The 55,199-nt window shown below is 56.6% G+C and carries 61 protein-coding genes; 29 read left to right on the top strand and 32 right to left on the bottom strand.

Annotated features, from left to right (window positions below; translation table 11 throughout):
• Positions 1-24 precede the first annotated feature (24 nt).
• Positions 25-609 carry a glycerol-3-phosphate 1-O-acyltransferase PlsY gene (gene plsY, locus BM152_RS12980; RefSeq protein ID WP_066600533.1) on the top strand — a complete coding sequence of 195 codons (585 nt, stop codon included), beginning with the start codon at positions 25-27 and terminating at the stop codon, positions 607-609.
• Positions 610-641: 32 nt separating this feature from the next.
• Here plsY and BM152_RS12975 read toward each other — a convergent pair whose 3' ends face one another.
• The 3 genes from BM152_RS12975 to BM152_RS12965 form a co-directional block, all read right to left on the bottom strand.
• Entirely contained in the window at positions 642-2,012 is a 1,371-nt protein-coding gene (locus BM152_RS12975) for a glutamate--cysteine ligase (protein ID WP_066600531.1), read from the bottom strand.
• Between the two features lie 83 nt (positions 2,013-2,095).
• Positions 2,096-2,602 (bottom strand): hypothetical protein, encoded by a 507-nt coding sequence (locus BM152_RS12970; protein ID WP_066600528.1) that lies wholly within the window; start codon positions 2,600-2,602, stop codon positions 2,096-2,098.
• Positions 2,599-3,324 carry a 16S rRNA (uracil(1498)-N(3))-methyltransferase gene (locus tag BM152_RS12965; RefSeq protein WP_066600700.1) on the bottom strand — a complete coding sequence of 242 codons (726 nt, stop codon included), beginning with the start codon at positions 3,322-3,324 and terminating at the stop codon, positions 2,599-2,601. The genes BM152_RS12970 and BM152_RS12965 overlap by 4 nt, the downstream gene beginning before the upstream one ends.
• Before the next feature lie 11 nt (positions 3,325-3,335).
• Between BM152_RS12965 and ubiA the strand changes: the two genes are divergently transcribed.
• From ubiA to BM152_RS12950, 3 genes are all read left to right on the top strand, one after another.
• Positions 3,336-4,316 (top strand): 4-hydroxybenzoate octaprenyltransferase, encoded by a 981-nt coding sequence (ubiA, locus tag BM152_RS12960; protein WP_066600526.1) that lies wholly within the window; start codon positions 3,336-3,338, stop codon positions 4,314-4,316.
• 65 nt (positions 4,317-4,381) lie between these two features.
• Entirely contained in the window at positions 4,382-6,316 is a 1,935-nt protein-coding gene (locus tag BM152_RS12955; protein ID WP_066600523.1) for an OmpA family protein, read from the top strand.
• A complete protein-coding gene (locus tag BM152_RS12950; RefSeq protein ID WP_066600520.1) occupies positions 6,313-6,639 on the top strand; it encodes a hypothetical protein in 327 nt (108 codons plus the stop codon). The genes BM152_RS12955 and BM152_RS12950 overlap by 4 nt, the downstream gene beginning before the upstream one ends.
• 88 nt (positions 6,640-6,727) lie before the next feature.
• On the opposite strand, the gene rpiB is transcribed toward BM152_RS12950, so the two are convergent.
• From rpiB to BM152_RS12905, 9 genes are all read right to left on the bottom strand, one after another.
• On the bottom strand, positions 6,728-7,177 hold the full coding sequence (rpiB, locus tag BM152_RS12945) for a ribose 5-phosphate isomerase B (RefSeq protein WP_066600518.1): 450 nt from the start codon (positions 7,175-7,177) through the stop codon (positions 6,728-6,730).
• Between the two features lie 27 nt (positions 7,178-7,204).
• Positions 7,205-7,642: a molybdenum cofactor biosynthesis protein MoaE gene (locus tag BM152_RS12940; RefSeq protein WP_066600516.1), complete on the bottom strand. Its 438-nt coding sequence runs from the start codon at positions 7,640-7,642 to the stop codon at positions 7,205-7,207.
• Position 7,643: 1 nt separating this feature from the next.
• Positions 7,644-7,895 carry a molybdopterin converting factor subunit 1 gene (gene moaD / locus BM152_RS12935; RefSeq protein WP_111481386.1) on the bottom strand — a complete coding sequence of 84 codons (252 nt, stop codon included), beginning with the start codon at positions 7,893-7,895 and terminating at the stop codon, positions 7,644-7,646.
• Positions 7,885-8,451 (bottom strand): CDP-diacylglycerol--glycerol-3-phosphate 3-phosphatidyltransferase, encoded by a 567-nt coding sequence (gene pgsA / locus BM152_RS12930; protein ID WP_066600514.1) that lies wholly within the window; start codon positions 8,449-8,451, stop codon positions 7,885-7,887. Before pgsA ends, moaD begins: the two co-directional genes overlap by 11 nt.
• A 17-nt stretch (positions 8,452-8,468) precedes the next feature.
• Complete coding sequence (uvrC, locus tag BM152_RS12925; RefSeq protein WP_066600512.1) at positions 8,469-10,358, bottom strand: excinuclease ABC subunit UvrC; 1,890 nt, start codon at positions 10,356-10,358, stop codon at positions 8,469-8,471.
• A 296-nt stretch (positions 10,359-10,654) separates the two neighbouring features.
• Positions 10,655-11,440, bottom strand: coding sequence for an SDR family oxidoreductase (locus BM152_RS12920; RefSeq protein ID WP_066600505.1), 786 nt, complete (start codon positions 11,438-11,440; stop codon positions 10,655-10,657).
• A gap of 13 nt (positions 11,441-11,453) precedes the next feature.
• Positions 11,454-12,398, bottom strand: a complete 945-nt coding sequence (locus BM152_RS12915) for a calcium/sodium antiporter (RefSeq protein ID WP_066600503.1) — start codon at positions 12,396-12,398, stop codon at positions 11,454-11,456.
• Between the two features lie 171 nt (positions 12,399-12,569).
• A complete protein-coding gene (locus tag BM152_RS12910) occupies positions 12,570-13,364 on the bottom strand; it encodes a S49 family peptidase (protein WP_066600692.1) in 795 nt (264 codons plus the stop codon).
• Between the two features lie 90 nt (positions 13,365-13,454).
• Positions 13,455-14,564, bottom strand: coding sequence for a zinc ABC transporter substrate-binding protein (locus BM152_RS12905; protein WP_082715291.1), 1,110 nt, complete (start codon positions 14,562-14,564; stop codon positions 13,455-13,457).
• 124 nt (positions 14,565-14,688) lie between these two features.
• Between BM152_RS12905 and BM152_RS12900 the strand changes: the two genes are divergently transcribed.
• From BM152_RS12900 to BM152_RS12890, 3 genes are read left to right on the top strand one after another with little or no spacing between them, the layout of a single operon-like run.
• On the top strand, positions 14,689-15,177 hold the full coding sequence (locus BM152_RS12900; protein ID WP_066600501.1) for a Fur family transcriptional regulator: 489 nt from the start codon (positions 14,689-14,691) through the stop codon (positions 15,175-15,177).
• A complete protein-coding gene (locus tag BM152_RS12895) occupies positions 15,174-15,920 on the top strand; it encodes an ATP-binding cassette domain-containing protein (protein WP_066600495.1) in 747 nt (248 codons plus the stop codon). Before BM152_RS12900 ends, BM152_RS12895 begins: the two co-directional genes overlap by 4 nt.
• The gene (locus BM152_RS12890; protein ID WP_066600489.1) at positions 15,917-16,720 is read left to right on the top strand and encodes a metal ABC transporter permease; all 804 of its coding nucleotides are present in this window, start codon (positions 15,917-15,919) and stop codon (positions 16,718-16,720) included. Before BM152_RS12895 ends, BM152_RS12890 begins: the two co-directional genes overlap by 4 nt.
• On the opposite strand, the gene BM152_RS12885 is transcribed toward BM152_RS12890, so the two are convergent.
• From BM152_RS12885 to BM152_RS12845, 9 genes are all read right to left on the bottom strand, one after another.
• Positions 16,708-18,171, bottom strand: coding sequence for a mannitol dehydrogenase family protein (locus BM152_RS12885; protein ID WP_066600481.1), 1,464 nt, complete (start codon positions 18,169-18,171; stop codon positions 16,708-16,710). The two genes, BM152_RS12890 and BM152_RS12885, sit on opposite strands and share 13 nt — an antisense overlap.
• Positions 18,172-18,200: 29 nt before the next feature.
• A complete protein-coding gene (locus tag BM152_RS12880) occupies positions 18,201-19,208 on the bottom strand; it encodes an ABC transporter ATP-binding protein (protein WP_066600479.1) in 1,008 nt (335 codons plus the stop codon).
• A gap of 10 nt (positions 19,209-19,218) precedes the next feature.
• Positions 19,219-20,049: a carbohydrate ABC transporter permease gene (locus BM152_RS12875; RefSeq protein WP_066600477.1), complete on the bottom strand. Its 831-nt coding sequence runs from the start codon at positions 20,047-20,049 to the stop codon at positions 19,219-19,221.
• 10 nt (positions 20,050-20,059) lie between these two features.
• Positions 20,060-20,932, bottom strand: coding sequence for a carbohydrate ABC transporter permease (locus tag BM152_RS12870; protein ID WP_066600468.1), 873 nt, complete (start codon positions 20,930-20,932; stop codon positions 20,060-20,062).
• 70 nt (positions 20,933-21,002) lie between these two features.
• Positions 21,003-22,313, bottom strand: a complete 1,311-nt coding sequence (locus tag BM152_RS12865; RefSeq protein ID WP_066600458.1) for an ABC transporter substrate-binding protein — start codon at positions 22,311-22,313, stop codon at positions 21,003-21,005.
• A gap of 109 nt (positions 22,314-22,422) precedes the next feature.
• Complete coding sequence (locus tag BM152_RS12860) at positions 22,423-23,394, bottom strand: sugar-binding transcriptional regulator (RefSeq protein ID WP_066600455.1); 972 nt, start codon at positions 23,392-23,394, stop codon at positions 22,423-22,425.
• The gene (locus BM152_RS12855; RefSeq protein WP_066600452.1) at positions 23,381-24,067 is read right to left on the bottom strand and encodes an HAD family hydrolase; all 687 of its coding nucleotides are present in this window, start codon (positions 24,065-24,067) and stop codon (positions 23,381-23,383) included. The genes BM152_RS12860 and BM152_RS12855 overlap by 14 nt, the downstream gene beginning before the upstream one ends.
• Before the next feature lie 42 nt (positions 24,068-24,109).
• Positions 24,110-24,943 (bottom strand): GNAT family N-acetyltransferase, encoded by an 834-nt coding sequence (locus BM152_RS12850; protein ID WP_331711559.1) that lies wholly within the window; start codon positions 24,941-24,943, stop codon positions 24,110-24,112.
• On the bottom strand, positions 24,940-25,629 hold the full coding sequence (locus tag BM152_RS12845) for a GntR family transcriptional regulator (RefSeq protein WP_111481387.1): 690 nt from the start codon (positions 25,627-25,629) through the stop codon (positions 24,940-24,942). Before BM152_RS12845 ends, BM152_RS12850 begins: the two co-directional genes overlap by 4 nt.
• A 245-nt stretch (positions 25,630-25,874) precedes the next feature.
• Here BM152_RS12845 and BM152_RS12840 point away from each other — a divergent pair, with 245 nt between their 5' ends.
• The 5 genes from BM152_RS12840 to BM152_RS12820 all read left to right on the top strand — a co-directional run bounded on the left by BM152_RS12840 (position 25,875) and on the right by BM152_RS12820 (position 30,594).
• Positions 25,875-26,849 (top strand): ABC transporter ATP-binding protein, encoded by a 975-nt coding sequence (locus tag BM152_RS12840; RefSeq protein WP_066600445.1) that lies wholly within the window; start codon positions 25,875-25,877, stop codon positions 26,847-26,849.
• Between the two features lie 32 nt (positions 26,850-26,881).
• Positions 26,882-28,147, top strand: coding sequence for an ABC transporter substrate-binding protein (locus tag BM152_RS12835; protein ID WP_066600443.1), 1,266 nt, complete (start codon positions 26,882-26,884; stop codon positions 28,145-28,147).
• 91 nt (positions 28,148-28,238) lie between these two features.
• On the top strand, positions 28,239-29,093 hold the full coding sequence (locus BM152_RS12830) for an ABC transporter permease (protein WP_066600441.1): 855 nt from the start codon (positions 28,239-28,241) through the stop codon (positions 29,091-29,093).
• A 3-nt stretch (positions 29,094-29,096) separates the two neighbouring features.
• A complete protein-coding gene (locus BM152_RS12825) occupies positions 29,097-29,933 on the top strand; it encodes an ABC transporter permease (protein ID WP_066600433.1) in 837 nt (278 codons plus the stop codon).
• Position 29,934: 1 nt separating this feature from the next.
• Positions 29,935-30,594, top strand: a complete 660-nt coding sequence (locus BM152_RS12820) for an aspartate/glutamate racemase family protein (protein WP_066600429.1) — start codon at positions 29,935-29,937, stop codon at positions 30,592-30,594.
• 21 nt (positions 30,595-30,615) lie between these two features.
• Here the strand turns inward: BM152_RS12820 and BM152_RS12815 are convergent, their stop codons facing one another.
• From BM152_RS12815 to BM152_RS12800, 4 genes are read right to left on the bottom strand one after another with little or no spacing between them, the layout of a single operon-like run.
• Positions 30,616-31,317, bottom strand: coding sequence for a TetR/AcrR family transcriptional regulator (locus tag BM152_RS12815; protein WP_066600427.1), 702 nt, complete (start codon positions 31,315-31,317; stop codon positions 30,616-30,618).
• A 5-nt stretch (positions 31,318-31,322) separates the two neighbouring features.
• A complete protein-coding gene (locus tag BM152_RS12810; RefSeq protein WP_066600425.1) occupies positions 31,323-34,370 on the bottom strand; it encodes an efflux RND transporter permease subunit in 3,048 nt (1,015 codons plus the stop codon).
• Positions 34,367-35,449 (bottom strand): efflux RND transporter periplasmic adaptor subunit, encoded by a 1,083-nt coding sequence (locus BM152_RS12805; protein ID WP_066600422.1) that lies wholly within the window; start codon positions 35,447-35,449, stop codon positions 34,367-34,369. Before BM152_RS12805 ends, BM152_RS12810 begins: the two co-directional genes overlap by 4 nt.
• Positions 35,446-36,501, bottom strand: coding sequence for an efflux RND transporter periplasmic adaptor subunit (locus BM152_RS12800; protein ID WP_082715290.1), 1,056 nt, complete (start codon positions 36,499-36,501; stop codon positions 35,446-35,448). Before BM152_RS12800 ends, BM152_RS12805 begins: the two co-directional genes overlap by 4 nt.
• 365 nt (positions 36,502-36,866) lie before the next feature.
• Here BM152_RS12800 and hemP point away from each other — a divergent pair, with 365 nt between their 5' ends.
• Positions 36,867-37,028 carry a hemin uptake protein HemP gene (gene hemP, locus BM152_RS12790; protein ID WP_074914285.1) on the top strand — a complete coding sequence of 54 codons (162 nt, stop codon included), beginning with the start codon at positions 36,867-36,869 and terminating at the stop codon, positions 37,026-37,028.
• 196 nt (positions 37,029-37,224) lie between these two features.
• On the opposite strand, the gene BM152_RS12785 is transcribed toward hemP, so the two are convergent.
• The gene (locus BM152_RS12785) at positions 37,225-38,538 is read right to left on the bottom strand and encodes a FliI/YscN family ATPase (protein ID WP_066600409.1); all 1,314 of its coding nucleotides are present in this window, start codon (positions 38,536-38,538) and stop codon (positions 37,225-37,227) included.
• Between the two features lie 80 nt (positions 38,539-38,618).
• On the opposite strand from BM152_RS12785, the gene BM152_RS12780 reads away from it, so the two are divergent.
• From BM152_RS12780 to BM152_RS12740, 9 genes are read left to right on the top strand one after another with little or no spacing between them, the layout of a single operon-like run.
• Positions 38,619-39,005 (top strand): FlgB family protein, encoded by a 387-nt coding sequence (locus BM152_RS12780; protein ID WP_066600404.1) that lies wholly within the window; start codon positions 38,619-38,621, stop codon positions 39,003-39,005.
• Positions 39,006-39,017: 12 nt separating this feature from the next.
• Positions 39,018-39,410 carry a flagellar basal body rod protein FlgC gene (flgC, locus tag BM152_RS12775; protein ID WP_066600403.1) on the top strand — a complete coding sequence of 131 codons (393 nt, stop codon included), beginning with the start codon at positions 39,018-39,020 and terminating at the stop codon, positions 39,408-39,410.
• A gap of 26 nt (positions 39,411-39,436) precedes the next feature.
• Positions 39,437-39,733: a flagellar hook-basal body complex protein FliE gene (gene fliE / locus BM152_RS12770; protein ID WP_066600401.1), complete on the top strand. Its 297-nt coding sequence runs from the start codon at positions 39,437-39,439 to the stop codon at positions 39,731-39,733.
• A gap of 3 nt (positions 39,734-39,736) precedes the next feature.
• Positions 39,737-40,003, top strand: coding sequence for a flagellar biosynthetic protein FliQ (locus tag BM152_RS12765; protein WP_066600400.1), 267 nt, complete (start codon positions 39,737-39,739; stop codon positions 40,001-40,003).
• Positions 40,003-40,719 (top strand): flagellar hook-basal body complex protein, encoded by a 717-nt coding sequence (locus BM152_RS12760; RefSeq protein WP_066600390.1) that lies wholly within the window; start codon positions 40,003-40,005, stop codon positions 40,717-40,719. Before BM152_RS12765 ends, BM152_RS12760 begins: the two co-directional genes overlap by 1 nt.
• Positions 40,720-40,733: 14 nt before the next feature.
• The gene (flgG, locus tag BM152_RS12755) at positions 40,734-41,519 is read left to right on the top strand and encodes a flagellar basal-body rod protein FlgG (protein WP_066600387.1); all 786 of its coding nucleotides are present in this window, start codon (positions 40,734-40,736) and stop codon (positions 41,517-41,519) included.
• Positions 41,516-41,950 carry a flagellar basal body P-ring formation chaperone FlgA gene (flgA, locus tag BM152_RS12750; protein WP_066600380.1) on the top strand — a complete coding sequence of 145 codons (435 nt, stop codon included), beginning with the start codon at positions 41,516-41,518 and terminating at the stop codon, positions 41,948-41,950. Before flgG ends, flgA begins: the two co-directional genes overlap by 4 nt.
• Positions 41,951-41,964: 14 nt before the next feature.
• Complete coding sequence (flgH, locus tag BM152_RS12745; RefSeq protein WP_066600377.1) at positions 41,965-42,690, top strand: flagellar basal body L-ring protein FlgH; 726 nt, start codon at positions 41,965-41,967, stop codon at positions 42,688-42,690.
• 11 nt (positions 42,691-42,701) lie between these two features.
• On the top strand, positions 42,702-43,211 hold the full coding sequence (locus BM152_RS12740) for a flagellar basal body-associated FliL family protein (RefSeq protein WP_066600375.1): 510 nt from the start codon (positions 42,702-42,704) through the stop codon (positions 43,209-43,211).
• Between the two features lie 5 nt (positions 43,212-43,216).
• On the opposite strand, the gene BM152_RS12735 is transcribed toward BM152_RS12740, so the two are convergent.
• Genes BM152_RS12735 through flhA form a run of 4 tightly spaced genes read right to left on the bottom strand, consistent with a single transcriptional unit; the run spans position 43,217 to position 47,539 of the window.
• On the bottom strand, positions 43,217-43,582 hold the full coding sequence (locus BM152_RS12735) for a hypothetical protein (protein WP_066600373.1): 366 nt from the start codon (positions 43,580-43,582) through the stop codon (positions 43,217-43,219).
• A 2-nt stretch (positions 43,583-43,584) separates the two neighbouring features.
• Entirely contained in the window at positions 43,585-44,676 is a 1,092-nt protein-coding gene (locus BM152_RS12730; RefSeq protein WP_066600371.1) for an EscU/YscU/HrcU family type III secretion system export apparatus switch protein, read from the bottom strand.
• Positions 44,676-45,452 carry a flagellar biosynthetic protein FliR gene (locus tag BM152_RS12725; protein WP_066600366.1) on the bottom strand — a complete coding sequence of 259 codons (777 nt, stop codon included), beginning with the start codon at positions 45,450-45,452 and terminating at the stop codon, positions 44,676-44,678. The genes BM152_RS12730 and BM152_RS12725 overlap by 1 nt, the downstream gene beginning before the upstream one ends.
• Complete coding sequence (flhA, locus tag BM152_RS12720; protein WP_066600363.1) at positions 45,449-47,539, bottom strand: flagellar biosynthesis protein FlhA; 2,091 nt, start codon at positions 47,537-47,539, stop codon at positions 45,449-45,451. The genes BM152_RS12725 and flhA overlap by 4 nt, the downstream gene beginning before the upstream one ends.
• Before the next feature lie 504 nt (positions 47,540-48,043).
• On the opposite strand from flhA, the gene BM152_RS12715 reads away from it, so the two are divergent.
• Positions 48,044-49,231, top strand: a complete 1,188-nt coding sequence (locus tag BM152_RS12715) for a site-specific integrase (RefSeq protein WP_066600361.1) — start codon at positions 48,044-48,046, stop codon at positions 49,229-49,231.
• Between the two features lie 4 nt (positions 49,232-49,235).
• Here the strand turns inward: BM152_RS12715 and BM152_RS12710 are convergent, their stop codons facing one another.
• A complete protein-coding gene (locus tag BM152_RS12710) occupies positions 49,236-49,490 on the bottom strand; it encodes a hypothetical protein (protein ID WP_066600359.1) in 255 nt (84 codons plus the stop codon).
• A gap of 265 nt (positions 49,491-49,755) precedes the next feature.
• Between BM152_RS12710 and BM152_RS12705 the strand changes: the two genes are divergently transcribed.
• From BM152_RS12705 to BM152_RS12685, 6 genes are all read left to right on the top strand, one after another.
• Positions 49,756-50,475, top strand: coding sequence for a hypothetical protein (locus BM152_RS12705; RefSeq protein WP_066600357.1), 720 nt, complete (start codon positions 49,756-49,758; stop codon positions 50,473-50,475).
• Between the two features lie 83 nt (positions 50,476-50,558).
• Positions 50,559-50,807, top strand: coding sequence for a helix-turn-helix transcriptional regulator (locus BM152_RS12700; protein WP_111481388.1), 249 nt, complete (start codon positions 50,559-50,561; stop codon positions 50,805-50,807).
• Between the two features lie 137 nt (positions 50,808-50,944).
• Positions 50,945-51,178, top strand: coding sequence for a hypothetical protein (locus tag BM152_RS12695; RefSeq protein ID WP_066600355.1), 234 nt, complete (start codon positions 50,945-50,947; stop codon positions 51,176-51,178).
• A 186-nt stretch (positions 51,179-51,364) separates the two neighbouring features.
• The gene (locus tag BM152_RS12690) at positions 51,365-52,513 is read left to right on the top strand and encodes a hypothetical protein (RefSeq protein WP_066600352.1); all 1,149 of its coding nucleotides are present in this window, start codon (positions 51,365-51,367) and stop codon (positions 52,511-52,513) included.
• 389 nt (positions 52,514-52,902) lie between these two features.
• On the top strand, positions 52,903-53,313 hold the full coding sequence (locus tag BM152_RS18995) for a hypothetical protein (protein WP_139222503.1): 411 nt from the start codon (positions 52,903-52,905) through the stop codon (positions 53,311-53,313).
• Positions 53,303-54,328 (top strand): hypothetical protein, encoded by a 1,026-nt coding sequence (locus tag BM152_RS12685; RefSeq protein WP_066600349.1) that lies wholly within the window; start codon positions 53,303-53,305, stop codon positions 54,326-54,328. The genes BM152_RS18995 and BM152_RS12685 overlap by 11 nt, the downstream gene beginning before the upstream one ends.
• Before the next feature lie 204 nt (positions 54,329-54,532).
• Here the strand turns inward: BM152_RS12685 and BM152_RS12680 are convergent, their stop codons facing one another.
• Complete coding sequence (locus tag BM152_RS12680; protein WP_231730477.1) at positions 54,533-54,913, bottom strand: hypothetical protein; 381 nt, start codon at positions 54,911-54,913, stop codon at positions 54,533-54,535.
• Between the last annotated feature and the right edge of the window lie 286 nt (positions 54,914-55,199).

Below are 55,199 nucleotides of genomic sequence, written 5' to 3'. Positions count from 1 at the left end.
TCAGAAAGCCTGAGGACCCGACCTATGACGTTCATCGCCACAGCCCTCCTTGCCTATCTCCTCGGCTCGATCCCCTTCGGGATTGTCATGTCGCGCCTCTTTGGTCTCGGTGATCTGCGCCAGATCGGGTCGGGCAATATCGGCGCGACGAATGTTTTGCGCACGGGCAACAAGCTGGCGGCGTTTCTGACGCTTCTCGGGGACAGTGGCAAAGGGGCGCTTGCCGTGCTTCTGGCGCGGTATCTCGTTGGCGAGCAGGCTGCAGGGATCGCAGGGCTGTGCGCCATGCTCGGGCATCTCTATCCGGTGTTCTTGCGTTTCAAAGGCGGCAAGGGAGTCGCAACATTTTTGGGGACGCTGCTGGCCCTGTCTTTCCCTGTCGGGCTATTGGCCTGCGGCACATGGCTTTTGGTCGCAGTAGTCACACGCTACTCCAGCCTGTCAGCGCTCGTGGCCGCGCTTTTGGCGCCGATCTACACGGCCGCGTTCTATCACCTGCATGGCGCTCTGCTGGTGCTCATACTGACCGCTCTGATCTTTTTCAAACACCGCGAAAACATCGCGCGTCTGAAGGCTGGCACAGAGACCAAGATCGGGCAAAAGGGCTAAAAAGCCGCCGCGATCAAAGCCGGTTGCGAAAGTCAGTAGCTGTATTCGCCGAACACGCGGGTCACATCGCCGTTCCAGTCACCTTCGAACCGTTCGATCAACTCGTCGGCCGGAGACTGTCCCGTTTCGAGGCTATCCTTGAGTGCGCTGAGGAAGTGGGTCTCATCGGGGATCATGCCGCCTGCACCGGCACAACTGCGGGCTTTCAAGCCGGCTTCGGCAATCGACACACATTCGCGGGCAAGATCGAGCATTTTGACGCCGTTCACCTCGGCCTGTAGCGCATCGACCGAAGCGGCCACGCGCAACTCTTCGCGGAATTCCGGCGTCCAGCCTTTGATCAGATCGGAGGTCGCATCCAGCGCAGTCTGGTCATACATCATGCCAACCCAGAACGCAGGCAGTGCACAAAGGCGACGCCAAGGTCCACCATCGGCACCGCGCATCTCCATGTATTTCTTGATACGCGCTTCCGGAAACAGCGTCGTGAGGTGATCGGCCCAATCGGACATCGTCGGCTTTTCACCCGGTAGTGCGGGCAGTTCGCCTTTGAGGAAATCGCGGAAGGACATGCCAAGCGCGTCGATATATTTGCCGTCGCGGTAGACGAAATACATCGGCACATCGAGCGCATATTCCGTGTAGCGTTCAAACCCCATCCCGTCTTCGAACACGAAGGGCAACATGCCTGTGCGCGACGGGTCGAGATGACGCCAGATATAGGAGCGCCAGCTTTTATGGCCGTTGAGCTTGCCCTCCTTGAAGGGCGAATTGGCGAACAAAGCCGTGGCGACCGGTTGCAAAGCCAGAGCGGTGCGGAACTTCTGCACCATGTCTGCCTCGGAGGCGAAATCGAGGTTCACCTGAACCGTGCATGTCCGGCGCATCATCTGCGTGCCGGTCGTGCCCACCCTATCCATATAAGCATCCATCAGCTTATAGCGGCCCTTGGGCATCAGAGGCATGTCCTCATGCGTCCAGTTGGGAGCCATGCCGAGGCCAATAAACCGCGCACCGACCTCGTCGGCAACCGTGCGCACTTCCTTGAGATGTTCGTTCACCTCGTCGCAGGTCTGATGGATCGTGTCCAAAGGCGCGCCGGACAGTTCCAACTGCCCGCCCGGTTCCAGCGAAATATTCGCGCCGTTCAACTCAAGCCCGATGAGATACTCGCCCTCGAAAACCGGATTCCAGCCGTATCGGTCCTGCAGTCCTTCTAGAATGGCCTTGATAGAACAGTCGCCCTGATAGGGAAGCGGCTTTTGTTGTGCTTCGCAATAGCCGAATTTCTCGTGCTCCGTGCCGATCTTCCACTGATCCTTGGGCTTACAGCCCTCCGCGAAGTAGCCGACAAGGTCATCATAGCTTTCGATCGGCCCGCCGCCGGATTGAGGAATGGACATGGGGGAGGTGCTCCGAAAGATTGTAAAACGTTCGCGTACAGTTGTGCCAAGCGCGCCGCGAAGTCAATGCAGGCAAACCGCGCTCAGTGCAGAACCGCTGTGCGTTTCCTCCAGATCACAACAGGGTGATCCGGTGTTTGCTTGATTTGCCGCAGCATTTTCTCCGTGTCCAGACCGTCCAGCGAGACAAAAACATCAAACAAGGCCTCCGCCCCATGTGCGTTCACCGGAATCGTCAAAGGCGCCTGCCCCGGCACATCAAGTTGCCAATGCGCCTGCCCTTTGCCAGTCGGGATCAAAAGCACGGAGGTGAGGGCCTCGATTTCCACCTGCCCGCCGGTCAGGGGCGAGAAAAAGCTCACAACGCCCTCATCCACTTCCACAGCGCCGAAGCCCCCGCCACCGCGATTGAACCGCGCGCGCAGGATGGCGGCCACGGCAAATATGACGGCGAGCGCGGTAAAACCAAGCGCGACCCAGCGCATGATGCCATAGGACGAAAATGCCCAAAGCGCCATCAGCGCCACAACGATCAAGGCCACAACAACCTCGCGCCAGCGCCAGAGCATAGTTTTGACCTCGGGCCTCATACCCAATCTCCAAGCTGCTGCTGCCAAACCGTCAGAGCCGCCACAGCCGCCGTGTCGGCACGCAGAATACGGGGGCCAAGAGACACCGCATGGGCATAAGGCAGCGCATGAAGGCGCTTGCGCTCCGCATCAGAGAACCCGCCTTCAGGACCGATTAGTATGGCCCATTTGCCACCCTTGACCGCTCCCAAGACCTCGGCCGCCCCCACAAGCGCCTCGTCACAGAACATGATCTGGCGCTCGGGGTCCCAGTCCGCCAGCAGCCTGTCGAGTTTGACCAGGTCAGCCACCTCGGGCACATAGGTGCCGCCGCATTGCTCCGCCGCCTCGACGGCATGTGCCTGCAACCTGTCCTGACGGATGCGTTCGGAATTGGTGAAATCGGTCGACACCGGACAAATCCGCATTGCGCCCATCTCGGCCGCTTTCTCCACGATAAAATCCGTGCGCGTCTTTTTGATTGGCGCGAACAGGAGCCAGAGGTCGGGAGGCATCTGCAAATCACGGCTCTTCTCGCGACAGGTCAACGTGCCACCACGTTTGCCCGCTTGCGTAACCTCCGCCAGAAACTCGCCGTCACGGGAGTTGAAGAGTGCGATAAAAGCGCCCTCCCCTTGCCGCATCACCCCGAAAAGGTAATGCGCCTGATCCCGTTCCAGAGGAATGGATTGCCCCACAGCCAGTGGGTGATCTACATAGAGCCTGATTTTCGCTTCAACCATGGACATTACATATGACCGATGAGCGCGTGACGCCAGAGCAGACGAACACAGAAGCAAACGGGCAGGTCGCCGATGCAGTGAAAGGCAACTGGGTGGATCACCGCGCACCGGCATGGACGCGGCCCTACCTGCGACTATCGCGGGCGGACCGGCCCGTGGGCACATGGCTTTTGCTGATCCCGTGCTGGTGGGGGGCGCTTCTGGCCTCCGCAGAGGTGGGCACATTGAGCCCGCGTACAATCTGGATCATGGTCGGCTGTGCATTGGGGGCGTGGCTCATGCGTGGCGCGGGCTGCACATGGAACGACATCAGCGACCGCAATATCGACGACAAGGTGGAGCGGACCAAAAGCCGCCCCATTCCATCCGGTCAGGTGAGTGTGAAACAGGCCGTGACATGGATGGCGCTCCAAAGCCTCATCGCCTTGGTGATTCTCCTCACCTTCGGAAAACTCGCGATTGTTCTGGGAATCGCATCGCTCTTGCCCGTCATGATCTACCCGTTCGCCAAACGCTTTACATGGTGGCCGCAAGTTTTTCTGGGCATCGCATTCAACTGGGGCGCGCTACTGGCCTATGCCGCCGTGGCTGGCAAACTGACCACAGCGCCGGTCTTTCTCTATCTCGCAGGCATTGCGTGGACGATTTTCTATGACACGATCTATGCCCATCAGGACAAGGAAGATGACGCGCTCATCGGGGTCAAATCTACTGCGCTCCGCTTTGGCGACGACACCCCGCGCTGGCTTAAACGCTTTCTGGTCATGACCGTGGTGCTGATGGCCGCTGGAATTATAGAAGCGCTCACCGAAGGCTCCGTTCTGGCGCTTGTCGTGGCCTTGGGCGCTCCTTGGGCGATGGGGCTGCATATGACGTGGCAAATGGCCCGACTTGACACCGCGAACCCGGATCGCTGCCTCGCCCTGTTCCGCTCAAACCGCAACACGGGACTACTGGCTGCGCTATTTCTTGCCATCGCAATCTTCCTTTGATTGCAGCGCAGGGCCGAACCCCCTAAGACAAAAGACAAAGTCCAAAACAGGCGTCTCGTTCCCTGATGCGTATTGCAAATTTTCTACCCGTCCTCGCCATTTTCCTTGCCGGCCTCGTGATGAGTCTCGCAGGTGCCGCTATCGGTGCCCGTGTGATCGAGAGCACCTCTACCAAAGCCGTGGAAAACCAACTCATCATGCGCGGCTATGACTGGGTCGATGTCCAAGGCGACGGGTTGCAGATCGTGCTGACCGGCACGGCCCCCGATGAACAAACCCAACTGGCCGCCCAGCGTGCCGCCGGTCATGTGGTCGATCCGGCCCGCGTGATCAATGTGATGAATGTGGTCCAGCAAGAGGCCATTCCCGCCCCCCGCTTTTCCATCGAAATCCTGCGCAACGACAGCGGCATTTCTCTGATAGGTCTGGTGCCGAGCAACTGGGACCGCGAGGGGTTTGTGGCCGACCTGAAGAAATCCAGCGGCACAGGCTCTGTTGCTGACCTGATGGAACAAGCCGATTATCCGGTGCCGGAAAACTGGGGGGACGCCACCAAATTCGGACGCGAAGCCATCGGGCTTTTGCCACGCTCCAAGATTTCCATTGCAGCGGACGGGATCACCCTCACCGCTTTGGCCGACAGTAAGGAACAAAAAGCCGCCTTTGAGAAAAAGCTCATCAAGGCGCTGCCCGACACGCTTCCCGTGGCCATTGATGTTGCCGCGCCACGTCCGGTCATCACCCCCTTTACCGTCCGCTTTCTCATAGACGAGAATGGCCCGCGCTTTGATGCCTGCGTGGCGGAAACCTCGGCAGATCATGCCCGTATTCTGGCAGCGGCCAAATCGGCAGGGATCGAAGACCCGAACTGCACCATCGGGCTCGGTTCCCCCTCGTCACAATGGGCCGCTGCTGTCGAGACCGGCATGCGTGCCCTTCAGGAACTGGGGCAAGGCAGCATCACCTATTCCGATGGCGATGTCAGCCTGATCGCCGCAGAGGGCACATCCTCCTCCATGTTCGACAAGGTCGTCGGCGAATTGGAAGCCGACCTGCCCACCACCTTCACCCTGCACAGCGCGTTGCTTCAATCCGAAGCTGTGGCCGAGGAAGACGACCGTCCCGAATTCATTGCAATCCGTTCTCCCGAAGGGCAAACGCAACTGCGCGGGCGCATCCCAGACGAACGCAGCCAAGCGGCGGCGGAAGCTCTGGCCAAGGCCGCATTCGGCAGCCATTCGGTCTATTCCGCAATGCGGGTGGACAATGACCTGCCGGAGGGATGGGCTCTACGTGCAATGGCGGCGATCGAGGCTCTTGCCGAATTGAATCGCGGTTCTGCCACCATGACAGAAGACCTTGTGAGCATTCGCGGCGAAACCGGCAACGAGAATGCCAAAGCGGAAATTGCAGGCCTCCTGTCCGAAAAACTGGGCGACGGTGCACCCTTCGAAATCGACGTGACCTATGTGCGCAAACTCGATCCGATCCTCAACCTGCCCACGCCGCAGGAATGTGTAGAGCGGGCCAACGCACAGATTGCCGCCAACAAGATCGTCTTTGATCCCGGCTCGATCGAGCTGAATGCCGCAGCCAATGACACGCTCGACAAGATCGCAGAGGTGTTGAAAGATTGCGAAGATATCGAAATGGAAATCGGTGCACATAGCGACAGTCAGGGCGGCGAGGTGATGAACCTCAACCTCTCGACCCAGCGCGCCAATTCCGTGCTCGACGGGCTACTGATGCGCCGCGTGGCTGGCGTCAGCTTTACCGCGAAAGGCTATGGCGAAAGCCAGCCCATCGCGGACAACAGCACCGAAGAAGGCCGCGAGGCAAACCGCCGGATCGAGTTCAAATTGCTCAATGCCGAAGATACACAAACGTCTGCCGCAGATGCCTCGGATGACGAGGACGCGCAGGCGGGGGACACAGAAACAGAAGACGGGTCGCAGGGGGAAAATGCGACATCCGTTGCTGAGGACGGGGAAACGGAATGAACAGAACCGAATTGATCATCGCTACGGCGATTGTGCTTTTCATCGCCTTTCTAATGGGCTGGTTTGCTCATTGGCTGATGCATCGCTTTGTGCATGTGGGACAGGGCGAGATGAATGACCTCGACACAATGGCGCAGCAATTGCACGAAGCGGAGGAACAGCGCGATCAGGCGATAGCCTATTACCAGCAACGTGAATCCGAACTGACCAATCAGGCCAACCAGACCGAAGCCGAACTGCGGGCCGCGATGGACGGATTGCGCGAAGCACGCCAAGAGGCCGAAGAGCTGCGTGCCTATATCGAGAAATCAAACGCGAGTTAACGCTCTCTCGGATATTTCACACCTATAGATAAAAAGGACACGCCCCTCATAACAAGAGAGACGTGTCCTTTTTTTGTTGCCAATGGCGTTACGCTTTTGGTGCTTCGATCATATCAACACGTGTCGCATGACGTCCGCCTTCAAATTCGGCATTCAGATAAGCGTCCACAATATCAAGTGCCAACCCCTCGCCCACAACACGAGATCCAAGCGCCAGCATATTGGCATTGTTGTGCTGACGGATCATACGGGCGGAAAAGGTCTCGGAACATACACCGCAACGGATGCCTTCGACCTTGTTCGCGGCCATCATGATGCCTTGCCCAGTGCCGCAAACGATGATCCCCAACGCACAGTCACCAGATGCCACAAGCTCTGCGGCCGCTTTGCCGTGGATCGGGTAATGGGTGCTCTCGGGCGTGGTCGGCCCGATGTCCACCGCTTCCCAGCCCTGCTCGGCAATGTGTTTGGCAATCGCTTGGCGCAGTTCGATAGCGGCGTGATCGCTCGACAGCGCAATTCGTTTGTTCTCGGTCATCTTGATTTTCCCAAAAGGTTTGGCGGTTCACCACCGGTTCAAAGCATCCTCATCCGCATCTCTCGCGGCCACCCAATCGGCACCGTCTCGCGTCACTTCTTTTTTCCAGAACGGCGCACGGGACTTGAGGTAATCCATCAGAAACTCCGCCGCCTCAAACGCTTCGACCCGATGTCGGGCGGCGGTGGCGACCATCATGATCTGGTCTCCGGGGCGCAGCTTGCCGTAGCGATGAATCACAAGACAATCCGTGAGCCCCCAACGCGCGGCGGCCTCCTCGGCAATCTTGGTGATCGCGGCCTCGCACATGCCGGGATAATGTTCGATCTCCATGTGATCAAGCGCGCCGGTGTCATCGCGGACCAGCCCCGTAAAACTCACCGTCGCGCCGGTGTTCGGCTGTTTGCCGAAACCTTTCAGAACCTCGGCAAGATCAAAATCCTCGGACTGGACAGAGACGCGCATCTCAGCCACCTGTCATCGGCGGAAAGAACGCCACTTCGCACACACCCTCAAGCGAGGCATCAAACTCCGTCAATTCCTGATCCACCGCCACACGCAGGGATTTAAGATCGGAAAACGCCAGATCATAGCGCGGCTCGCGCGCTTTCAACTCATCAACCAAATCCATCACTGTCGCCGCAGAGGTCTCGACAGTCTCGCGCGGCTCACCGATGCGCTCGCGCACCCAAGCGAAATACAACACATCAATCTTCATGGTGATCTCGCAAATAGGGCATGGCTTTGCTTAGATAGTCCCATCCTGTGATCACGGTCAAAAGCCCTGCAATCCAGAATATCAGCAGACCAAGCGTGAACAGCGGTGCCGAAGCGGTCGCACCATAGGCAAAAAGCACAGCGATGGCGACCATCTGGGCCGTGGTTTTCCACTTGGCAAGTTTTGTCACCTTGAGCGTTCCGGCCGTATCGCCCAGAAATTCGCGCAAGCCGGAGACAAAGGTTTCCCGCAACAGGATGAAAGCGGCAGGGATCACGATCAAAGGGTTCACACCATGCAGCATGGTCAGCACCGCAATCGCCGTGACCACCATCGCCTTATCCGCAATCGGGTCCAGCATCGCACCGAATTTCGACATCTGGTCCCATTTCCGCGCCAGATACCCGTCGAGAAAATCGGTGACAGAAGCCGAGGCAAAGAGGATCAGCGCCACCCAGTCCGCAACCGGACGCGGCAGAACGAGAAACACGAGCGCGACACCCGGCGCACAAAGCAGCCGGAAGACGGTGAGGATATTCGGTAGATTCCATGTCATATTCTCTCCATACCCCCTCACCCGTTCTCATGGAAGAAGTCGTAGACCGTCTGGGCCACTTTCTCTGAAATTCCGTCTACAGCCTTCAAGTCCGCAAGGTTCGCCCCCTCCACCGCCTTTGCCGATCCGAAATGCGCCAGAAGTGCGCGTTTGCGCGTTGCCCCCACGCCGGGAATGTCGTCCAGCCGCGTGAGCCCGATGGCCTTCGAGCGTTTCGCGCGGTGGGTGCCAATGGCAAAACGGTGCGCCTCATCGCGCAGACGCTGGATGAAATAGAGCACAGGATCATTGCGCCGGAGTGCCATGACGCGGTGGCCGATTCGGTGGAATTCCTCTTTCCCCTGATCGCGGTCGATACCCTTGGCCACGCCAACCATAGGAATGTCGGTCACGCCCTGTTCCTTCATGATCTCGTGGACCGCAGAGACCTGCCCTGCCCCCCCGTCGATCAGCAACAGATCAGGCCACAGCCCTTTCGAACGGTCCGGATCGTCCTTGAGCAGGCGTTTGAACCGGCGCGTCAGAACCTCTTTCATCATGCCGAAATCATCGCCCGGCGTGATGTCATCACCGCGAATGTCATATTTGCGATACTGGTTCTTCATGAACCCTTCCGGCCCCGCCACGATCATCGCGCCGACCGCGTGAGCGCCCTGAATATGCGAGTTGTCATAGACTTCGATGCGTTGCGGCACTCGCGGCAGGTCGAATGCCTCTTTAAGACCCACAAGCAATTTCTCCTGCGCCGCGCTTTCGGACATTTTCCGGCCCAGACTTTCACGCGCATTGCGCAGGGCTGAGGCGACAAGCTCATGCTTTTCCCCCCGCTGCGGGACGAGAATCTCAACCTTCTTGCCTGCATTCTCCGACAAGGCCTCGGCCAGAAGCGCACGTTCCTCGATGTCATGGGACAGGATAAGCTGACGCGGCGGCTCGCGTTTCTCGTAGAATTGCCCGATGAAACTGGCGAGCACCTCTTCGGCCTCGGCCCCGTTGGTTTTGGGATAGAAATCCTTGTTGCCCCAGTTCTGATGCGCGCGGATGAAAAAGACCTGCACACAGGCCTGCCCGCTCTCCATATGCAGCCCGATCACATCGCCCTCCCCCACGGTCCGCGGGTTGATGCCTTGCGCGGTCTGCACATTGGTCAGCGCACGGATGCGGTCACGCAGACCCGCCGCCTTTTCGAATTCCATCGCATCCGAGGCCTCTTGCATCTCAAGCGCCAGTTTTTCCTGAAGCTCCGTATTCCGCCCTTGCAAAAACCGCTCCGCCTCCGCAACGAGCGCGCCATAGTCCTCCTTCGAGATATTGCCGACGCATGGCGCGGTGCAGCGTTTGATCTGATATTGCAGACAAGGACGCGTGCGAGACTGAAAATCCGCGTCCGAACAATTCCTAAGCAGAAAGACTTTCTGAAGCTGGTTGAGCGTGCGGTTCACCGAAGACGCGGAAGCAAACGGACCGTAGTAGGATGCCTTGCGCTTGCGCGCTCCGCGATGCTTGGCAATCTGCGGAAAATCCGTGTCCTTTGTCACCATGATATTCGGAAAGCTTTTGTCGTCACGCAGGAGCACGTTGTAGCGCGGCTTCAACTGCTTGATGAGGTTCTGCTCCAAAAGCAGCGCCTCTGTCTCTGTCCGTGTGGTCAGAAACATCATCTGCGAGGTTTCGGAAATCATCTTTGCGATCCGCGCGGAATGGCCATGCGGACGCGCATAATTCGAGACCCTGTTTTTCAGGTTCTTCGCCTTACCGACATAGAGCACGTTATGCTCCGGATCGAGCATCCGGTAGACCCCCGGAGAGCCGTCGAGCATACGCAGATAGCCCTCGATCACCTTGTGACCGCGCGGGATGTCTTTGCTCTCTGAGCCACCCTGTGATGTCGTTGTTTCGTCGCTCATGGATCCGCCTCCGATTCCCGCTCTGGCTGCAACCTTATCGCTTTGGGGGCAAGAGGAAACTCATCCACCATTCCTGTGGATAACCCTGCAGATAAGTTTTAGAGAACTCCGTTTTTTCCTTGTTTTCATGCGAATTCCGGACTTTGCCCAAAAAATAGACAATCTCGCAAGGCATTGTTTTTGCATGATATATTTTTACGCATCTTGCAAATCATTGAATTTGTTTACATTTTAGTAACGCAAATGAAACAAAATCGCGAGACGTGCAAAACTTTTGGCGACACTCTACCCTAGGGTCACTCCAAGCCCCCGACATCAGGCGTCTCCCAAGCTAGATGTTGCCCGCTATCAGGGCAGATCATCTGCCCCGTCACAGAGCGCGCACCGATCAAATAATGCAGCGCCGCACAGACATCCTCAGGGGTAGCTCCGCGCTGCAAAAGCGTGGCTTTCTGCTGGTTCTCAAAATCCACTTCCGATTGACGTGCTCCTTTCAGCGTCGGCCCCGGCCCGATCGCATTGATACGCACCTTGGGCGCAAGCGCCTGTGCCGCCGTTCGGGTCAGGGTCCAAAGCGCGGATTTTGCCAAAGTGTAACTCATGAACTGCGGCGTGAGCTTACGCACCCGCTGGTCTATCAAATTGACGACCATCGCTCGCGCCAGAGGACGCTCACCCTCTTCCATCGACGGTTCACGCGCTTGGGCGGCGAAATGCTGAAGCAAAACAAACGGCGCACGCAGATTGCTTTCCATGTGCCGGTCCCAGCTTTGACGCGTTGCAGATGTAAGGTTGTCCTCCTCGAAAATTGACGCATTGTTCACCAAAAGCGTCAAAGGCCCGCCTAAAGCGTCAACCGCACGCGGGATCAGCGTCTCCACCTGCGCCTCGTCCAAGAGGTCGGCTTTAAGCACAGAGGATTGCCGCCCCATAGCTCGCAGCTCATCTACGAGCGTTCCGGCGGCCTCAACGGAGTGATTGCAATGCACGGCCACATCGAAACCGTCTTGCGCCAAAGACAAAGCCATCGCCCGGCCAAGTCGATGCGCGGCCCCTGTCACAAGCGCCTTTTTCTCCGCCATTCGTGGCCTCTCCTCAGCTCAATACCGCCAACACATAGAGGATATATAGAGCAGAGAGCGCGACACCCCAAATTCGGGTGATATCAATACGTTTCAACACAAACAGGCCGAGAAGAACGGAAGAGCCGAACATCACCCAAATGTCAAAATGCATCAATCCGGGTTCCACCGGCAACGCACCAACAAGGCTCGACACGCCGATGATCCCTAAAAGATTGAACATATTTGAGCCGATGACATTGCCAAAAGCCACATCCGCCTGTTTGCGCAACGCCGCCATCACCGTGGTCGCCAGTTCCGGCAGGGATGTGCCCAAAGCCACCAGCGTCAGGCCGATCACCGTTTCGGACACGCCAAAATCGCGGGCAATATTGGTGGAGGATTCAACCAGAATATTCGCGCCCAAAGGCAAACCGATCAAACCGGCGATGAGAAAACCGGCGATCTTGATCCACGGCATGTCGGGGTCGGCCCCCTCCACCTCTTCCAGATCAAGCTCGCGTTGGGCGGCGCGGTGACAGCGTGCTTCATACACGGCGTGACCAATCATGGAAAAGAGCGCGGCCAACAGAACAATACCGGCGATCCAGTCGAATTTCCCTCGGAGCGCCAGAAGGATAAAAATCACCGTCGCGCCAATCATCTGAAGATAGGAGGCACGAGTGGAATTATCGATCACATGAAGCGTCGAGATCAACGCCGGCACCCCAAGCACCAGCAAGACATTCGCCGTATTCGAGCCGACAACATTCCCGAGCGCCAGCCCCGGCACGCCATCAAAGATTGCAGAGATCGACACAAGTAACTCCGGCGCAGAGGTGCCGAAAGCCACCACGGTCAAAGACACGATCAACGCCGGAATCCCGAGCCGCAAGGACAGGTTTACCGCGCCTCGCACCAACATGTCACCGGCCACCAGCAAAAGCACCAGACCCGCAATCGCATAAACGAAATCCATCAGGGTTTACCCTTCTCACAGGCGCAAGCGCCTTTACCTATCCTGTAACGCCCGCAGCGGGGGCATTTCATATCTTTGAGTTTCTGTTGCCCGGGAAAACGCAGGCGACCGAATATGGCCAAGACCATCATGAAGATCAGGAAAACGCTGATGACCTTGAAAATCATGACGTCAGAGCCCGAACCGCGCCCAAAGCGCCTGTTCTTCGACCTGCGAGGTCAATCCTGATGCAAGCTGGGCACCGAAACGACGCAGCAGAGGGCGTTTCGGTCCGAAAACCGGAAGCCGCACTTTGTCACCGTAAATCTCTTTCATCTTGGGAACCAGATGACCGATACCGTCGGCCAGACCGAGATCAACGCCTTTCACCCCAGTCCAGAACGCCCCGTCAAAAAGCTCGACCTCTTTGGAGAGACGCTCGGCACGGGAGGCGGTGACATGGGCGATGAAAGCCTCGTGGATGTCTTCCTGAAGTGCCTTGATCCGCGCCACGTCTTCGGGATTTTCCGGCCGAAACGGATCCATCTGGCTTTTCGACTTGCCTGAGGTGTAGACCCGCCGCTCGATCCCGTGTTTCGAGATGAACTGGTCAAAGCCGAAACCCGCCGAGATCACGCCAATGGACCCGACGATGGAACTTGTGTCCACGAATATCTTGTCGGCAGCGCAGGCCAGCCAATAGCCCCCAGAAGCCGCGACATCCTCGACAAAGGCATAAACAGGAACCTCTTTCTCCGCCGCCAGCCGCGTAATACGCGCGGCGATGAGCGAAGACTGCACCGGAGAACCGCCCGGCGAGTTGATCGAAAGCGCCACGGCGGAGGGCTTGCCTTTGGAAAAGGCACGCTCGATTGCGGGGGCAAGGCTTTGGTCATTCAATCCGCCTTGGCGGGTCATGATCGCGCCATTGAGGCGAATAACATTGACCCGAGGGGCCGATTTACGAAAAGGGATGCGCACTGTCATGCTCATGGATGTAAAGCCCCCCATCCGCACAAACAAGGGCGCGAGACCTCGCCTCGCGCCCTTTTTTCATCCATCACTTAGAGTTTCAGCTCACTCGCCAACGCATGCCTTGAAAGAATTCGCCAATTCATCCATCAACGCGGCATAAAAATCCGCTCCCGGTGTCAGTGCCACACCCAGAGGATCAATCACCAAGGAACGAGCATCTGTGCCATCAAGAACAGTCTTCACAAGGCCTGCATTGAACTGCGGCTCGGCAAAGACGCAATCGACGTCGATCTCTTTCACCTTGTCCTGAACCTCTTTGATCCGAGCAGGGCTCGGAGCCGAGGCATCCCCGATAGAGATCGACCCAGCCGCAGACAGGCCGAAACGGTTCTCGAAATACTGATAGGCATCGTGGAAGACGATGAATTTCATATCGGAAATCGGGGCAAGTTCGGTCCGGATTTCGGCGATTTTTTCATCCAGCGCCTCTTGCGCCGCTGCGGCGTTGGCACGATAGGTCGCGGCGTTATCAGCATCGAGCTCTGAAAGCTCTTCTGCAATCGCGCCCAGCCAAACGTGTGCATTCATCGGGTCCAGCCAAGCGTGGCCGTCCGCGCCATCATGGTCGTCATGATCATGGTCGTCATGCGCGTGCTCTTCATGCTCATCGTGGTCATGATCGTCATGGTCCTCGTGGGCATCTTCGTGATCGTGGTCATCATAACCTTGCTCTTCATGCGCATCATGATCGTGAGCATCATGGTCGTGTTCGTCATGATCTTCATGCTCATCGTGATCGTCATGCCCATGTTCATCGTGATCATGCACATGGCGTTCAAAGGTTGCCCCGTCGCGAACGTCCAATAGTATCGCACCCTCAACCTCGGTCAGCGGCACAGAGCGGGTATTTTTACCGATCTCTTCGATCAGGTCTTCGAGCCACGGCTCGATCTGCGGGCCGGTCCAGAACACAACATCCGCATCCTGCACAGCCTTTGCCTCTGACGGGCGCAGGGAATAGCCGTGCGGTGACGTGCCCTGCGGCATCAACACATCAGGCGTTCCGAGATCCCCCATCACTTGCATGACAAGCGACTGGATCGGGGCCATATCGGTCACGACATTGGGCACCTCGGCCTGTGCCGATGCAACCTGTGCGAAATGCGCGCCGGCGAGCAGCGGCGCGAAAAGGAGGGAGGAACGTAGAGTCATTGTAGCCTCGAAATTTGTGTTATGTTATCACGTCTCGGGCTTGATATAGTAGACGTGATAACATATCAATACCCCCTGTCGCGCAGGCAATGCCCTGCACGTCTTGCCAGCACGGAGAATTGTCATGGACCCCAACCCGATCGGATTTCACCAACACGATCACAGCCATTGTGTCGCCGATGCTGTTGCCGAAGCGGACCGCTCCTGCCGCGAGGCCGGTTTGCAACTGACACCCGTGCGCAAACGGACTTTGGAAATCCTGCTCGAAGAACACCGCGCCCTCGGGGCCTATGATGTGCTGGCGCGGCTGGCCAAGGACGGGTTCGGAAGCCAGCCACCCGTGGCCTATCGCGCGCTCGACTTCCTGACAAAACACGGGCTGGCGCACAAGATCGAACGGCTCAACGCCTTCATCGCCTGCGCCCATCCCGGTGACATCCACACACCCGCCTTCCTCATCTGCACCAGTTGCAACGCGGTAGCGGAGGCCGAAACCGATCCTTCGCACAGCCTTCTGAGCCAGATCGCGGAAACCACAGGGTTTCACATCAGCAAAGCCGTGCTTGAGGCCGAGGGCACCTGCCCGAATTGCATCACGGACGCCGCGAAATGAGCCTTGTTTCCGTAGACAACGTGAGCCTGAGCCTTGGCGGGCGGCAGGTTCTCGATCAGGTCTCGCTGCATATCGATACCGGAGAAATCGTCACCATCGTCGGGCCGAACGGTTCAGGGAAATCGACGCTATTGCGCGTGATCATCGGCGCTTTGACGCCGCAAACCGGTCAGGTCACTCGGCAAAAAGGTCTCAAGATCGGCTATGTGCCGCAAAAGCTGCATATCGATCCGACCCTGCCCCTGACCGTACGGCGTTTCCTGTCACTTCCGAAGCGGGTGAGCGATGCCGCCGCCCATGCCGCGCTTGAAGACGCCGGCGCAGGTCATTTGTGTCAGCATCAAATGACCTCCCTCTCCGGAGGACAATTCCAGCGGGTACTTCTGGCGCGTGCGCTCTTGATGGAGCCCGACCTTCTTATTCTCGACGAAGCCACGCAGGGGCTCGACCAGCCCGGCTCTGCCGATTTCTATAGCCAGATCGAAACGCTGCGGCACAAAAAAGGCTGTGCCGTGTTGATGGTTTCGCACGAACTTCACGTTGTCATGGCCGCATCCGATCGGGTGATCTGCCTCAACGGGCATGTCTGTTGTCACGGCGCGCCGGAGCATGTGGCCTCCGCACCGGAATACCGTGCGCTCTTTGGCACAGGCACGCATGGCGCACTGGCGCTCTACCGCCACGAACACCATCACGATCATGACGGTTGCGATCACGATCATTCGTACGAGGAAAACGCATGAGCCTTCTGGATGATTTCATTGTCCGCGCCGTTCTGGCCGGACTCGGTCTGGTGATCGCCGCGGCCCCTCTAGGCTGTTTCGTGGTCTGGCGGCGCATGGCCTATTTCGGCGATGCCACCGCCCACGCAGCACTGTTGGGCGTGGCCCTGGCTCTAACCTTCAACATCTCGATTTTCGCAGGCGTTCTGTCCGTGGCGCTCATCATGGCCGTGACGGTTTCCGCGCTTGCAGGGCGCGGCTTTGCGATGGATACGCTGCTGGGCGTCATGGCGCACAGTTCGCTGGCCTTTGGCCTCGTGGCCGTCTCTTTTGTTCCCAGTGTGCGGGTTGATCTGATGGCCTATCTCTTTGGAGACATTCTGGCCGTCGGACGGAGCGACCTTGTGGTGATCTGGCTCGGCGCGCTTATGGTTGTCGGACTTCTATACTGGCGGTGGTCCGCTCTGCTGACCGCAACGCTCAACCCCGATCTGGCCTATGCCTCCGGCATTTCACCCAAACGCGAACAGATCATCCTGTCTCTGGCATTGGCGCTTGTGGTTGCGGTGGCGATCAAGGTGGTCGGCACGCTGTTGATTGCGGCCATGCTTCTGATCCCTGCGGCCAGCGCTCGCGCTTTTGCCCGCACGCCGGAGCGCATGGCTGTGATTGCAATGGTGATCGGCATGTTGTCGATTCTGGGCGGCATCCAAAGCGCCTTCACGTTTGACACGCCAACAGGGCCCACGATTGTCTGCGTCGGGGCCCTGCTCTTTGTGGTTGCCAATCTGGTCCGGCTGGTGCGCGGTCAGGCCAAGTAAGTGCCCAGCGTAGCTTCCAGCCCTGTGTCATAGATCATCGTCAGCCAGCGTGTGAAACTGTCTGCAAACCGCGGATCATCGCCAAGGTCGCCATAGATGTGACGCATGGACAGCCATACCTCCGGCGTATCCTTGGCTTTGGCGGCCAGCGCGGTCACATCCGACCAGAAGGGGTCATTCGGCTCGATGGTGCTGCCATCCTCACGCACGCCGAGGCAATAACGCGCCCAGATCGCAGAGACGAGCGCGAGGCCTTCCACCCCCATCCCGCGGTCGAGACCGGCCCGAATGGAAGGCACAAGGAATCCCGGATGGCGCGACGACCCGTCAAAGGCCACGCGCCGCGTCGTGTCGACGATCTTTGGATTGGAGAACCGCTTTTTGATCAGAGCCACATAGGTTTGCGGCGTAAACTCCGGCACCGGCGCAACATGCGGCATGATCTCTTCGCGCTCGACCTTCTCGAACAACGCTGCAATCAACGGATGCGCCATGCAGCCGGAGATCGTCTCCACCGACAACAAATCCCCTGCCGCCGAGATCACCTGATGCCCGCCATTGAGAATACGAATTTTCATCGTCTCATAGGCATGGACATTATCGGAAAATGTCGCGCCCGCCTTGTCCCAGTCGGGACGGCCTGCGCAGAAATTGTCCTCGATCACCCATTGCCGGAAATTCTCGTGAGTGACAGGCACCATGTCCTCAATGCCGAACTCTTTGACCAGCTCCAACTCCTTCGGACCGGTCGCAGGCACGATGCAATCGACCATCGCGTTGGGGAAAGTGCAATGCGTCTCGATCCAGTCTGCAAGCTCGGGGTCGGACAGCCGCGCCAGAGACACCACCGTTTGACGCAGCACATGACCATTGCCCAGAAGATTGTCGCACGACTGCCCTGTGAACGGCCCGATCCCGCGATCCCGACGCAGTTTCAGCGCGGCCACGATGGCCCCGAACGCGGTGCGCGGGTGCTGAGGGTTGGCAGCATCGTGGACAATATCCGGATGGGCAGCGTCGAAGCCCTTGGTCGCCGGATCGATATAGTAGCCGCCTTCGGTCACGGTGAGCGCGACAATCCGGATGTCCGGCTGTGCCATGCGTTCGATCAGTGCCCCGTTGCCGTCTTCGACCGGAACATAGTCAATCATCGCGCCGACCACTTCGGCCTTTGAGCCGGCAGGGTCCAGCTCAATGAGCGTCGTCAAATAGTCCTGCGCCGCCATTTTCCGACGCATGGTCTCATCATAGGCGCGCACGCCGGCACCGATGATGGCCCAATCCTGCGCCAAACCCTGTTGCATCAGCCGGTGCAAATACCACGACTGATGCGCACGGTGGAAATTGCCAAGCCCGATATGCACGATGCCCGGCGTCAGTTTGCTCCGGTCGTATTCGGGGCGCAGGACGGTCTCCGGCAAGTCCTTGAGGGTCTCGTTCGATAGCTTCATGATATGTTCCTCAATGCATGTGGTGGACTTCAGTCAGCGATCCGAAGCCCTTCTGCATCGAAGCGGTGCAGGTTGGAGGCGTTGGGCGTGAGCCAGATCGTGTCGCCGTATGTCAAAGACACTTCGCCAGAGGCCCGCACGGTCAGAGGCTCACCGAACCCCTCGATATTCACATGGAAGAACGTATCGGAGCCAAGGTGTTCAGACACACCGATCACCCCTTTCCACTCCCCGCTCCCGGTCGAAACTTCGAGGTGTTCGGGACGGATGCCGATGGTCGTCGCCCCGTGTTTCTCCGCTTCCGGCCCTGTGATCAGGTTCATCTTCGGAGACCCAATAAAGCCCGCCACAAAGACATTGCGGGGGGTGTTGTAGAGTTCCAGCGGCGAGCCGACCTGTTCGATATGCCCTGCGCGCAGCACAACGATCTTGTCAGCCATTGTCATGGCCTCGACCTGATCGTGAGTTACATAGACCATCGTGGTGGCAAGACGTTTGTGCAGTTCGGAAATCTCCAACCGCATCCCGACGCGCAGCGCGGCGTCCAGATTCGACAAAGGCTCGTCGAACAGGAACGCGGCCGGTTCGCGCACAATGGCCCGCCCGATTGCCACCCGCTGCCGTTGGCCGCCCGAAAGCTGGCCGGGTTTGCGGTCAAGGTAATCAGTGAGGTTCAACGCCTTTGCGGCCGCCTCGATCCGGCGCTCCTGCTCTTCCTGCGACAGACCCGCCATTTTCATCGGAAAGGCGATGTTCTTGCGCACGGACATATGCGGATAGAGGGCGTAGGACTGGAAAACCATCGCCAGACCGCGTTTTGCTGGCGGCAGGTTGGTCGCGTCCTGACGGTCGATGCGGATCTGGCCGTCGGAGACATCTTCCAGCCCCGCAATCAGCCGTAGCAATGTAGATTTCCCACAGCCCGACGGACCGACGAAGACCACAAACTCCCCATCCTCGATGGTCAGATCCAGAGGCGGAATGACTTCGACATCGCCGAAGGCCTTACGCACTTTATCAAGTGTGATGCGTCCCATGATGTCTCCTTTATTTGACAGCGCCGAAGGTCAGACCCCGGACAAGTTGTTTCTGGCTGAACCAGCCCATGATCAGGATCGGCGCGATTGCCATGGTCGAGGCGGCCGACAGTTTGGCGTAGAACAAGCCCTCGGGGCTTGAATAACTGGCGATAAATGCTGTGAGCGGTGCGGATTTCGCCGCCGTCAGATTGAGCGTCCAAAACGCTTCGTTCCACGCAAGGATGATGTTCAAAAGCACCGTGGAGGCCATGCCGGGAATCGCCATAGGCGTCAGCACATGGATGATCTCCGAGCGCAGCGTTGCCCCGTCCATCCGCGCGGCTTCAAGAATTTCACCGGGGATTTCCTTGAAATAGGTGTAGAGCATCCAGACGATGATCGGCAGGTTGATCAGCGTCAGAACGATGATCAAACCGACCTGCGTATCAAGCAACCCAAGGTTGCGGAACAGAAGGTAGATCGGGACCAGAACACCGACAGGTGGCAGCATCTTGGTCGAGAGCATCCACATCAGGATGTCCTTGGTGCGCTTGGACGGCACAAAGGCCATAGACCATGCTGCGGGCACCGCGATGATCAGCCCCAAAACGGTTGAGCCGACCGAGATGATCACCGAGTTCATGAAGTGCCGGAAGTAGTTCGAGCGCTCCTGCACCGTCGCATAGTTTTCCAGCGTCCAGTCAAAGTTGAACCAGACAGGCGGATCGGCAATCGCGACAGCTTCGGATTTGAACGAGGTCAGGATGGTCCAGAGGATCGGGAAAAAGATCGCGATACCAATGGCCCATGCAAAGACCGTCGTGACGAGTTTGCGTTGGGTCGTAACAGTACGTGCCATGATCGCCTCCTTACGCGTCGAGGTTCTTGCCGATCATCCGCATCAGGAAGATCGCAACAATATTGGCGAGAATGATGGCAACGACACCACCGGCGGAGCCTCCCCCGACATCAAATTGCAGAAGCGACTGCATATAGATGAGATAGGTGAGATTGGTCGACGCCGTGCCCGGACCGCCATTTGTGGTCACGAGAATTTCGGCAAAGACCGACAGAAGGAAAATCGTCTGGATCAGGATCACAACGGTGATCGAACGCGCCAGATGCGGCAACATGATATACCAGAACCGCTTGATCCAAGGCGCACCATCCATTTCGGAGGCTTCCAGTTGCTCCTGATCGAGAGACTGCAAGGCGGTCAGCAGGATCAGCGTCGCAAAGGGCAACCATTGCCAGCTCACAATCCCGATGATCGAGGCCAGCGGCGCCGAGGACAGGAAGTCAAAAGGTTGCAACCCGAGTGCCTTGGCCGCATGGGCGAACAACCCGTTCACCGGATTCATGAACATATTCTTCCACACCAGCGCGGATACGGTCGGCATGACGAAAAACGGTGCAATGACCAGAATACGCACAATGCCCTGCCCGAAGAATGGCTGGTCGAGCAAAAGCGCCAGAAGGATACCGCCGACAACCGTCACCGCCAGCACACCGAGCACCAATGCAATCGTGTTCCAAAGCGCGGCGAAGAACGCCGGATCGGTCAGGAAGTAGCGATAGTTGGTCAGTCCTGTGAACTCCTCCATTCCCGGCATCAAAAGGTTGTAGCGCAGGAAAGAGAAATAGAGCGTCATAGACAGCGGGATAAGCATCCACCCCAACAGCAAAAGAACAGCGGGGGAGATCATGAGACGCGCGCTCATGCGGGAATGTTTCGTGGCCATGATATGCCTCGGAGGTCTGAGTGAAAAATGCGGGCCGGGACTTTGGAGGCCGGCCCGCACAGTGGGGAGGTTACTTGATGTATCCGGCTTTCATCATCTCACGTTCGGTGAGTTTCTGAGCGTTTTCCAATGCCTGCTCGGCGCTGATCTGTCCGGCCAGAGCCGCAGAGAATTGCTGGCCGACAGCGGTGCCGAGACCTTGGAATTCCGGGATCGCGACGAACTGGACGCCGACATAAGGCACTTCGTCCACGGTCGGTTTCTTCGGATTCGCCGCAAGGATGGACTCAAGCGTCATCTTCGCGAAAGGCACATCCTGATATTCAGGATTTTCGTAAAGCGACTTGCGTGTACCCGGAGGAACATTGGCCCAGCCTTCTTTGCCCGCAACCAGCGCGGTGTATTCTTTCGACGTGGCCCATTCGACAAAGGCTTTTGCCGCATCGACTTTTTTCGTGCCTGCCGGAATACCGAGGTTCCATGCCCAGAGCCAGTTGCCGCGCGGGCCAAGACCGTTGTCAGGCGCCAGAGCGAAACCGACCTTGTCGGCCACGGAGCTGTCTTTCGGGTTGGTCACAAAAGAGGCCGCCACAGTCGCGTCGATCCACATGCCGCATTTGCCCGTCTGGAACAGAGCGAGGTTTTCGTTGAACCCGTTGCCGGACGCGCCCGGAGGACCGTAACTGTTCATCAGCTCAAGATAGTCATTGAGCGTATTGGCCCATGCTTCGCTGTCGAACTGCGGTTTCCAGTCCATATCGAACCAGCGCGCACCGTAGGAGTTGGACATGGCAGTCAGGAACGCCATGTTCTCGCCCCAGCCCGCCTTGCCGCGCAGACAGATGCCATAGATTTCATTTTCTTCATCGGTCATGGCCGCTGCGGCTTCCTTGATAAAGGACCACGTCGGCGCGTCGGGCATCTCAAGACCGGCAGCTTCCATCAGATCGGTGCGATACATCACCATGGAGCTTTCACCATAGAACGGCGCGGCATAAAGCTCGCCTTCGACGGTCAGGCCATCGCGGATCGCGGGCAGCAGATCGTCTACATCATAGCTTTCGGGCATGTCGTTCAAAGACATCAGCCAGCCACGCTCGCCCCAGATCGGAACCTCGTATGTGCCGATGGTCATAACATCGAACTGGCCGCCTTTGGTGGCGACATCCTGCGTCACACGCTGGCGCAACACGTTTTCTTCAAGCGTCACCCACTCGACTTCGATATCCGGATGTTTGGCATAAAAATCATCCATCAGACCCTGCATGCGGATCATGTCGCCGTTGTTCACAGTCGCGACGGTGATGGTTTCAGATGTGGCACCGGTGGCAAGTGCGCCGAGTGCACACGCTCCCATAAGAGCGCGGAAAGTCGTATTCATGGTATCCTCCCATTAGACTTGAGCATTTGCCCGTATCATGAGCTTATGCTCATTTATCTGCACAATTCTGTCAAGACGCTTTCTTCAAACCGCCTCGTCGTCCGTCAGTCTACTCTGAAATCAAGGTGTTGGCCGTCCACTCATCGGTGAAAAGGCCCGTAATCAGCCCCCCGCCCAGCGCGGCACGCAGAGCCGTGACCTTACTTTTGCCCGCACCGATACAATAGACAGGCATCTCAGCTTCGGGCACACGCACACCAACCATGCGGTGATTCACCGGATGGTCGAGATACCGCCCCTCGCGGTCAAAAATGTGCCCGCAAAGCTCTCCGACACCGCCTGCGGTCTGCAAATCCGTCAACTCCTCGGCCGTCAGAAAGCCATCCATGTAGAGCGGCGCGTCATTGCCCATCTGGCCGATGCCGGCAATCGCCAGATCGGCAGATTGCGCGAGTTTGCGCGCGGCCTTGATATGCGGCAAAGACCGATACAGCGCCAACTCTTCCGCATCCCGCACCGCCACCGGTGCAGACATCGGATAGTGGCGCGCGCGTGTCTTTTCGGCCAATCGCATGATGACCTCGTAAAACGAGGCCGACCCATCGGGCGCAACATTGCCGATCAGAGACACCAGCTTGTGATGTGCGCCTTCCGTGGCGCGCATGTGATCCACCACGGTCTTCAGCGTCCGCCCCGTGCCAAGAGCAAACACCTTGGGCGTTTCATCATCGAACAAACGCTCCAACACAGGCGCGACAAATGGCGCAAGCCCGTTCAGCGGATCGGCCCCCGCCCCGATCCCCGGCGAGACCCAAGCAGCCTCAAGACCGAAGCGGCGTTTCAGGTCGCGCTCCAGTTCGAGACAGCGGGCAATCGGGTGATCAATACGCACGCGAATAAGCCCCTCGGAAGACGCCCGAGCAACCAGACGCTGCGCCCGCTGGCGCGAAATGCCCAGTTCTTGCGCGATCTGATCCTGCGTCATCCCGCCAACGAATGAGAGCCAGGCCGCCCGCGCCGCAAGATCGCGTGGCGAGACCTCGCTGTCGTCGAATGCCGCGTGCAAATTACCTTTGGCCATGTGCCGGATGCTCCTTCAAAAGCTGTCGGTCAGCATGAAAGAATTCCGCATAAGATGCAAATGTCCGGTGCGGTTGCGCCGCGTCACCCGTGTCGAGATCAAGCCCCGCCAGATGGCTTCCGCCGGTAAACCGCCAAACCGTCATCCCTGCGGCAAGACCGGCCTGAACACCCGCCTCCGAGTCCTCGATAACCAGACAACGATCTGGCGCGACACGATTTTTCTCCGCCGCCAACAAAAAGAGATCCGGCGCAGGTTTGCCGCGCGATACTTCGGATGCTGTGGTGCAGCGTCCTTCGAACAGATCGTTCAATCTGACGATCTTGAGCGACTCCGCAAGCCGTGGCGGGCTGGAACTTGTCGCCAGAGCATAGGGCACCGCAAGCTGCGCGATCACCTCTCGCACCCCTTGAATGGGCCGCAGCTCTTTATGGAATGCGGCGATCAAACGGGCGCGATAGGCGGCCTCGAAACCGTCGGGCAAAGTGAGGCCAAACTCCTCGCGGATTTGCTTGAGCACGACCGGATAACTGCGCCCTAAAAAGTGCTGCGCCACATAGGCCGTATCAATCTCGACACCGTGACTCGCCAATTCGGCAATGAGCAACCGCGCAGAAATTACCTCGCTATCGATCAAGACACCGTCGCAATCGAAAATCACCAAATCGAACATCGCATTTCTCCCTCGGCGTGCCTTATGGCAGAGCCGCCGAGATCAGCCAAGCTCAAGCGTCGCGACGCCGAACAAGGATTCGGGGTGGGCGGGTTGAGGTGGCGTCCCGCGATACATGCGCGCGGTTTCAAACGTGGCTTGCCAGCCCAAAGATACAAGCGTGTCACAGAACCCGCTTTGCGCCCCCGGCACATCGAGAATGGCATGAGACTGGCCCAGCGCACGGGTCGCAGCCGACATCAACTCCAAGGCCGCCTCAGCCGTCGGCGCGATCAGCGGCCCGACCTTGCAGCCGTAATGACACAGCCGCGCGGTGGCGAAACCGACCGGCCCCTCAGCTCCGTCCAGCACAACGGTGCACCGCGTCTCAGTATTCACGAGCCATGACGACAGGAAACGTGGACGCAAGAAACCATTGGCCAAAAGATCAAGCTGCCCGAGATTGGCTGCCTCGCGTGGCCCCAAAAGGCGCAGCCCTTCGACGGCGATGTCCGGCACCGGTCCTTCAAAGCGGATGGTTTCTCCCGTTTTCACAAAACCGGATTTGGCATAATTGGCCTGTTGCTCGGCAACGCCATCCAGCCCCACGGTCCGGTCCCCCGCATGATCCAGCGCGTGGCTCCAGAGCTTGAGGCCAATACCACGTCCGCGATAATTCGGGCGACAGATATACAGCCCCAGAAAGGCAAAACCCGGACTGTGATTAACTACGGAAATCGCCGCCGCCAAGCCGCCCTTTTTCTCGGCCACGAAGAAACCGTCAGCATCGGCGCAAGCAAAAGCCTCCGCATCTTCCAGCCCCGGATTCCAGCCTTCGCTGGCGGCCCAGTCCAGCATGGCGGCAACATCTTCGCTTTGTGCGGTGCGCAGGATCAATTGAGTGCCTCCTTCAGGGAGCGCGGCACAGAGGGCTGGTCGCGCAGGTCAAGCGAGGTCAACAGGTCCAGCAGGTGATGCTGCATCAACTCTTCTGCCGCCGCGCCATCATGACGGGCCAGTGCCTTGATCAGCGCATCATGCGCATGACTTTCGCACAGCGCCGTGCGCCGCTGCCAATACAGAGCGATGATCAGTGAGGAGCGCGACACAAGCTGCGTGATGAAATCTGCAATGGTCGTCTGGTCCGCGATACGCGCGATCTCGATATGGAACATCCCTGAAAGATGCAGTGCCCGCCCCGTATCGCCCGCCTCCAAAGCCTCATGCTCTTCGTCGATATGATTTTGCAAAACCTTGATGTCCTCGGGCGTCGCACGTTCCGCGGCGGATTTGGCGGTGCGAGGTTCCAGTAGCGCGCGCGCCTCGAACACCTCACGGGCCTCTTTCACGGAGGGTTGCGCGACGAAAGCTCCTCTGTTGCGCTTGAGTTCCACCAGCCGGTCATGGGCCAGTTGCTGCAGTGCGGCGCGGACAACTGTCCGACTGACGCCATATATTTCGCCGACCTCATCTTCGCTAAGCTTCATGCCCGGAGACAGGCGGTGTTCGTGAATGGCCATCGCAAGGCTCTCCGCCACTCTGGTGCTGCCACTTTCGCGCTGCTCCGCCTGACCCTGCATCATTTTATCCCTCAAACTAAATACCGGACCACTTTCAGCCCTCGGGTCTGATTCTCAAGTCTGGAGGGGAAATAATATTGTTTACGAGATTGTATACAAAATTAGCGCATAATTAATGCACTCTTATGTACGACGCGCACAAACTACAGGCATTTCATGACCCGCGCCGCTGCAAACGCGAAAATCGCTTCGCCTGCGCAGAAAACCGGACAAGCGTTAAGTCATCAAAACGCAAAAACGGGTGAGATATGCGCACTGGTAAAGACCTGGAACTTGTGACGCTGACCAAGCGCTATGGCGTCACCACCGCCGTGGACTCGATCAATTACGTGTTCCAAAACGGCACATATGTGTGCCTGCTCGGCCCCTCAGGCTGTGGCAAATCCACGACCTTGCGGATGATTGCAGGTCATGAAAGCGTCTCCGACGGCTCTATCCTGTTGGACGGATTCGACATTTCGCATCTGCCGCCGGCCAAGCGGGGCACGGCGATGATGTTTCAAAGCTACGCCCTGTTTCCGCATCTGAACGTGCGCGACAACGTGGCCTTTTCGCTGCGGATGAAGGGTGTCGACAAGGCCGAGCGCAACAAGGCCGCAGGTGAGATGCTGGAGCTGGTCCATATGACCGATTTTGCGGATCGCCTGCCCGCACAGCTTTCGGGCGGACAACAGCAACGCGTTGCATTGGCTCGTGCGCTGGTGACAAAACCGCGGGTGCTTTTGCTGGATGAGCCGCTGTCGGCGCTTGATCCGTTCCTGCGCATCAAAGTGCGTGCCGAGCTCAAACGGATCCAGCGCGAGTTGGGCATCACCTTCCTGCATGTGACCCACGGGCAGGATGAAGCCCTCGCTCTGGCCGACGAGATCGTGGTGATGAACAATGCCGTGATTGAACAAGCCGGTCCCGCACGCGAAGTCTGGAACACCCCGAAGACGGAATTCGTTGCCCGTTTCATGGGCGGTCACAACGTGATTTCTCTCGAAGGGGCCAAAGTGGCGCTACGGGCCGACGAGGTTCTACTGGGCGAGGCCGGATTGCCCGCCACGGTCACCTCGGTCGAATATCAGGGCGCGCATGTGGCCATGACCTCGATGACCGATCATGGCGAAGAGGTTCTCGCCCTCGTGCCCGAAGAACAGTTTTTCCTTTCTCCCAAAAACCCGGGTGATGCCGTGCGCCTTGCCTGGGACGAGGGGCGGCTACACCGCCTCCAAGCTTAAACCTCCAACCTTTCCAACAAGGGACTATCCTCATGTCTAAAATGCGTTACAGCCGTCGCGCTGTGCTTAAAGGCGGCGCGGCTGCCGCTGCGGCCTCTGCTATTCCGGCCCCTATGGTCTGGGCACAGGAAATCAAGGACATCACCCTGCGCCAGTTCGGCACCGGTGTGTCCAATCTCAACGACGTCGGACAAAAGGTGAAGGAAGACCTCGGGTTTACGCTTGAGATGACCGCTCTGGATTCCGATTCCGTGACCCAGCGAGCTGCCACCCAGCCGGACAGTTTCGACATCGCCGACATTGAATACTGGATTTGTAAAAAGGTCTGGCCGACCGGCAACCTTCAGGCAATGGATGTCTCGAAAATCAAGAATTACGACAAGATCGTCGGCATTTTCAAAGATGGCCGCCTGACACCGGAAAGCACACTCGCCCAAGGCACCGCGCCGCATACCGTCGGTTTCGTCGAAGGCGAAGGCTCCAAGACCTTTGCCACGGAACAGACCAACTGGATGACGCTGATCCCGACGATCTACAACGCCGACACGCTGGGCATCCGCCCCGACCTGATCGGGCGTCCGATCGAGACATGGGCCGAGCTTCTGAACCCTGAATTCAAGGGCAAAGCCTCCCTTCTCGACATTTCCTCCATCGGCATCATGGATATGGCCATGGTCTGCGAGGCGATGGGTGAAGTCCAGTATGGCGACAAGGGCAACATGACCCGCGAGGAGATCGACAAGACCTTTGCGATCTTCACCGAAGCCAAGAAAAACGGCCAGTTCCGCGCTTTCTGGAAAACCTTCGACGAATCCGTGAACCTCATGGCCTCCGGCGAAGTAGTGATCCAGTCCATGTGGTCGCCCGCCATCACCGCCGTGAAATCCCGCGGTATTCCCTGCGTCTACCAGCCGCTCAAGGAGGGCTATCGCAGCTGGGGCGGCGGCATTGGCCTTTCCGCGAACCTGTCGGGCATGGCGCTGGATGCGGCTTATGAATACATCAACTGGTATCTCTCCGGTTGGGTCGGCGGCTATCTGATGCGTCAGGGCTATTACTCTGCCGTGCCGGAGACCTCGAAAGAGTTCATGACGGAAAACGAATGGGGCTACTGGTTCGAGGGCAAGCCAGCCACCGACATCATCACCTCTCCCACCGGTGACACACTGGCACAAGCGGGCGAGACCCGCGACGGTGGCTCCTTCTACGACCGGATGGGCCATGTCGCCTGCTGGAACGCCGTGATGGATGAGAACCAATATATGGTCCGCAAGTGGAACGAATTCATCGCGTCCTGATGACATGAGGGGCATGCCCCTCTCTTCGTGCGGGCCTTTGGGTCCGCACGCTTCCTCCCCCGCGACATTTCGAAAAGCAAGAAGGCGCGCGATGCTCAAAAACCGTCACATACAGGGCTGGCTTCAGGCCTCGCCTCTCACCCTGATCCTGATCGGGTTTCTGATCCTGCCGATCATCACCATCGTGGTGGTGAGTTTCTGGCAAGCAACCGAATTTTCAATCATCCCCGCCTTTTCCCTTGAAAACTACCAATTCCTTTTCGGCTCGCCCGTGACCTACAAGGTGTTCTTTGCGACGTTCAAATACGCCTTGATCACATGGGCGATGACCCTCGCGATCGGATTTACGGTCGCCTATTATCTGGCCTTTCACATCCGCAGCCAAACCATGCAGATCGCGCTATTCCTGCTCTGCACGATCCCGTTCTGGACCTCGAATATCATCCGCATGATCTCATGGATTCCCTTCCTCGGGCGCAACGGCATCGCCAACAGTGCGCTGCAATCCTGGGGCATCATCGACCAGCCGCTTGAATGGCTGTTGTATTCGGATTTTTCGGTGATCCTCGCCTTCGTCCACCTTTACACGCTGTTCATGGTTGTGCCGATTTTCAACACGATGACGCGGATCGACCATAGCCTGATCGAAGCGGCCCGCGACAACGGAGCGAGCGGATTTCAGACCCTGATCCATGTGATTTTCCCTCTGACCAAGCCGGGCATCATGATCGGAACGATCTTTGTGCTGACCCTTGTGATGGGCGATTTCATCACCGTTCGCTTCATGTCGGGATCCCAAAAGGCCAATGTCGGACGGCTGATCTCCAATGACATCGCGCTTTTGCAATACCCCTCCGCCGCAGCGACAGCCGTGATCCTCCTGATCACCGTGCTAATCGTCATCGGCATCCTCCTGCGCTTTGTCGACATCCGGAAGGAGCTTTGAACGATGGAAAAGAGAACCAAATCCTTCTATGTGCTGACCGCCTTTTTCGCGCTCTTTATCCTGTTTCTCTACGGCCCCACCCTCACCATCGGCATCCTGTCGTTTCAAGGGCCGGAGGGTGGTCTCACCTTCCCGATGCGGGGCGTCTCTTTGAACTGGTTCCGCGAACTCTATATGGAACAGGCTGTCGGTGACATCTGGGGCGCGTTCCGGCGGTCTCTGGTCTTGGGGCTGATGGTCATGGTGACCACTGTGACCGTGTCGGTGATGGGCGGGTTTGCCTTTCGCAAACGGTTCTACGGCTCCGGCATCCTGTTCTACCTCATCATCGCCTCGCTGGTGATCCCTTCAATCCTGATCTCTCTGGGCGTGGGGCTCATTTTCAACCAGTTCGGGCTGAAGATTCACTGGGCGACATCCGGCTTCGGCTCCCAGCTCACATGGACCCTGCCCTTCGGTCTTCTGATCATGTTTGCCGTGTTCAACCGCTTTGACAAATCCTTTGAAGAAGCTGCCCGCGATCAAGGTGCATCTCCGTGGCAAACCGTGCGCTATGTCGTGCTGCCGATCATTGCGCCCTCTCTGATCGGGGTCGCCCTGTTCGGGTTCACCCTGTCCTATGACGAATTTGCCCGCACACTTTTGACCTCCGGCTCCTACAACACCCTGCCACTGGAAATCTTTGGCATGACGACCAATGTGACCACACCGGTGATTTACGCGCTTGGCACACTCACCACGTTGTTCTCGCTCTTGATCATCGGGGCGTTTCTTCTGACCGTCTGGATCATGGGCAAACGTCGCGCACGGTTCGGCTCAGACGCGGGCAAAGGTGTGTGAGGTGAAGCTGCTCTTTCTCAACCCCAATTCCACCGAGGCAATGACCGACAGCGTGGTCGCTACGGCGCGGGCGATGTTGCCTGAGGCGGAGGTTTTGGGCTGGACCAACCATGACGGACCACCTGCCATCCAAGGCCCCGAAGACGGCGCAACCGCACTCGCCGGTCAACTGGCCCTCCTGCCACAGGCCCGGGCCGAGGCGGTGGATGTCATCATCATCGCCTGTTTTGATGACACTGGTCTCGAAGAAATGCGCGAGGCGGCTCACTGTCCGGTGATCGGGATCGGACAAGCCGCCTATCATATGGCGATTTTGTCCGGCGACCGCTTCGGCGTCGTCACAACGCTTGATGTCTCTGTCCCCGTGATCGAAACCAATATCCGGCAACAGGGCTTTACCGCACGCAGCCTCGGGGTCAGGGCGAGCGGCATACCTGTGCTTGATGTCGAAGAAGGACGCGCCGAAACGCTGGAGCATCTGGCCTCGGAAATTCAGATCATGAGCCGCGATGGTGCCAAAACAGTCATTCTGGGATGCGCCGGTATGTCGGGCCATTACGGCACACTATCGCATCAGACCGGAGTGAAATTGATCGACGGAGTGCGCGCCGCGACGGTCTTGGCGCAAGCCATAGCGCGAATGTCAGAAGATGCGGCCTAGGACCAAAGTCCGCAAGCCGTGCTAGGGGTGGGACTTTGCCCAAGCCACACTCCCCCGCGCCAGAAGGCTATCGTCAGGGATGGAGGGCAGCACCAGTGGATCGGGGCGCATGGCGGCCTCAACCGACTCTTCGAAACCAAGGCCGTAAACGCGGAGCATCGCGGCCACAAACGCCTCTACATCAACCTCCTCACCCGCCATGACACGCCCCAGAATAGCAATCGTGCCAACCTCCAGCATGTCCAGAATCAATTCTTCCGGCACATCACGAAACGCACCGGACTGGACCCCGTCGGCGTGGAACCCCGGCTCCACCTGACAAAGGACAGAACCGAAACTGAAACTGTGCCTACCCAGACGGGCTGAGAACTCCAGCAGCAGACTGTGCTGGCGGGCCAGTTCTATAAACACATGCAATGAAAGCGCCACGCGTTTCGCGGGCGGAAGCTCTGCATCGACCGTATCGTTGACCAGCAGGACCACCTCACGTCCGAGCGCGATCCGCGCGGTCTCCAGTGCATCCTCAATCGTATCAAAATAGTTGTAGAATGTGCCGCGCGACACGCCAGCACAGCGCACCACATGGTCAATGACGGTCCCGTTCAACCCCCGTTCCGCAAACACCATAATGGATGCTTCGATCAATCGATCCAGCATCTTTTGACGCCGCGCCTGACCGACACGGGTCCGGTGATCCAGCACATCATCCAGCGACTCAGACATGCCACTCACCCTTTCGCCTCCGGCTCGGGCTTCACCCCGAACACGATGCAATAGAGTGCGGGCGCAAAGAGCAGGGTGATCAACGTCCCTGCGATAATTCCACCCATCATGGCATAGGCCATCGGCCCCCAGAACACCTGACGCGAAATCGGGATAAGGGCCAAGGACGCAGCTGCGGCGGTCAAAAGGATCGGGCGTGCACGACTGTCGGACGCCTCGAATACCGCCGCCCAGCGCGATTTCCCCTCACGGCGCAAATCTTCGATGGCTTGTATGAGGATAATCGAGTTGCGGATCAGGATACCGACCAGAGCCAGCACCCCCAAGAGTGCCACAAATCCCATCGGCGCACTGGCGGCCAGAAGCGAGGCCACGACCCCGATCAACCCCAAGGGAGCCACGGCCATCACCACAAACATCAGCCGGAAACTCTGCACCTGAACCATCGCAAGCGTCAGGATGATCAAAACCATAACCGGCATGACCGCCATAATCGGCGCTTGGCTCTCGGCGCTGCTTTCCACCGTGCCGCCCACCTCGACAGTGTAACCACGCGGCAGATCTGCCGCAAAGGCCGCAACACGCGGGGCAAGATCATCGACAATGGTGGCAGGCAGATCATCATTGGCAATCGCAGCCTTCACCGTAATCACCGGTTCGCGGTCTTCCTGACGGATAAGCGGCTGTTCCGTCACCCAATCCAGAGTCGCGATGGAGGACAAGGGAATGGCAACGCCTTGGGTATTGGCAAATTGCAGGTTTTCGAGCGCTGCAAGCGTTTTGCGGTCGTCCTCTGCCCCGCGAATGGCCACGTCGATCAGATCACGGTCCTGACGGATTTGCGTCACGGTCGAACCTTCGAACAAAGAAGACAGCACCCCCGCCACATCGGATTGCGTCAATCCCAACTGGCGCAAACGGGCCTGATCGAGATCGACCCGAACCACGCGACTTGGCTCGTTCCAGTCGAGCGCCATAGAGGTAAGCCGTTCGTCTTGTGCAATCACCGCCGCAAACGCCCGCGCATGATCGCGAAGCTCGGCATAGTCCGGACCGGAGACACGGTATTGCACAGGTTTGCCAACGGGCGGGCCAAGTTCGAATGTTTTCGGGTAGAACTCGACACCGGGCAATTTTTCGGAATAGCTGCGCACCTTCTCGATCAAACGGTCCCGCGCATCGAGATCCGGTGTCATGATCAAAAGCTGTCCGATATTCGGCCCCGGCGTAAGCGCCTCAAGCGTCAGGATCACCCGCGGCGCTCCCCTGCCGATGAATGTGGTCCAATAGTCCGCCTCGTCCTGCTCTTTCAGCCAGCTTTCAAACTCGGCAATCGTGCTATCGGTCGCATAGATGCTGGCGTTCTGGCGCAGGGTGACATCGACCAACACTTCGGGCCGGTCGGAATTGGGAAAGAACTGTTGCTCCACCTTGGTCATACCAGCGACCGACAGGCCAAAGACCAGAAATGTCAGGAGCACGGTGACAACCTTGAACCGCATGGCCAGACGCAACATCACATGAAAACGCCGACGCAGCCACCCCGGCTCGCCATGTGCGTGCTTCCACTTTTTCGGCAGGAAGGTCGCGCCCAGCACCGGCGCAAAGAGCACCGCGACAATCCAGCTCAGCACGAGAGAAATGGCGATCACATAAAACAGCGTGCGCGTGTATTCACCCGCATTCGAATTGTTCAACCCGATAGGGATAAAGCCCGCCGTGGTGATCAGCGTCCCCGTCAACATCGGCCACGCAATCGACGTCCAGGCATAGGAGGCCGCCTTCCGCCGTCCCTCGCCCAGTTCCAGCCGCGAGATCATGGTTTCAATCGCGATCATCGCATCATCCACCAAAAGCCCCAGCGCAATGATCAACGCGCCCAGAGAAATCCGTTGAAGCGTAATCCCGAGAACCTCCATGAACACAAAGGTCAGGGCCAGAACGAGCGGGATGGTCAGGCTGACAACAAAACCCGCGCGCATCCCCAAGGAGACAAAGCTCACGCCAAGCACAATCACCACCGCCTCGATCAGGGCTTGCACGAAATGGCCGACGGAATGGTCCACCACTGTCGGCTGGTCGGCCACATGATGCATGTCGATCCCCAGCGGCAAAAGCGCCGCCTGTTCCTGCATCACCTCGTCCAACGCCTTGCCGAAATCAAGGATATTCCCCCCGTCCAGCATCCCGATTTTCAGACCGATGGCCGGTTCACCGTTGTAACGGAAAAGCTCACTGGGCGGATCGTCATAGCCCTCCGTGATCTCCCCGACATCGGACAGCGTGAAAAAGATATCGCCGGAACGCAATGGTGCCTGAGCCAAGGCCTCGACCGTATCGAACTGCCCAGTAACACGCAGGAGAATGTTTTCATCCTCGGTCGAAATCATCCCCGAGGGCACAATCGCATTTTGCGCGGAAAGCGAGGACAGAACCGTCTGCGCATCCAGCCCGAAAGCCGCCAGTCGACGCGCGGAAAATTCAAGGTGGACGACCTGATCGCGCGTGCCGAAAAGCTCGACCTTGCCTGCATCGTCCAGCCCCTGCACGACATCGCGAATGTCCTCGACATAGTCTTTGACCTCTTCGGGACGGAAACCGTCGGAGGTGAAGGCGTAAACCGTCCCGAACACATCACCAAAATCGTCATCAAAGGAAAATCCCTGAAACTCGGAGGGGAACTCGCTTTGAATATCCGACATCATCTGGCGCACGCGGGTCCATGATGGCGTCACCTCGCTGGCGGGCACATCGTCACGCAGATCGACATAGACCAGCGCAATCCCCGGATAGGTCACGGAACGGGTGCCATCAAGTGTCGCGAGTTCCTGCAACTTGCGTTCGATCCGGTCGGTGACCTGTGTCACGGTCTCCTCTGCCGTCGCGCCGGGAAGGCTGGCCGATACGACCATGGTGCGGATGGTAAAGGCAGGGTCTTCTTCACGCCCCAGCCGCATGTAGCTGAACGCGCCAGCAATAACGGCGACGATCATCAAAAACCACATAAAGGAGCGGTGCCCCAAGGCCCAATCGGACAGGTTGAAACCCTTCATGGCAAACGCTCCCCGACCTGTTGGCCGTCTTCCAAACGATGAACCCCGTGAGTGATGATTTCATCGCCCTCTTTGATACCACCGGACACCACAACGCGATCCCCGATTTCCGCACCAATCTCAACGGGCACAAAATGCGCGACACGCGCCCCCCCGTCAGTCTCCACCCGCCAGACACCGGGGGCCTCATCCGTGCCCGCAATCGCGCTTTGCGGCAGGGTCATCACAGGAGCCGTATCACTGTTGTAACTCGCCGTAATCAGCGTTCCGATGCGGTAGTCCTCCGGCGGATCAATCAGGGTCAGACGCAACCGACGGGTTTCAAGGCTGGTCTCGGAGACCGGCTCCACCACACTCAGTTCGGCTTCAACCGGAGCAACGCCTTCGGCGCGATGATGAACAGTGAAACGGGCATGTTCGGGAATGACCGTGGCAAAACTTTCCGCCACATCAATGATCGCCTCGCGCCCCAAAGGATCGGCAAGTTCCATCACGCTGACACCCGGACTGACCATCGTGCCGGGTTCAACATTCGTACTCAGCACAATTCCATCCCTCGGCGCAGTCAACTTGCCATAGCCCTCAGCCTCTTTTGCTTGCATCAAATCCGCGCGTGCGCTGTCTGCATTTGCCACAGCCGCATCACGAGCCGCACGCGCCGCTTCGATCTGGGCCGTGGTCGCCACATTGCGGGACAAAAGCACCGCAACCCGATCATATTGCGACTGCGCAAAGTCCGCCTGCGCCTGTGCCGCAGACAGTGCCGCCTCGGCCACAGCCACATCCTGCGCGAGCGTGATCTGGTCAAGGGTTGCGAGAACCTGTCCGGCGGCGACCTTGTCACCGGCTTCGACATCCATTGTCGCAAGACGTCCGCTGGTTTGGAATGCGAGCCCAGCCACATCTTCTCCGCGGATCACGCCGGAAAACTGCCGCTGGACGGCCGGATCGGCGGACAGGAATTCGCTCACGACAGGACGCAGAACGTCCAAGGCCGGAGTGGTCGCGTCGTCAGCTGCCCACATAGGTGCTGCGAGACAGAGGGCAATGCCCATGATCATAGATGCAAACCACGTCATTGTGCCACCTCGACAGCCTGAACCGCACGCCCGTCATAGAGAAGATGCGAACCCGCACCCACGACAGTTTCGCCCTCTGACAGCCCCTCCGACACTTCGATATGATCATCACCATAGCCCGCAATTTCCACGGGCCGCAGGGAGACCGTCGCGCTGTCCGGATCAACCACCCATACGGCAGGCCCGTCGGACTTTGCGCTCAAAGCCGTCCAAGGCAGGATGATCCGCTCCTCCGTCATGATCGTCGCCCGTCCGGTAATCGATGTGCCGATGGGAATTGTGCCCACCTGTTCTGCCGGAATATCCGCGTGGATTTCAACTGTACCCGTCTCTGTCAGCACCGGCAGAACCTCCGTCACTGTGGCAGCGAAGGCCGACAGTGGCCCAGTCGGGTCCAGTTCCACCTCTCGGCCCCGTATCTTTGACAGACCCGCAGCATCCGGCGCAAGGAACACGGCTTGGAGCTTGTCTTCCGGTGCAAGCTGCACCACCGCCATACCTGCCGACACGACCTCTCCCAAATCGACGAAACGTTCAGTCACCGTCACATCGCGATCCGCGCGCAGCACGGTATCGTCCTTGGCCTGTTGCGCCGTTTCCAAAAGGGCGCTGGCTTGATCCCGTGTCGCCTTTGCCTCCAGATAGTCCTGCTGGGCCTCATCATATTGGGCTTGGGTCCCGACACCGCGATCCAAAAGGTTTTGCGCCCGAGTTCGTGCCTGATCCGCCTGAACCAAGGCCGCCTCCGCCGCATCCAGGTTGGCTTTTGCCGCATCCAGTTCCGCCTCGATATTGGTCGGATCAATCCGTGCGATCACCTCGCCCGCTTTGAAATGTGCACCCACCTCGGCATTCATCAGGTCAATCTGTCCGCCGCGCCGGAACGAAGCCGGAAAACTGTCAGACGCCTCGACCGCCCCCACGAGCCGCAATTCCTGCACAACTGGCTGCACCTGCGCTTCGACCAGTTCAACCGCCAGAGGCGTTTCGGCGGATACTGACTGCGGCAACATCGCAATCCCTATCAACCCTAATGCTTTCCGAATACCCATTACCGCCCTGCATGTCCTTTGGTCCTCATGCTTTCAGATATTAGAAATGACACTTTCGTCAATATCAATTTGCAATGGCGTTGAAATTGTGAAGCCCCTACATCACCGGAAAGATACACGAGAAGCATATATATGGCCGGAAAAATATCTTCATATAAAGTTGACAGAAAAACTAAGGTTTAATATTCAAAGGAAGAACCGCGCTGTTCCGGCGAGTCGCCATGAACAGAGCGGGACCACAGCGAGCGGCATTTCCTGCCCTGCTCGCCGAATAAAAAGACTGCCGTGACCATCACGGGCCGCCCTGAAACATCAGGCGGATTGATATAACCGATGAAACCGACCAGAGCCCAAAGGCACCAGAGATGAACGCACATGTAACTCCGATGACCGCCGACGCAGGTCAACTTCCTCCCGTAGACGCCCGCAGCCTGATTTCCGAAGGCAGCACCCGCCTCATCAACCTTGACGGGCAGATTTACACATTGCGCATCACCCGCGCAGGCAAACTTATTCTGACAAAATGACCGAACAGCGGATCAAACTTCGGGTGCACCCCGCAATCAGGGAAGTGCGCAACGCGTTGCGTTTTATTTCTTCTATCCCCATGCGCGGTTAAACCGTCTTTATCGAGCGTCTTGAATGTGTCGCAGGGGCACCTTCCCCTGCGGCTCTATTTTTAGCACATGCAATGATGCCCTATTTGACTGCGTGGGATGCGGCCTAATTCTTGAAACACGCGGCCAGCCTCTGGAAACTCTGTTCGATGCCATCCGGCTCCGACTGCGCAAGGAAGCTGTCAAGTTTCGGCCAGGCTTCAATGGCCTCGTCAATCGTCGGGTCCCCCCCTGCCGAATACAAACCGGCCTGAATCATCATTTCGGATCGATCATAAACGCCCAACAACCGGCGCGCGAGAGAGATCAACTCGTTTTCCTGTTCAGTCGCCGCATACGGCAAGGCGCGCGACACGGAGCGTAACAAGTCAATCGCAGGAAAACGCCCGCGCTCTGCGATCTGCCGGTCGAGAACAATGTGCCCATCAAGGACCCCGCGCAGGATATCAGCCACGGGTTCTTCCATATCCGACCCTGCCACAAGAACCGAAAACACAGCCGTGATGTCTCCCGTATCCCCTGTCCCCGGACCGGCCCGTTCACAAAGCGTCGTGATGAGATGCGCCGTTGAGGGCGGAAAACCACGAAGCGAACTCGACTCTCCTGTTGCCAGTGCCACTTCACGGTGCGCCTCCGCAAAACGGGTCACCGAATCGGCCAGAAACAAAACCTGTTTCCCTTGGTCCCGAAAATGTTCCGCAACCGACATGGCCGTCCATGCACACCGCCGCCGCACCATCGGAGACTGATCCGATGTCGCCGCGACGATGACAGAGCGTTTAAGACCAGCCGGCCCCAGCACCCGATCCAGAAATTCACGCACTTCACGCCCGCGCTCGCCAATCATCGCAATCACGACCACATCGGCCTGAAGCCCTGTCGCCAGTTTCGCCAGCAGGGTCGATTTCCCAACACCAGATCCCGCGAAAAGCCCCACGCGCTGCCCACGTACAATCGGGAGGAGCGTATTGAAGACCGTCAAACCGCTCTCCAGACGCGCACCAAGCGCGCGCCGCTCTGTCGGGTTCAAAGGCTGCCCACGCAAGGGACGCGGCTTTCTCCCCTGTAAAACAGGTTTTCCGTCAAGGGCTTGTCCGAAAGGATCAATCACGCGGCCGATCCAGCTGTCATCCGGTGCGATATGGTTCTTGCCCACATGCGCGACGGCGTCACCAATAGACAAACCGTCCGGCCCGCCGTCCGGCAAAACCGTGACCGTTGCCTTATCGAGTTGAAGAATTTCGCCGCGGCGAATGTCCGCCCCGTGACCAATTTCAACAAGGTCCCCCAACGCGGCAATGCCACTGAGCCCCGACACGGTCAAAACCCCGCGCGACACCTCTATGACACGCCCGACAAACTGGACAGGTTTCACGCCCGCGAGTTCAGACAAAAGAAGATCAAATCCAACGCTGTTCATAAATTCCTCCGGCTTCGACAACTCTTTCTAAAGGAATCAGGGTTAAGCCTTGGTTGAAATACCTCAGAGGAGAAGCCTCAGTGTTCGAGAATTTGGAAATCTTCAAAATGGCTGGCGACATGGCCCGACATGCCGTCACGCGTCAGGAAGTGATCGCGAAAAACATCGCGAATGCGGATACGCCGGAATATCGCGCAAAGGATATTGCCCCCTTTGCCCGCACCTATGAACAAGCATCCGGCACCACAATGCGAGCCACGCGGGCCGCACATATCCTTGCCCCCAAGGATGCCGCTATGGATTACGGCGTTTTCGAGACCTCCGGCACGACCTCGCCAAACGGGAATACGGTCTCGCTTGAAACCGAAATGATGAAGTCCAGTCAGGTGCGTCATGAGCATGACTTGGCCCTCGCCATCTACAAAAGCTCCATGAACATCCTGCGCACATCCATCGGGCGCGCGTAAGGAGGGATACGAATGTCTGATTTGCAAAATATTCTCGACCTGTCCGCTTCGGGGATGCAGGCACAGGCCAACCGATTGCGCCATGTATCCGAAAACATCGCCAATGCGGATACACCCGGTTATCACCGCAAAACCGTTTCTTTCGAGGAAGTTACCGAGCAAGGCCGCAAAACCGGTGCGGTGACAACAGGACCGGTGGAACTCGATCAATCCCCACTCAAGGAAGTCTATGATCCGGGCCATCCACTGGCCGGAGATGACGGGTTTTATGACAGCTCCAATGTCGAACTCATGATCGAAATCGCTGATGCCCGCGAAGCGCAACGTAGCTACGAGGCGAACCTCAAGGTGTTCGATCAGGCCCGCCAAATGTCCTCATCACTACTTGACCTTCTGCGTCGGTAAAACCGCGCATAACACAGGAGACCAGAATGGATATTCGATCTACATTTGCCGCTCTCGGCTATGCCAAAACCCGCCCTGCAACGGCGGCCATCCCCCAAGAAGCGGAACAAACAGGCCCCAATGCATTCCAAAAGGCCACAGAAAGCTTTGCACAGACTTTGACACAAGGCGAAGAAGTCGCAAAAGCGGCCATGTCCGGAAAAGCCGACAGTCAGGCACTGGTGCAGGCGCTGGCTCAAACCGAATTGGCCATCGAAGCCGCCGTTACCGTGCGTGACAAGGTTGTCGAGGCTTATCAGGAAATCCTTCGGATGCCGGTCTAACCCATGGATGAACTGGTCTTTTACGACACGCTCCGTCAAGCGCTTTGGATCGCAACGATGATTTCCACGCCCATCCTTGTCATCGCCTTGGTCGCGGGCGTCGTGGTCGGTCTGTTTCAAGCCCTGACAAGTATTCAGGAAATGACCCTCACTTTCGTGCCGAAACTGATGGCAATTCTGGTCGTCTTCTGGATGTCGATGGGCTTCATGACCGAAACCCTGACCAGTTTTTTCCAACACCGCATCATTCCCATGATCGGAGGTCTTTAATGGACAGCGCAGGTTATACAACACTTACACGCATGGCCGGTCTCAAACGCGAGCTACAGGCCATTGCGAATAACATCGCCAACCTCTCCACAACAGGTTTCCGCAAAGAAGGTCTGTTGTTTTCCGAGCACATCAATGCGCTCGGGCAAGGGGAGGACAGCCTCTCGATGGCAAATGCCAATGTGCGTCTCACCAATGATGCACAGGGGCCACTCACCCTCACCGGCGGGACATATGATCTCGCCATTGAGGGAGACGGATTTTTCCTGATCCAAATGCCCGACGGGCAGGCATTGACACGAAACGGTGCGTTCACCACGAACCAGCAAGGCGAGTTAACCACCCATGACGGGTATCAACTTCTGGATAATGGAGGCGCACCGATCTTCATCCCGCCGGATGCAAAGACTGTCTCTGTCGCCTCCGACGGAACGCTATCCGCCGATGGTCAGCCCTTGTCACAGATCGGCCTTTATATGCCCGAAGACCCAACCACTCTGACCCGCAATGACGGCGTCCGGTTTTACACTGATGGCGCAATCGTGCCTCAGGAAGACGCCGTGATTTTGCAGGGATATGTGGAAAATTCGAACGTCAACGCGATTACCGAAGTTGCCCGAATGATCGAGGTCCAACACGCCTACACGCTGAGCCAGAAATTCGCCGAGCAAGAAGATGAACGGATCAAATCCGTCATCTCGACACTTGGCCGTTAAGAAAGGAGTTTGACATGCGCGCTCTCAAAATTGCAGCCACAGGCATGAGTGCCCAGCAAATGCGGGTGGAGACCATTTCGCAGAACCTCGCGAACATGAACACCACCGGCTACAACGCCCGCCGCGCCGAATTTGCCGATCTGCATTACCAACAAATGGCCCGCCCCGGCACCATCAACTCCTCCGATGGCACGGTCTTGCCAACGGGCGTTCAACTCGGGCTCGGGGTTCGCCCCTCATCTGTGAATATCGAACTGGCACAAGGGCCTTTGTCTGCGACTGGGGGTGATCTCGATATCGCTATTGAAGGGCTTGGCTACCTTGAAGTCACGCTACCATCTGGCGAGTCGGCCTATACCAGAGACGGCGGGCTTAAACGCTCCGCCGATGGACTGATCGTGACCTCCGAAGGCTATGCCGTCGTGCCCGACATCACCATTCCGGATGACGCACTTTCAATCTCCATCAATGCAGATGGCGAGGTTTACGCCTATTTCGAGGATACCGTCGCCGCCGAACTTTTGGGGCAGTTCACACTCGCCGGTTTCTCGAATGCCAAGGGGCTTGAGGCCATCGGCTCCAACCTCTTTCTCGAGACCGAAGCCTCTGGTCCGGCCAATATCTCCACCCCCGGCGTCGACGGGCTTGGTACGTTGCGGCAAGGCTATCTGGAAGACAGTTCCGTTGATGCCGTGCGCGAAGTGACCGAGCTGATCGAAGCTCAACGCGGCTATGAATTGAATGCCAAAGTGATCACCGCTGCCGACCAAATGCTTTCCGCAACCACGCAAATCCGATGACAAAACACCTCTTCATGATCATCGCTCTATGGGTCGCATATCCGGCGAGCGCCGATACCGTAGTCGCCACGCGCGCCATACGCGCACAAACGCTTTTAACAGCTGGCGATCTCGCAGTTGTAAAAGGCGACCACCCCGGCGCGATCACGGCAATCGACGACGCCATCGGACTTGAGGCGCGTGTGATGCTCTACGCGGGCCGTCCCATATCCCGTTCTGACATCGGCCCTGCTGCCATCATCGCACGCAATCAGATCGTACCACTTGTTTACAGTCAAAGGGGCCTTTCCATCACCGCCGAAGGACGGGCTTTGGACCGTGCCGCCGCTGGTGACTTTGTTCGGGTGATGAATCTCTCGTCACGAACGACCGTTTCTGGCGTCGTCGCACCGGATGGGGCCATTCATGTCGGCGGGACGCCCTCTCATTAGAACAGGATTTTCCCATGCGTATTCAATTCATTATTCCTGCATTTCTCGCCCTTGGTGCCTGCTCGGATCTGGAAGAGGTCGGACGCCTTCCTGAATTCACCCCTGTGGCCAGTTCCTCCGAAACCTCTGCCATGCGCAATCCCTCTCTGCCTGAGCGGGGTGAGAAACACATCCCCGCGGATAGCGCCTCTCTCTGGACCTCATCACGCCAGTCTCTTCTCGGCGACCGCAGGGCCATTGAACGCGGAGACATTCTGACCGTCGTTATTGAAATTGACGATAGTGCCGAGATGTCGAACTCATCCGATCGCAGCCGCTCCGGGTCCGAGACCATGGGGTTGTCCTCACTGTTCGGCATTCCGGAACGGATAAACGAAGTCCTCCCCGAGGGCGCAACTATGGGGTCTGCGGTCAACACCAACTCGAACTCCGCCTCGTCTGGAGACGGGAGCATCAAGCGCAACGAACAACTCGAACTGATGGTCGCGGCCACGATTGTCGACGTTCTACCCAATGGCGTTCTACATATTCAGGGGTCACAGGAGGTGCGGGTCAACTATGAAATTCGCGAACTTCTGGTCGAAGGCTATGTGCGCCCAGAAGACATCTCGCGTCAGAATGAAATCACCTATGACAAAATCGCCTCGGCCCGCATTTCTTACGGTGGTCGCGGTCAACTCACACAGGTGCAGCAACCGCGATACGGCCAGAAAATTGCTGATATCGTGTTGCCATTCTGACGGAGGGCCTCATGTTTCGAAAACTTTTGCCCGTAGTATTGGCCCTGTTTGGCTTGATTTCTGGTCTCGGTGCCGGATTGCTCTTTCGACCACACCCCGAGATGATTGAAATCGACACCTCCAATGAGGAAGGGGAGAGTGATGCAACCCATGCCCATCACAACCAAGAGACATCTGTGGAAGGGACGAACCCTGCCTTCGAATATGTGAAGTTGAACAACCAGTTCGTAATCCCCAATCTTGAGGAAGGCCGCGTTGCCTCAATGGTCGTTTTGACGCTTAGCCTTGAAACAAAACAGGGGCTGCGTGAGAGCATCTATGCCCGCGAGCCCAAACTGCGCGATGCTTTCCTGCAAGTCCTCTTTGATCATGCCAATACCGGCGGGTTTCAGGGAAATTTCACGTCAAGCAGTTCGATGACAGCCTTGCGCCGCGCGCTTCTGGAGGTCGCACACAAAACCCTCGGCCCCGACGTTAACGATGTCCTGCTGCTCGATATCGTTCGTCAGGACTTTGATTGAAGGATTTAACGCCGTTTCTTGATGCGCTCGGTCAATTGGCCAAGCGCATCTTTTTGCCCGAAAGCTTTTCGCGTCTTTTCCAACTGCACCTCGCGCTTCTCGGATATCTGCGCAAGTTCCAGCATGATCTGAGGTTTCTGTTGGGCCACCCATTTGTCCCAGGCCCCATCAACGCCCATCGCCCGAGCGACATCAAACTCCTTTGCCGCGCCTATATCCGCCGCACGTTGTTTCCAGCTTTCTTCTATCAAATCCCAACGCGCACGCAGGTTTTTCTCTTCACGCTTTATCTCGGAAAGCGTCGAAAGCTCTACATTGAGAGACAACTCGGCGACGTCCTTCAATCGTCTCAGATCTTTCAACTTCTTCATTGTCATTGTCCGAATTGGGTTTTCATTTTCTTACGCATTTTCTCGGCGAAGCGGATCGAAGCCGCGACAGCACGGTAGTGTTCGGGCAAAATCTGCTCCCCCAGATCCACGGTGGCATATAGAGCTCTGGCTGTTGACGGGTCGCGATGAATTGGAACACCGTTTTCATTCGCTGCTTCACGAATACGCCCGGCGATCTCATCGACACCTTTCGCCACACACACCGGCGCCCCTCCTGCCATGCGGTCCCATTTCAACGCCACCGCATAATGGGTGGGGTTCACAACAACCACATCGGCTTTCGGCACTTCGGCAAGCATCTGGTTCATGACGATATCGAACCCTTTTTGCTTCCGCCTCTGTTTGAAATGAGGGTCGCCCTCCTGTTCCTTTGCCTCGTCGGTCATTTCTTTGCGAGACATGCGGTGTTTGCGCATATGTTCGTTATACTGGAAAAGATAATCCACTCCCCCGATCATCAGTGAGATCATCAAAACGATCACCATGAAGCCCACGACCAGCTCCGCCAATGTCGCCGCGACAATACCAGGGCTCAAAGACATAGTGGACACTATCAGCGGGAGCTTCGAGTAGAGGAAAATACCTAGAACAGTCGAATATATTGAGAGTTTAAAAAAACTTTTAGCGAACTCGAATAAACCGGAACGGCCAAATTTGTTTTTCGCATTCGAAATCGGAGAGATTTTGGACAGTTTGGGCTCGATCTTGCTTGGAGAAAAAAGCATGGATTTTGTTGCGAAGACCACTGCAATCGCCATAAGCGCAGGCAGGGCGAACCACGGTACAAGACCCGCACCGATCTCCTGCATCAGCCCCATGGTCCAAGGTTTTCCCGCCCCCTCAAGCCAATCCTGCGCATAGAGGTCCGCGTTCCCAAGCAAGGATTGAAGCGCTGTCCCAATCTTTTGGAAACTTGCTGCCCCCAGAGTCATGGCCGTTGCGACAAATCCAAAATAGGCGGCCGTCGTTGTCAGATCATTGGATCGAGGAATTTCACCCTTTTTCCGCGCATCATCCAGACGCTTTTGTGACGGCTCATATTGCTTGTCACCCTCGTCGTCACCACCAGCCATCAGCGCACCTGAAACGGGTTTAAGAGCAATTCAGCAAAGCCCGTCTGCCATAGCTCCAACAGGATCGGCGCCGACACAAAGAGCAAAAGCAGCCCTCCCAAACTGATCGCAGGCGCCCCAACGAACGCCACCATGAGCGATGGCATTGCACGGTTAATGACGCCGAGTGCGACGTTGTAAACAAGCGATGCAATGAGAAACGGAGCCGACAAGCTGAACGACAGGGCAAATGCTTTGGCAATATGGTTAACACCCCATGTCAAAACGTCTTCTTTGGGCAAGTACATCCCTGCGGGAAAAAATTGATAGGAAAGGATCAAGAGTTCGGCCACACGGACGTGCAATCCAAGCATGACGGCAAGCGCCAACCCAGCGACCAAAAACAAATGACCGATAGCCGGTTGCGCATCGACAGCCCCACCTCCAAAAATCTGGGACAGCGATGTGGACTGGGCCACCATAGAGCCGGCAATTTGCAGAACCATCACGAAAAGCCGCAGAGCCAGACCGAGCACAAGTCCGGCCATGACCTCCGTCGCCACCCCTCGCATGAGGCCCTGCGATGTCGCCGCCAAGCCTTGCACCTCAATCGCTACGGCGGGAAACACAACTGCGGTAAAAGCTATTGCCAGAACGAGTCGCACCCGTTCGGGAATGGACCTTTCCCCGAAGACAGGCAGGACAGCCATCACTGCGCCGACACGAAGAAAGACAAGAAACGCCTCCGTGATACCCGACTGACTGAACGCCAATAGCTCTGCAAGGCCCTGCGTCATGCCGGTACCAGTCCGACAAGTGACGGCTTGGCGTCGGCCCCTATCTCTTCAAAAGAATAGACCGGATTTTGTATTCCCTGCGCGGACAAAACAGTCCGAACAAACCGGCGGCGGCGTGTCGAAGTGACAATCCCCGGATAGATGCCATTTTCACCGGCTTTGGCAATCTTGTCCGCCATGGTTTTGGCAAGCTTGTTGAACTGATCCGGAGGAAGAGCAATATCGGTTTGCCCACGCTCGTTGTCTATTTGATGGGACATGAACCGCTCTTCCCATTCCGGCGACAGTTGAAGCAGCGGCAGCGTGCCATCCTCGCGCTTGATCTCTGAAATCAACTGAAAACCCAGACGTTGGCGCACATGCTCACAAATTGACTCGGGCGTCGCATGTGAGCCGCGTGCCTCGGAAATGGATTCCAGTATCAGAGCCATATTCCGGATCGAAACACGCTCCTCCAGCAACAGGCGCAGAACAGACAACAACAAATCCATAGGGACGCGATCGGGAATCAACTCATTGAGAAGTTTCTGATTGGCTTCAGCTCTGGACCTATCCGTCAGATTGGTCATCTCGTCGAGCAATCGCCGCAAGGATTTCATGGTCAACAATCGCGGGAAATTCCGCTTTATGACTTCAAGGAGATGCGTGGCCAGCACTTCCGTCGCTTCGACAACTGTACAGCCAGTGAGGGCCGCGTCCTCCTTTTTCGACGGATCAATCCAGCGCGCGGGCGCACCATAGACGGGTTCGGAAACATCCTCCCCAACGGGCAACATATCCGCATCACCGGACACAAGTGCGAGCACCATGTCGGTACGCAAACGATCCTTGGCTTGTTCCACCCCCTGAATGCGCACGACATAAGTTCCCGGAGGAAGGCTGGGATCATCTGTCAGGCGGATTTCTGGCAGAATAACGCCAAAGACCGTTGCCACGTGGTTCCGCATATTTGCGATGCGAGCATCAAGCCCCGTTTGCGGATCCAACACCATCGAGACAAGATCCGGCGAAAATTCGACATGAATATCATCAAGGTCGAGAATGTCACCAATAGACTCACGCTCTTCCACAGGGGCAGGTTTTGCGGCTTCCTTCTTGGCTGCTTCCATAGCTTCTTCTGCTTTTTTGCGCGCCACAAAATAGGCACTGGTTGCAAGAGCAATGGCCCCACCAATAAACGGCACAAACGGCAGTCCAGGAACAAAAGCGAAAAGCGCCATAAGCACCGAAACCGTGTAGAGTGCTGGCGGATATTTTCCAAGCTGACGGAAAATGGCAAGGTCTGCGGACCCGCTGGCCCCACCTTTCGCCAAAAGTAACGCTGCGGCAATCGAGATAATCACGGAAGGAATTTGACTGACGAGCCCATCTCCGACAGTCAAAATCGCATATGTCTCAAAGGCCTGCCCCAAAGGCATATCATGAACAGCAACTCCGATCACCAGCCCCATCACGATATTCATCAACGTAATCAAAAGGCCTGCGATTGCGTCGCCTTTCACAAATTTGGATGCACCGTCAAGAGAGCCGAAAAACGTCGTTTCCGCCAACTCCTGTTCACGCCTTTGTTTAGCCTCCTCATGAGTGATCGCCCCGGCAGAAAGGTCAGCATCAATAGCAAGCTGGCGACCGGGCATTCCGTCCAGAGCAAACCGCGCACCGACCTCCGCCATACGTCCCGCACCCTTGGTGATCACCATGAAATTGACAATCAAAAGCACGGTGAACACAACAAGGCCCAACAAGACCGATCCGCTCATGACAAAATTGGCGAAACCTTCGATCACATTTCCTGCGGCAGATGTGCCCGTGTGCCCCTGACCAATAATAAGCTTGGTGGAAGACACATTCAAAGAAAGCCGCAACATCAGACTCGCCAACAGAATCGTCGGAAAGGCGGAAAAATCCAACGGGCGCTCGATAAACAAAGTGACCGTGAAAATTAGAATCGCCAACGCAAAACTGGTCGCCAGCCCCAAATCCAAAATCCATGACGGCACTGGCAAAACCATCATGACGATCACAACCATCAATGCCAGAGCAAGCAGGATGGTGGGCTTAAAGAGATTTGAAACCTGAAAATTCATATTGCCACGCTCCACCCAATTGGGTGCCCCGAAGCGGCAACCGCTAAATTATCTCGATCAAGCTTTTTCATCGTCATGTTCGCCAAACATCCAACAACCAAATGCAAGATACGATGAACGTAGTTTACAAATGATTGACAAAAACGATGCTTGTCCTGTGTTGAAACTATTGAGGGTGGTTTCAACACACTCTAGCTAGCACCAGCGTAGCACCGCCTCATATCACCCAAACGGCAAAAGCCACCCGGAGGCAGCTAAGACGTTGTATTATATTGGAATTTTTGGTTGCGGGAGTAGGATTTGAACCTACGACCTTCAGGTTATGAGGCAGCCGCCGCCAGTCTGCACGGGTTGCGCCCAAATGCGACCACCTACCCTATCTTATTGGAATCGTTGTTTTTAATTTGACGCGATAAACTTTCTCTTTCTATCTCTTACCCCGTGGTTTGCTTCCAGTTGCTTCCACAGTGCTTCCACGAGGTTGCCAGTAAGAGAGATACAGCGATGCCAAAATTGACCAAACGCGCCATTGATGCCCTCAAACCTGAGGCCAAAGATTACTTCGTCTGGGATAGCCAGATTGCGGGGTTTGGCGTGCGGGTCATGCCGTCCGGGGCAAAGACCTATCAAGCCCAATATCGCAAAGGCGGTCGCACCCGGCGCGTGTCTCTTGGGCGGCATGGAAAAATCACAGTGGACGAGGCGCGGCGCTTGGCAAAGGACGTCATGGGCCAAGTCGCAATGGGCGAAAACCCCGCCGAAGAAATCGCACTGGAACGGCGTGCGCCCACGGTCGCCTCTTTGTGTGATCGGTTCTTCAAGGAACATGCCGAAGAACGCTGCAAGCCCACAACGCAGAAGGAATATCGCCGGGCGCTGGATTTGTTCATCAAGCCGGAGATTGGCAGCTTCAAGGTGATCGACGTGGAACGCAAAGACATTGCCGCCCTGCATCACAAATATCGCCATACGCCCTACCAAGCGAACCGCACGCTGCAAGTGCTGTCCAAGATGTTCAACATGGCGGAGATTTGGGGATTGCGCCCGGATGGGTCAAACCCGTGCCGCCATGTGCCCAAATACCGCGAAGAGAAGCGGGAACGCTATCTCAGCCAGTATGAGCTGCAAAGGTTAGGAGAAGTGCTTTGTACCGCCGAACAGGACGGCTCAGAAAGCGTGCATGTGGTCGCGGCCTTCCGCCTTTTGATCCTGACCGGATGCCGCCTCAAAGAAATACAAACGCTGCGTTGGGACTATATCACCGACGCGGGGATGGAACTGCCCGACACCAAGACAGGCGCACGGCGCATCCCGCTCCCTGCGGCTGCGCGGGCGGTTCTCTCCGCCCTGCCCCGCACGCCCGGCAATCCCTATGTGATCGAAGGCAAGTTGGAGAATAGCCACATCACGGACCTGCAACACCCGTGGCGGCGTATCCGTGCGCGGGCGGGTCTGAACGATGTGCGCATCCACGATCTGCGCCATACCTATGCGTCTAATGCCGTATCCTCTGGGATGCCTATTCAAATGGTCGGGCGGCTTTTGGGACATACTCAAATTCAAACGACAATGCGTTACGCGCATTTGGCGGATGACCCCGTGAAACGTGCCGCCGAAGAAAATGCAAATCGCCTAAGTGCTTTTGTCAGCGTCAGCCCACAACCCAAGTTGCGGATTGTGGGCGAAGCGTAGGGCATTATTTCTTAGGTATGTACTTATAGGCCGGGTCTCGCGCTTCCCGTTCTTTTTGCTGCGCGGCTGGCGTCTTAGTCGGCGCTGTATCTGCCGCCCTATCAAAATAAGTAGCGCTCCCGTTTACGGACATATTTTCCAAGGCTGACGCGATCCGCTTAAGCGAATTGACGACAGACAGAACAACCCAAAGCATGAAAACAAACATGCCGATATATATTAAAAGCGGGATCAAAATAGCTGCGCCCGGATCCATCATCTCAAATTCCTTTCGTTGCAAACTCGCTGAAACTTTACCAACCCCAAAGCAGCCTCGCAACTTTGGCAATGAAGCCATCCCAATATATAGACCTCAGGGCACAGGCCCATTAAGAGTAATAAAGTAACGCGACACAGTGCGACCATCCCTACGTATCTACCTAGGGATTTGGCCGCGCTAGGTAGCTATATAGATACGTATCGTTTGAGGCTTTTTGGATTTTACCTTCCCTACGTAACGATACGTATAGGTACGGGGGCAAAACATGGCAGAAATCACTAACGAGAAAATGGAACGGCTACACCGTTCAGGCGCATTGCTTTCAAAATCATGGCTCGTCTTTGCTCATCCTGACCTAAAGGCCCAATGGGAAGACTTGCACAAACAATCAGGCATGGACCTCATTAAGCAGGATGCCACGGCAGCCGCCAAAATTGACGGTGACGTATCCGCAAAATTCGCCCATGCATTTTCTGGCTTTAGTAAGCTAGCTAGTGCGAGAAGCGAATTGGAGACCACGCTGAAAGCCAACGTACTGTCCTACATATCTAAGGGATATGTTCTCGGCTTTGGCTATGAACTGCCCCGCTCCGTATCTTCTGATCCTGTCGCCATTCCCAAAGCGGCTTGGACTGGCAAATGCGATTGGGAAAAAGGCACGCTCAGTTTTCGGGGCTTGGAATTCGTGGACGTGCGTTTGACGACCAATCGCATCTATAACGAAATCTTGGAGCGTAGTTTCCTAGACTGCACTCCAGAACGCGCGGTTGGCCGCCCCTCTATTGCGAAAGATATTCAAACTGCAATCCACGCGCTCTATGAGGCCGGGGAGATCGACACCGATGCCTCTCAGAAATCACATTTCTCGAAAGCTCAGCGATGGTTGAAATTAAACCGACCAAACCTTGACCCAATATCCTACGAAACTTTTCGCAAAAACTTTTCGCCATTTTTCAACGACTTAAAGAAAAACAAAAAACAATAAATTGTTGCCCAATTTAGTGTTGTTTTTCGTGTTTCGCATCTAGGCCAAATCAAGAGCACCTAGAATTTAATACGGAGTAAAAAATGCTTCCCGCGAAACACGCAAACGACAATAACCGCCCGGCCACGGACTATCTGGACGGGTTTATCGACGAGAAGACCGCCGCTGACTTTCTGTGCCAGAGCGTGCGCACCATCCAGAAATGGCGCGTCACGGGCTATGGCCCGAAGTTCTACAAATCAGGACGTTCCGTGCGCTACCGCCGCCGCGACCTTCTCGAATGGGGCGAGGCCCGTCGCCACGGCAATACTAGCCAATACAGCGCCGCCTAAACCTCTCACCTGAGTTTTGCCCGTATGGGGCTGGCAGTGCCATGCGGGATTTTGGGGCCGGAAGGCTCTTGCGGGCGCGGGGCAAAAGGTTCTCGCGCCCGTTTCATTTTCAATTCTTCAAAACAGGAACTGACACCATGTCAAAATCTCCCGCCCATAAAATCAAACTGGGCCTTATCACCGCAACCATCTGGGACAATGACGGCTTTTACTCCGTCGATCTGTCCCGCGCTTACAAGAACAACCAAGGCGATTGGCAATCCACACCGAGCTTTGCCCAAGGCGATCTTTTGAACGCCGCCAAATGTGCAGAACGCGCGGAAATCTGGATTGCGCGCCAAATGTCGAAAGACGCCACACAGCGCACTTAGAACATCCCACAAGATCGGAGCCGGGCATCCCTGCCCGGCCCCAAAACAAAAGCTGCCCCGCCGGAGGCACAAAGCGCATCCCGCTTCATCCGGTTTCCTCAAATGGAACACCCCAAATTAGCCGATAGGCAAAGGGGGGTCATGTAACACCCCCCTCCACGACTACGAAAGCGAAGGTGAGAGTAGATGACGGCACAAATTCTCCATAGCGGTTTTGACGGCCTCAGGTTCACCGTACAATCCGAGATCACGCCGGAACTGCGCAAAGAGCTGGCGCTTGCGAAAGCCCAAGCCAAAGAGTTCGGTCATGACATTGAATTGCGTTTTGGTGGTGTTCTTTTATCCGTCACCCAGCATGGCGGGCGGACGTTCAACACGCATACAGGAGAACTTGGCGCGGTCTGGATGTTCCAAGACCCCGAAGACCGTATCCCGAACAATCCGGGCATCACAGTAGACTTTCGGGCGCTTGGGCTTGCCACGGGCGGCTTGGATTATGCCGAACAGCATTTTAGGGAGGTTATGGCGGCCATGGCGATCCCATACGGCGAACACCAACTGCGCGTTTCCCGCGTAGACTTCGCGGTGGATATTCTGGCCCCGTGGTTTGAACCAGAGCGCATTGCCCTTGTCGCCCCACCCGGCACAAAGGTCATAGAATACACAGGCGTCGATGAAACCGTGACGCAGGCCACAGGGGGCCGCGTGACCGGGCTGCGCGCGGGGAATATCGATAACCGCCAACTGGCAATCTATGACAAACGCGGCGAAGTCATACAGAAGGCCAAAGACGGCTGGCTTGCGATCTGGAACGCGGAACTCGCCGCTTGCGGGCAAGACCCGCTGGACCTCTCAGACCGCCTGACAAGCCAAGTCTGGCGCTTTGAGTTGCGCCTTGGGCGCGATCAACTCCGAGGCCGCTTCAAGATGCACACATGGGAAGATGTGCGGGAGAGGCTTGGAGACGCCTATTACAACAACTTAGAGCGTTTGCGCTACTGCGTCCCGACAAATGACAGCAACCGCGCCCGTTGGCCCGCACACGAGCTATGGCGGCTGGTTGAAGACACGATCATGCAAGACCTCTCCGTGCATTGCATCGGCGTGCAGCCATCAGACGTGATCTTTGCCAACCGCACCGCCAAAATGCGCGAACTGGACCAGCAGCTTTTGGGCCTGTTCGTCACCCGAGCGGCAATCTCGGACGTGCCGCCGGATGAGTTTTATGATTTTATGGACCAGCATATTGAAGCCCTGCGCCGGAACAGTGAGGAGCACCCGAAGACCCTAGAGGAACGGTTGCAGAAGGCAGGCGGGAAGTATCGGTGGACGTGAGAGGAGGCGGATTGCAGGCGTTCGCTACAGAAGAGATGAGGCGCTGCTAAGTTCAAAAAAGCGGACTTTCAGTGCATTATCGAATGAATGGTTAACCATTTAGTTCAAAAGCCAAGTTACAGATTTTCTACGTAAGACAAACCAGTCTCTCCCCAACTCCACATTGCACTGGCAGAAACCCCAACCGACGACATGGAGGCCTGGAATGATGGAATGCCCGAGCATTTGTTGGCCTTGTCCCAAATACAGTCCCGATTTAGTAATTTTTTCTGGCTTCTGTGAAATATCTGAACGTGATACTGATCTTAAACGAGCTTCAGAACGCAGAATGTTGTCTAGAAATGCTATCCATTGTCCTATAAGATGCCATTAAAATATGTTGATTACTGATGACCTATAAAGAAGAACTCCCGAGCCAATGCCCTCCTGATGATGCGACCGACAAGCCTCTTCCGAGCGTCTGCCGCTTCTTTCCATTTCCAGAGAGCGACCCAAGAAACTTTTTTTCACACCACAAACTTGGCAAGCGAACGGGCAATGCTAGTGAATGTCGTGCGAAAAGCATTTCTTTGTTCAAAACGGGCGCCGTGCCGGACCTTCTCGCCGCGAAACGTACCGCGTTCTTTAAGAAGTGTAAGATTGGATTGTTGAATGTTCCTGAAGGTGCAGGCCACAGTAAAGAATCTGGAAACGGTCATGTCGACTGGTGGCCGTTTGCTGAATTTGATCCATTTTCGTCAGTAGTGTGTGTATGTGAGAGCGCTGACGATCTAAAGCAGGCGGTGGAAGATGCCTCCTAGTGTAAAAACGAAAAATCTTAAGTTTGAAACGATATTGTTCGATTTTATCGAACCAATCGTCCTGCTGTACAAGGCAGGAAAGTCGTATTTCATTGCTTCCGCCTTACCCTCTGAATTTGGCTACGTGAAAGAATATCTTGTGGTCAGCGTCACGCCCAAATTCTTGAAACGCTATTTTCGCGAGGAAAACGACCTTAGGTTCCTATTTGTATCGGCTCCCCATCGGAGTTTCTGGAAGATGCCAGCGAGTGAAGTAGGCAAAGACACCGCAAAGGTAAAGGAATTTAGCGGCTCAATAACGGAAGACATGCTGCCCGACGCACAGTTTTTTTCTTCCAGCCACACCCATTCCTATCAAACAATGGCCAATACGTATTCCGCTCTGGAAACGCTATTCATTGATGGGAATTGGGAGATGGAGGACTTTGGTAGTTTTTCTCGTAAATACCGTGATTTGTATGCTTTTGAAGAGTCTATCAACAAACTGAGTGCATCCACTACCTCAGTCTCCCTAAAGAACAAAATAGGTAAGGCGTTTAATGGTCATACTCTGCAAGGCGGAGGAAGCTATGTCGGTTTGTTCAGGGAGCTACTGAATAGCTTACCCAAAGAAGAGAGGTACGACCTGAAACGCGTAGAGTATGCATCACCTGGGCGTATTGAGTTACAGGGAAAGGGCGCCGTTTTTGATGCGTTGGAGGAGCGTATCAAAAACATGGTTTCAAACAGCCAGGCACTTCACGACACTTACGTGAAACTCAGACAATTTATGTCAGAGACAAATTTGCTCAATATATCCACTCCGGTGATAACAGTCAGTCAAACAACAAAAGATCGTTTGGAGGTTGATACTAGGGCTCTTTTTTCTGCACTCGGATTAGATCTCTACGATACGATATTCCGCCTTACAGGCGGAAATGTTGTAAGCACTGCAAAGATATCAATGGCAATATACCGTAGGGTAAAGCAGGCAGCGTCGTATTTTTCGGAAGGTCGTATTGCATACGAACGATGAGGCGCCACTAGATGTGTAGACACTTTGCTTGGCGATCTTGGAAGCAAAGGGGGATGCAAATGTCAGGGCCATAGAAAAAATCCGTAATCCCGAAGCAAAAAAGGCGAATGCAATTAAGCATCCGCCTTTTATTATGTATTAATTCTGGGCGTAACCTCCAGCTACATCCCGAGACCAATAGTCAAGACAATCTCGTGCCTCTCGTCATTGCGCACATGTTGTCGGTGCACCTTCAGCAACGATCTGCTGCCAATTAGCACCAAGTTGACCACGCGCTGACAGCGCATTTGCGGCTTCTCTACTATTTTCAGGAACCATTCGCACAATCATATCTTGACCGTATGATCCCGACCAGAAATCTTTATTTGTTGTGTCGCCTACGAGCACAAACTTGTCACCACCTTTTCGAATAACTTCAACCGCTGCGGTTTTAAACGCAACGTTGCGAGCTCCATTTGGCCCACATGCTGGTGCAGCCGTAGTTGCTACCTTAAAGGTATCTTGAGACATTGGTTGAATACTGGATTGTGCACACGCTGACAGCGCACCAAGTGCCATAGCTAGAATAAACGAGTAAGGTTTCAAATTGCGCCTCCGTAAGTAATTTAAAAGTCATCAATCAGTGAGCTAAATTAGAACATTGGCGCGATTAAGGACAATTTATGACGGATCAATCCATTTTCTACAAATCTCTGTCGTTGCCCCAAAGCCACACCGTTGAGTTCGCCCAGTTTGCTTCCACGGCGCTTCCAGCACCTCTGCGGCACAAACGCCAAAAGCGCCCCTTGGGGCGCTAAATGACTGTAATGGTTGGTATATATTGGTTGCGGGAGTAGGATTTGAACCTACGACCTTCAGGTTATGAGCCTGA

This window comes from Celeribacter halophilus (genome assembly GCF_900114135.1).
GTDB classification, from domain to species: domain Bacteria; phylum Pseudomonadota; class Alphaproteobacteria; order Rhodobacterales; family Rhodobacteraceae; genus Celeribacter; species Celeribacter halophilus.
The sequence above is the reverse complement of the archived record's forward strand: the minus strand, read 5'-3'. Positions and strand labels throughout refer to the sequence as shown.

Excerpts from the sequence above, each read along its gene's own strand:
- BM152_RS12685 (WP_066600349.1), top strand. The coding sequence starts at position 53,303 with ATGCCTCCTAGTGTAAAAACGAAAAATCTTAAGTTTGAAACGATATTG.
- BM152_RS12955 (WP_066600523.1), top strand. The coding sequence starts at position 4,382 with ATGCGTATTGCAAATTTTCTACCCGTCCTCGCCATTTTCCTTGCCGGC.
- BM152_RS12765 (WP_066600400.1), top strand. The coding sequence starts at position 39,737 with ATGGATGAACTGGTCTTTTACGACACGCTCCGTCAAGCGCTTTGGATC.
- BM152_RS12910 (WP_066600692.1), bottom strand. The coding sequence starts at position 13,364 with ATGACAGTGCGCATCCCTTTTCGTAAATCGGCCCCTCGGGTCAATGTT.
- flgG (WP_066600387.1), top strand. The coding sequence starts at position 40,734 with ATGCGCGCTCTCAAAATTGCAGCCACAGGCATGAGTGCCCAGCAAATG.
- BM152_RS12865 (WP_066600458.1), bottom strand. The coding sequence starts at position 22,313 with ATGAATACGACTTTCCGCGCTCTTATGGGAGCGTGTGCACTCGGCGCA.
- rpiB (WP_066600518.1), bottom strand. The coding sequence starts at position 7,177 with ATGACCGAGAACAAACGAATTGCGCTGTCGAGCGATCACGCCGCTATC.
- BM152_RS12885 (WP_066600481.1), bottom strand. The coding sequence starts at position 18,171 with ATGAAGCTATCGAACGAGACCCTCAAGGACTTGCCGGAGACCGTCCTG.
- BM152_RS12785 (WP_066600409.1), bottom strand. The coding sequence starts at position 38,538 with ATGAACAGCGTTGGATTTGATCTTCTTTTGTCTGAACTCGCGGGCGTG.
- BM152_RS12855 (WP_066600452.1), bottom strand. The coding sequence starts at position 24,067 with ATGTTCGATTTGGTGATTTTCGATTGCGACGGTGTCTTGATCGATAGC.
- flgH (WP_066600377.1), top strand. The coding sequence starts at position 41,965 with ATGCGTATTCAATTCATTATTCCTGCATTTCTCGCCCTTGGTGCCTGC.
- BM152_RS12695 (WP_066600355.1), top strand. The coding sequence starts at position 50,945 with ATGTCAAAATCTCCCGCCCATAAAATCAAACTGGGCCTTATCACCGCA.
- hemP (WP_074914285.1), top strand. The coding sequence starts at position 36,867 with ATGAACGCACATGTAACTCCGATGACCGCCGACGCAGGTCAACTTCCT.
- BM152_RS12730 (WP_066600371.1), bottom strand. The coding sequence starts at position 44,676 with ATGGCTGGTGGTGACGACGAGGGTGACAAGCAATATGAGCCGTCACAA.
- BM152_RS12760 (WP_066600390.1), top strand. The coding sequence starts at position 40,003 with ATGGACAGCGCAGGTTATACAACACTTACACGCATGGCCGGTCTCAAA.
- BM152_RS12725 (WP_066600366.1), bottom strand. The coding sequence starts at position 45,452 with ATGACGCAGGGCCTTGCAGAGCTATTGGCGTTCAGTCAGTCGGGTATC.
- BM152_RS18995 (WP_139222503.1), top strand. The coding sequence starts at position 52,903 with ATGACCTATAAAGAAGAACTCCCGAGCCAATGCCCTCCTGATGATGCG.
- BM152_RS12740 (WP_066600375.1), top strand. The coding sequence starts at position 42,702 with ATGTTTCGAAAACTTTTGCCCGTAGTATTGGCCCTGTTTGGCTTGATT.
- BM152_RS12840 (WP_066600445.1), top strand. The coding sequence starts at position 25,875 with ATGCGCACTGGTAAAGACCTGGAACTTGTGACGCTGACCAAGCGCTAT.
- BM152_RS12920 (WP_066600505.1), bottom strand. The coding sequence starts at position 11,440 with ATGGCGGAGAAAAAGGCGCTTGTGACAGGGGCCGCGCATCGACTTGGC.
- BM152_RS12975 (WP_066600531.1), bottom strand. The coding sequence starts at position 2,012 with ATGTCCATTCCTCAATCCGGCGGCGGGCCGATCGAAAGCTATGATGAC.
- BM152_RS12735 (WP_066600373.1), bottom strand. The coding sequence starts at position 43,582 with ATGAAGAAGTTGAAAGATCTGAGACGATTGAAGGACGTCGCCGAGTTG.
- BM152_RS12860 (WP_066600455.1), bottom strand. The coding sequence starts at position 23,394 with ATGGCCAAAGGTAATTTGCACGCGGCATTCGACGACAGCGAGGTCTCG.
- BM152_RS12965 (WP_066600700.1), bottom strand. The coding sequence starts at position 3,324 with ATGGTTGAAGCGAAAATCAGGCTCTATGTAGATCACCCACTGGCTGTG.
- pgsA (WP_066600514.1), bottom strand. The coding sequence starts at position 8,451 with ATGACATGGAATCTACCGAATATCCTCACCGTCTTCCGGCTGCTTTGT.
- BM152_RS12915 (WP_066600503.1), bottom strand. The coding sequence starts at position 12,398 with ATGGATTTCGTTTATGCGATTGCGGGTCTGGTGCTTTTGCTGGTGGCC.
- BM152_RS12940 (WP_066600516.1), bottom strand. The coding sequence starts at position 7,642 with ATGCGCGTCTCTGTCCAGTCCGAGGATTTTGATCTTGCCGAGGTTCTG.
- BM152_RS12825 (WP_066600433.1), top strand. The coding sequence starts at position 29,097 with ATGGAAAAGAGAACCAAATCCTTCTATGTGCTGACCGCCTTTTTCGCG.
- BM152_RS12690 (WP_066600352.1), top strand. The coding sequence starts at position 51,365 with ATGACGGCACAAATTCTCCATAGCGGTTTTGACGGCCTCAGGTTCACC.
- BM152_RS12970 (WP_066600528.1), bottom strand. The coding sequence starts at position 2,602 with ATGAGGCCCGAGGTCAAAACTATGCTCTGGCGCTGGCGCGAGGTTGTT.
- BM152_RS12890 (WP_066600489.1), top strand. The coding sequence starts at position 15,917 with ATGAGCCTTCTGGATGATTTCATTGTCCGCGCCGTTCTGGCCGGACTC.
- ubiA (WP_066600526.1), top strand. The coding sequence starts at position 3,336 with ATGACCGATGAGCGCGTGACGCCAGAGCAGACGAACACAGAAGCAAAC.
- BM152_RS12870 (WP_066600468.1), bottom strand. The coding sequence starts at position 20,932 with ATGGCCACGAAACATTCCCGCATGAGCGCGCGTCTCATGATCTCCCCC.
- BM152_RS12715 (WP_066600361.1), top strand. The coding sequence starts at position 48,044 with ATGCCAAAATTGACCAAACGCGCCATTGATGCCCTCAAACCTGAGGCC.
- BM152_RS12815 (WP_066600427.1), bottom strand. The coding sequence starts at position 31,317 with ATGTCTGAGTCGCTGGATGATGTGCTGGATCACCGGACCCGTGTCGGT.
- BM152_RS12880 (WP_066600479.1), bottom strand. The coding sequence starts at position 19,208 with ATGGGACGCATCACACTTGATAAAGTGCGTAAGGCCTTCGGCGATGTC.
- BM152_RS12895 (WP_066600495.1), top strand. The coding sequence starts at position 15,174 with ATGAGCCTTGTTTCCGTAGACAACGTGAGCCTGAGCCTTGGCGGGCGG.
- BM152_RS12800 (WP_082715290.1), bottom strand. The coding sequence starts at position 36,501 with ATGGGTATTCGGAAAGCATTAGGGTTGATAGGGATTGCGATGTTGCCG.
- BM152_RS12835 (WP_066600443.1), top strand. The coding sequence starts at position 26,882 with ATGTCTAAAATGCGTTACAGCCGTCGCGCTGTGCTTAAAGGCGGCGCG.
- BM152_RS12710 (WP_066600359.1), bottom strand. The coding sequence starts at position 49,490 with ATGATGGATCCGGGCGCAGCTATTTTGATCCCGCTTTTAATATATATC.
- flgA (WP_066600380.1), top strand. The coding sequence starts at position 41,516 with ATGACAAAACACCTCTTCATGATCATCGCTCTATGGGTCGCATATCCG.
- BM152_RS12905 (WP_082715291.1), bottom strand. The coding sequence starts at position 14,564 with ATGACTCTACGTTCCTCCCTCCTTTTCGCGCCGCTGCTCGCCGGCGCG.
- BM152_RS12805 (WP_066600422.1), bottom strand. The coding sequence starts at position 35,449 with ATGACGTGGTTTGCATCTATGATCATGGGCATTGCCCTCTGTCTCGCA.
- BM152_RS12700 (WP_111481388.1), top strand. The coding sequence starts at position 50,559 with ATGCTTCCCGCGAAACACGCAAACGACAATAACCGCCCGGCCACGGAC.
- BM152_RS12810 (WP_066600425.1), bottom strand. The coding sequence starts at position 34,370 with ATGAAGGGTTTCAACCTGTCCGATTGGGCCTTGGGGCACCGCTCCTTT.
- fliE (WP_066600401.1), top strand. The coding sequence starts at position 39,437 with ATGGATATTCGATCTACATTTGCCGCTCTCGGCTATGCCAAAACCCGC.
- BM152_RS12705 (WP_066600357.1), top strand. The coding sequence starts at position 49,756 with ATGGCAGAAATCACTAACGAGAAAATGGAACGGCTACACCGTTCAGGC.
- BM152_RS12845 (WP_111481387.1), bottom strand. The coding sequence starts at position 25,629 with ATGATGCAGGGTCAGGCGGAGCAGCGCGAAAGTGGCAGCACCAGAGTG.
- flgC (WP_066600403.1), top strand. The coding sequence starts at position 39,018 with ATGTCTGATTTGCAAAATATTCTCGACCTGTCCGCTTCGGGGATGCAG.
- BM152_RS12830 (WP_066600441.1), top strand. The coding sequence starts at position 28,239 with ATGCTCAAAAACCGTCACATACAGGGCTGGCTTCAGGCCTCGCCTCTC.
- flhA (WP_066600363.1), bottom strand. The coding sequence starts at position 47,539 with ATGAATTTTCAGGTTTCAAATCTCTTTAAGCCCACCATCCTGCTTGCT.
- uvrC (WP_066600512.1), bottom strand. The coding sequence starts at position 10,358 with ATGAGCGACGAAACAACGACATCACAGGGTGGCTCAGAGAGCAAAGAC.
- BM152_RS12875 (WP_066600477.1), bottom strand. The coding sequence starts at position 20,049 with ATGGCACGTACTGTTACGACCCAACGCAAACTCGTCACGACGGTCTTT.
- moaD (WP_111481386.1), bottom strand. The coding sequence starts at position 7,895 with ATGAAGATTGATGTGTTGTATTTCGCTTGGGTGCGCGAGCGCATCGGT.
- BM152_RS12900 (WP_066600501.1), top strand. The coding sequence starts at position 14,689 with ATGGACCCCAACCCGATCGGATTTCACCAACACGATCACAGCCATTGT.
- BM152_RS12950 (WP_066600520.1), top strand. The coding sequence starts at position 6,313 with ATGAACAGAACCGAATTGATCATCGCTACGGCGATTGTGCTTTTCATC.
- plsY (WP_066600533.1), top strand. The coding sequence starts at position 25 with ATGACGTTCATCGCCACAGCCCTCCTTGCCTATCTCCTCGGCTCGATC.